The sequence below is a fragment of the Paenibacillus sp. FSL H7-0331 genome (genome assembly GCF_001956045.1).
Genome location: NZ_MRTH01000047.1, coordinates 1 through 57,671 on the forward strand (window position 1 = coordinate 1; position 57,671 = coordinate 57,671).

At 42.8% G+C, this 57,671-nt stretch carries 43 protein-coding genes, 7 tRNA genes, 2 pseudogenes and 1 riboswitch; of the genes and pseudogenes, 6 read left to right on the top strand and 46 right to left on the bottom strand.

Features of this window, described 5'->3' with window-relative positions; genetic code table 11:
• From BK127_RS44575 to BK127_RS36455, 11 genes and pseudogenes are all read right to left on the bottom strand, one after another.
• On the bottom strand, positions 1-239 hold a 239-nt coding region (locus tag BK127_RS44575), incomplete at its 3' end, for a hypothetical protein (protein WP_218639069.1).
• A gap of 74 nt (positions 240-313) precedes the next feature.
• Entirely contained in the window at positions 314-787 is a 474-nt protein-coding gene (locus BK127_RS36410) for a hypothetical protein (protein ID WP_076237604.1), read from the bottom strand.
• Entirely contained in the window at positions 759-992 is a 234-nt protein-coding gene (locus BK127_RS36415; RefSeq protein WP_305954346.1) for a CdiA C-terminal domain-containing protein, read from the bottom strand. Before BK127_RS36415 ends, BK127_RS36410 begins: the two co-directional genes overlap by 29 nt.
• A gap of 1 nt (position 993) precedes the next feature.
• A pseudogene (locus BK127_RS36420) lies at positions 994-2,199 on the bottom strand (IS110 family RNA-guided transposase).
• Between the two features lie 148 nt (positions 2,200-2,347).
• Positions 2,348-2,896, bottom strand: a pseudogene (locus BK127_RS36425) (recombinase family protein); the annotation flags it as partial.
• A gap of 223 nt (positions 2,897-3,119) precedes the next feature.
• Complete coding sequence (locus BK127_RS36430) at positions 3,120-3,593, bottom strand: DUF4274 domain-containing protein (RefSeq protein ID WP_076237638.1); 474 nt, start codon at positions 3,591-3,593, stop codon at positions 3,120-3,122.
• A 28-nt stretch (positions 3,594-3,621) separates the two neighbouring features.
• On the bottom strand, positions 3,622-4,140 hold the full coding sequence (locus tag BK127_RS36435) for a SecY-interacting protein Syd (RefSeq protein WP_179097730.1): 519 nt from the start codon (positions 4,138-4,140) through the stop codon (positions 3,622-3,624).
• 30 nt (positions 4,141-4,170) lie between these two features.
• Complete coding sequence (locus tag BK127_RS45175) at positions 4,171-5,715, bottom strand: hypothetical protein (protein ID WP_256711600.1); 1,545 nt, start codon at positions 5,713-5,715, stop codon at positions 4,171-4,173.
• Positions 5,716-5,720: 5 nt separating this feature from the next.
• Positions 5,721-9,917: an FtsK/SpoIIIE domain-containing protein gene (locus tag BK127_RS36445; RefSeq protein ID WP_076237605.1), complete on the bottom strand. Its 4,197-nt coding sequence runs from the start codon at positions 9,915-9,917 to the stop codon at positions 5,721-5,723.
• A 48-nt stretch (positions 9,918-9,965) separates the two neighbouring features.
• Positions 9,966-10,241 (bottom strand): hypothetical protein, encoded by a 276-nt coding sequence (locus BK127_RS36450; protein ID WP_076237606.1) that lies wholly within the window; start codon positions 10,239-10,241, stop codon positions 9,966-9,968.
• A gap of 19 nt (positions 10,242-10,260) precedes the next feature.
• Positions 10,261-11,019, bottom strand: a complete 759-nt coding sequence (locus BK127_RS36455; RefSeq protein WP_076237607.1) for a hypothetical protein — start codon at positions 11,017-11,019, stop codon at positions 10,261-10,263.
• A gap of 128 nt (positions 11,020-11,147) precedes the next feature.
• On the opposite strand from BK127_RS36455, the gene BK127_RS36460 reads away from it, so the two are divergent.
• Both BK127_RS36460 and BK127_RS36465 read left to right on the top strand, forming a co-directional pair.
• Positions 11,148-11,438 carry a WXG100 family type VII secretion target gene (locus tag BK127_RS36460; protein ID WP_076237608.1) on the top strand — a complete coding sequence of 97 codons (291 nt, stop codon included), beginning with the start codon at positions 11,148-11,150 and terminating at the stop codon, positions 11,436-11,438.
• A gap of 39 nt (positions 11,439-11,477) precedes the next feature.
• A complete protein-coding gene (locus BK127_RS36465) occupies positions 11,478-11,759 on the top strand; it encodes a hypothetical protein (RefSeq protein WP_076237609.1) in 282 nt (93 codons plus the stop codon).
• A 79-nt stretch (positions 11,760-11,838) separates the two neighbouring features.
• Here BK127_RS36465 and BK127_RS36470 read toward each other — a convergent pair whose 3' ends face one another.
• From BK127_RS36470 to BK127_RS36515, 9 genes are all read right to left on the bottom strand, one after another.
• Complete coding sequence (locus BK127_RS36470) at positions 11,839-12,717, bottom strand: FHA domain-containing protein (RefSeq protein ID WP_076237610.1); 879 nt, start codon at positions 12,715-12,717, stop codon at positions 11,839-11,841.
• 24 nt (positions 12,718-12,741) lie between these two features.
• Positions 12,742-14,958: a serine/threonine-protein kinase gene (locus tag BK127_RS36475; RefSeq protein ID WP_076237611.1), complete on the bottom strand. Its 2,217-nt coding sequence runs from the start codon at positions 14,956-14,958 to the stop codon at positions 12,742-12,744.
• Positions 14,958-15,833 (bottom strand): PP2C family protein-serine/threonine phosphatase, encoded by an 876-nt coding sequence (locus BK127_RS36480; RefSeq protein ID WP_076237612.1) that lies wholly within the window; start codon positions 15,831-15,833, stop codon positions 14,958-14,960. Before BK127_RS36480 ends, BK127_RS36475 begins: the two co-directional genes overlap by 1 nt.
• A 277-nt stretch (positions 15,834-16,110) precedes the next feature.
• Entirely contained in the window at positions 16,111-17,130 is a 1,020-nt protein-coding gene (locus BK127_RS36485; protein ID WP_076237613.1) for an ABC transporter substrate-binding protein, read from the bottom strand.
• Between the two features lie 248 nt (positions 17,131-17,378).
• Positions 17,379-21,239 (bottom strand): Ig-like domain-containing protein, encoded by a 3,861-nt coding sequence (locus BK127_RS36490; RefSeq protein WP_076237614.1) that lies wholly within the window; start codon positions 21,237-21,239, stop codon positions 17,379-17,381.
• 93 nt (positions 21,240-21,332) lie between these two features.
• Positions 21,333-22,994 (bottom strand): extracellular solute-binding protein, encoded by a 1,662-nt coding sequence (locus BK127_RS36495; RefSeq protein ID WP_076237615.1) that lies wholly within the window; start codon positions 22,992-22,994, stop codon positions 21,333-21,335.
• Between the two features lie 113 nt (positions 22,995-23,107).
• Positions 23,108-23,983 (bottom strand): carbohydrate ABC transporter permease, encoded by an 876-nt coding sequence (locus BK127_RS36500; RefSeq protein WP_076237616.1) that lies wholly within the window; start codon positions 23,981-23,983, stop codon positions 23,108-23,110.
• 15 nt (positions 23,984-23,998) lie between these two features.
• Positions 23,999-24,919: an ABC transporter permease gene (locus BK127_RS36505; protein ID WP_076237617.1), complete on the bottom strand. Its 921-nt coding sequence runs from the start codon at positions 24,917-24,919 to the stop codon at positions 23,999-24,001.
• A gap of 205 nt (positions 24,920-25,124) precedes the next feature.
• Entirely contained in the window at positions 25,125-27,377 is a 2,253-nt protein-coding gene (locus tag BK127_RS36515; RefSeq protein ID WP_076237619.1) for an AraC family transcriptional regulator, read from the bottom strand.
• Between the two features lie 228 nt (positions 27,378-27,605).
• Here BK127_RS36515 and aspA point away from each other — a divergent pair, with 228 nt between their 5' ends.
• Positions 27,606-29,030, top strand: a complete 1,425-nt coding sequence (aspA, locus tag BK127_RS36520; RefSeq protein ID WP_076237620.1) for an aspartate ammonia-lyase — start codon at positions 27,606-27,608, stop codon at positions 29,028-29,030.
• A gap of 93 nt (positions 29,031-29,123) precedes the next feature.
• Here the strand turns inward: aspA and BK127_RS36525 are convergent, their stop codons facing one another.
• Positions 29,124-29,426, bottom strand: coding sequence for a Dabb family protein (locus BK127_RS36525; protein WP_076237621.1), 303 nt, complete (start codon positions 29,424-29,426; stop codon positions 29,124-29,126).
• 111 nt (positions 29,427-29,537) lie between these two features.
• Here BK127_RS36525 and BK127_RS36530 point away from each other — a divergent pair, with 111 nt between their 5' ends.
• Complete coding sequence (locus tag BK127_RS36530; protein ID WP_076237622.1) at positions 29,538-30,395, top strand: AraC family transcriptional regulator; 858 nt, start codon at positions 29,538-29,540, stop codon at positions 30,393-30,395.
• A 30-nt stretch (positions 30,396-30,425) separates the two neighbouring features.
• Here the strand turns inward: BK127_RS36530 and BK127_RS36535 are convergent, their stop codons facing one another.
• The 16 genes from BK127_RS36535 to BK127_RS36610 form a co-directional block, all read right to left on the bottom strand.
• Positions 30,426-31,184 carry a phytanoyl-CoA dioxygenase family protein gene (locus BK127_RS36535; protein ID WP_076237623.1) on the bottom strand — a complete coding sequence of 253 codons (759 nt, stop codon included), beginning with the start codon at positions 31,182-31,184 and terminating at the stop codon, positions 30,426-30,428.
• A gap of 191 nt (positions 31,185-31,375) precedes the next feature.
• On the bottom strand, positions 31,376-36,901 hold the full coding sequence (locus BK127_RS36540) for a glycoside hydrolase family 99-like domain-containing protein (protein ID WP_076237624.1): 5,526 nt from the start codon (positions 36,899-36,901) through the stop codon (positions 31,376-31,378).
• 134 nt (positions 36,902-37,035) lie between these two features.
• Positions 37,036-38,676, bottom strand: coding sequence for an extracellular solute-binding protein (locus BK127_RS36545; protein ID WP_083689861.1), 1,641 nt, complete (start codon positions 38,674-38,676; stop codon positions 37,036-37,038).
• 81 nt (positions 38,677-38,757) lie between these two features.
• A complete protein-coding gene (locus BK127_RS36550; RefSeq protein WP_076237625.1) occupies positions 38,758-39,633 on the bottom strand; it encodes a carbohydrate ABC transporter permease in 876 nt (291 codons plus the stop codon).
• Between the two features lie 24 nt (positions 39,634-39,657).
• Complete coding sequence (locus BK127_RS36555) at positions 39,658-40,617, bottom strand: ABC transporter permease (RefSeq protein ID WP_083689862.1); 960 nt, start codon at positions 40,615-40,617, stop codon at positions 39,658-39,660.
• Positions 40,618-40,894: 277 nt separating this feature from the next.
• On the bottom strand, positions 40,895-43,135 hold the full coding sequence (locus BK127_RS36560) for a helix-turn-helix domain-containing protein (protein WP_076237626.1): 2,241 nt from the start codon (positions 43,133-43,135) through the stop codon (positions 40,895-40,897).
• A 138-nt stretch (positions 43,136-43,273) separates the two neighbouring features.
• Positions 43,274-43,891, bottom strand: coding sequence for a rhomboid family intramembrane serine protease (locus BK127_RS36565; protein WP_076237627.1), 618 nt, complete (start codon positions 43,889-43,891; stop codon positions 43,274-43,276).
• A 23-nt stretch (positions 43,892-43,914) separates the two neighbouring features.
• Positions 43,915-44,793 (bottom strand): radical SAM/SPASM domain-containing protein, encoded by an 879-nt coding sequence (locus BK127_RS36570; RefSeq protein WP_076237628.1) that lies wholly within the window; start codon positions 44,791-44,793, stop codon positions 43,915-43,917.
• Positions 44,794-44,969: 176 nt separating this feature from the next.
• Positions 44,970-46,853 carry a SpoIIE family protein phosphatase gene (locus BK127_RS36575; RefSeq protein WP_076237629.1) on the bottom strand — a complete coding sequence of 628 codons (1,884 nt, stop codon included), beginning with the start codon at positions 46,851-46,853 and terminating at the stop codon, positions 44,970-44,972.
• A 102-nt stretch (positions 46,854-46,955) separates the two neighbouring features.
• Positions 46,956-47,897 carry an aldo/keto reductase gene (locus BK127_RS36580; RefSeq protein WP_076237630.1) on the bottom strand — a complete coding sequence of 314 codons (942 nt, stop codon included), beginning with the start codon at positions 47,895-47,897 and terminating at the stop codon, positions 46,956-46,958.
• Positions 47,898-47,954: 57 nt separating this feature from the next.
• On the bottom strand, positions 47,955-48,434 hold the full coding sequence (gene ybaK / locus BK127_RS36585) for a Cys-tRNA(Pro) deacylase (RefSeq protein WP_076237631.1): 480 nt from the start codon (positions 48,432-48,434) through the stop codon (positions 47,955-47,957).
• 143 nt (positions 48,435-48,577) lie between these two features.
• Positions 48,578-49,975, bottom strand: a complete 1,398-nt coding sequence (gene thrC, locus BK127_RS36590) for a threonine synthase (RefSeq protein ID WP_076237632.1) — start codon at positions 49,973-49,975, stop codon at positions 48,578-48,580.
• A gap of 169 nt (positions 49,976-50,144) precedes the next feature.
• Positions 50,145-51,371: a hypothetical protein gene (locus tag BK127_RS36595; RefSeq protein WP_076237633.1), complete on the bottom strand. Its 1,227-nt coding sequence runs from the start codon at positions 51,369-51,371 to the stop codon at positions 50,145-50,147.
• On the bottom strand, positions 51,355-53,403 hold the full coding sequence (locus BK127_RS36600) for an AAA family ATPase (RefSeq protein ID WP_179097728.1): 2,049 nt from the start codon (positions 53,401-53,403) through the stop codon (positions 51,355-51,357). Before BK127_RS36600 ends, BK127_RS36595 begins: the two co-directional genes overlap by 17 nt.
• A gap of 115 nt (positions 53,404-53,518) precedes the next feature.
• Complete coding sequence (locus tag BK127_RS36605) at positions 53,519-53,827, bottom strand: hypothetical protein (protein WP_076237643.1); 309 nt, start codon at positions 53,825-53,827, stop codon at positions 53,519-53,521.
• Positions 53,828-53,867: 40 nt separating this feature from the next.
• Positions 53,868-54,152: a hypothetical protein gene (locus BK127_RS36610; protein WP_076237635.1), complete on the bottom strand. Its 285-nt coding sequence runs from the start codon at positions 54,150-54,152 to the stop codon at positions 53,868-53,870.
• A 203-nt stretch (positions 54,153-54,355) separates the two neighbouring features.
• Positions 54,356-54,500: riboswitch (cyclic di-AMP (ydaO/yuaA leader) on the top strand.
• Between the two features lie 74 nt (positions 54,501-54,574).
• Between BK127_RS36610 and BK127_RS44165 the strand changes: the two genes are divergently transcribed.
• Together BK127_RS44165 and BK127_RS36615 are read left to right on the top strand one after the other, a co-directional pair.
• Complete coding sequence (locus BK127_RS44165; protein ID WP_179097729.1) at positions 54,575-54,742, top strand: hypothetical protein; 168 nt, start codon at positions 54,575-54,577, stop codon at positions 54,740-54,742.
• A gap of 514 nt (positions 54,743-55,256) precedes the next feature.
• Positions 55,257-55,826, top strand: coding sequence for a ribonuclease H-like YkuK family protein (locus BK127_RS36615; RefSeq protein WP_076237636.1), 570 nt, complete (start codon positions 55,257-55,259; stop codon positions 55,824-55,826).
• A 152-nt stretch (positions 55,827-55,978) separates the two neighbouring features.
• Here BK127_RS36615 and BK127_RS36620 read toward each other — a convergent pair whose 3' ends face one another.
• From BK127_RS36620 to BK127_RS36660, 9 genes are all read right to left on the bottom strand, one after another.
• The gene (locus BK127_RS36620) at positions 55,979-56,287 is read right to left on the bottom strand and encodes a hypothetical protein (RefSeq protein WP_256711601.1); all 309 of its coding nucleotides are present in this window, start codon (positions 56,285-56,287) and stop codon (positions 55,979-55,981) included.
• A 160-nt stretch (positions 56,288-56,447) separates the two neighbouring features.
• Positions 56,448-56,879 carry a GNAT family N-acetyltransferase gene (locus tag BK127_RS36625; RefSeq protein ID WP_076237637.1) on the bottom strand — a complete coding sequence of 144 codons (432 nt, stop codon included), beginning with the start codon at positions 56,877-56,879 and terminating at the stop codon, positions 56,448-56,450.
• Between the two features lie 166 nt (positions 56,880-57,045).
• Positions 57,046-57,131: transfer RNA gene (locus BK127_RS36630), tRNA-Leu, on the bottom strand.
• Positions 57,132-57,145: 14 nt separating this feature from the next.
• Positions 57,146-57,219, bottom strand: a tRNA-Cys gene (locus tag BK127_RS36635).
• Positions 57,220-57,231: 12 nt separating this feature from the next.
• Positions 57,232-57,306 (bottom strand) — tRNA-Gly (locus tag BK127_RS36640).
• 13 nt (positions 57,307-57,319) lie between these two features.
• Positions 57,320-57,391, bottom strand: a tRNA-Gln gene (locus BK127_RS36645).
• Positions 57,392-57,406: 15 nt separating this feature from the next.
• A tRNA-His gene (locus BK127_RS36650) sits at positions 57,407-57,482 on the bottom strand.
• Between the two features lie 14 nt (positions 57,483-57,496).
• A tRNA-Trp gene (locus BK127_RS36655) sits at positions 57,497-57,570 on the bottom strand.
• A gap of 7 nt (positions 57,571-57,577) precedes the next feature.
• A tRNA-Tyr gene (locus tag BK127_RS36660) sits at positions 57,578-57,662 on the bottom strand.
• Positions 57,663-57,671 lie beyond the last annotated feature (9 nt).

Below are 57,671 nucleotides of genomic sequence, written 5' to 3' on the forward strand. Positions count from 1 at the left end.
ATCACTCCGATGCCGGCCGCTGCAAGGCCTCCTGCAATTTCGCCCACTGTATATGCCAGGTTACTATCACCTTTATTGGTAGTATCATGATAGATCCCGTTACTGATCGCGGAAGCTCCTACATTCCAGGCACCACTTGCAAATGATTGTAATGCTCCTAGGACATGATGTCCACCTGGATCCTCATTTTTTGTCTGAGCATACTCGTCCTCCTGGCTGCTACTTTCATTGAAAAGCAAAAACCACAACACGGGCGGCTAACTCGCATTGTGGCAATCTCTTGATAATGGTTGTATTGTAGGATAGATTACTTTTAGTTTGACAATTTCTTTTCAGTATAAGGATGGTCAAGTAAGCTAAGCAGACTTGTGCTTAAGTATTTTGTCTGGTATTGATTCAAATCTTTATTGATAATTAACTCACCGTTTTCTTTTCTAAGTAACTGATCTGAGCCATCTTCTAAAAATAACAGATTCCCATCAATTTGTTTCATAAGCTTCCCCATCATTTTAAACAAAAGCTCCAATCCTAGATAAAAGGTGTTACTGAACAATTGAACTCTGAGGCATACATTAACATCTAGGTTATAATGATTTCTAACAAAAGAGATATCAGAAGTATCCTCAATTTCAAGAGCCAATGAAAAATACTCTGATCCGATAATTATTTCCTCTTCATTACAATTAACTGACACCTCTGCGTTCGCTAACTCGTTAGTTATTCTTTCTATCATTTCTCCAAGTGATTTATAACTTAAATTAGATAGTAAAAACAATTCGCAGTCCATGCATTTCTATCCCCCAAACACCTTCATAATTTTTCCATACTTCACAAAAAAATAGTTCTTTTAAGTTTTTCAAGTCCCCGTTAGGATTTGCTTTTCTTAAAATTCCTTCAACGATCTCCGTAACTTTTTCAGGAGCGAAATTATCTAAATTAAGAACAATTCTTTCTGCCTGTGTTTTTGTCTTTGTTCTTATGTTTCTAATAATATCATCCTGCTTTGAGTTCCGGCAGAGGACTCACCACCCTGTATTCGGTTTTGTTCTTCATCATGCTATAGATAATGTTCACAAGCCTTCTCATGACGCATATGAGGGCTTGCTTCTTCGTCTTACCTTCTGCTAACTTCCGTTGATAGAACTCATAGAACAAGGGATTATGCTGTCTCTTGTTCTTCCCTTTGGCTACTTGGATTTGCTGTACAGCAAGGTTGTGGAAGATACTGTTTAGTACCCGATTACCTTGACCGCTTGCTTGGTCTTTGACTTTGGCGCCCGAACTAAAGCGTACTGGAGCGATTCCGGCAAATCGGGCTAGCTTATCCGCATTGGAGAAGCGGTGAATGTCTCCAATCTCAGCGACTAGTTCTGCCACAGTAACCACGTTAATACCGTCCATCGACTCTAGCTTGTAGTCGGTTTGAGCTAATACATGACGAAGTTGTTCCTCTGTCTGCTTGATTAGTTCTCTGCTTCTCCGCATGTCATGAACCATGTTAACGACTAGGAAGTCTCTATATTCTTGGAAGTTCCGTTTCGTCTCCCCATCCTGCCTGACCAATTCAAGTATTTCTTCTGCCTTACGGGTAGAACAAGTGTTATTACTGGATTTACGTAGATATTCCGCTAGTTCTTCGACCCCCACCGTTAGTGCTTGATGTGGTGCAGGATACTTCTCCCAAAAGGCAAGAGCGGCTTTACCGTCTATGTCACAGAAGAACTTCTTATAGGACAGCTTAATTGTTGGTGCATTTGATTCTTCAAGCCACTGGCATGTTTGACGATAGAATTACGTCTTGCTACCAGTTGCCCGACTGTCCAGTAAATATCCTGTCGCATCCGGCAGTTCATCCAATCTGGCGAGCAACACCCTGGCGATGCAGTACGCATCCCAACTATCACTCTTTTGTGTGGTTGCATTACTCATACGTTCATTGTAGGAAAGAGCGGAGTTGACTTCTTTGACAACTTGCTTGTTTTCTACAAGGTGAACGGCTAATGATCTGCCATTGCCACCCGTATCCTCTAATCCATAGACAGGGGTCAAGCCTTTTGAACATTACTTCTTGACGAACTTCATCAATTCATCGAAGGTTGTTGGCTTGTTCTCGATTTGAATCTCACCGAGTCTTTCGTTCCAATAGTTGACGATTACCGCTGTATGATGGGCTTTATGTAAATCCAAACCGACATAAATATGTTTCTACTTGTAGTGTGTCAAAAGGATTCACCTCTGTGTATGGATTATGTCGTGACTAGGGTAAAAGAATAGGGGCAACCTCAGTTCGAGCGTTAACCTTACGGTTCGCAGTGGGACGTAAGCCTCTCTATTCCCTTCCTTGTTGTCACAGTATGGCTTCATGTAAACCAATTGCTTCTATATCTCCATAGCGATATGTACCGCTATAAAAATCACGTTTATCTAAGATTCGTTTTACTTGCACTTTCGTAAATAAACTGCCTTGCCCAGTCGTAAAACCTTCTTCATTCAATGATTCTGCTATTCGAGTCAACGTCCATGTTGGATGCTGTTCTTTTGATTCAAGCACTCTACGGACAATTTGTGCCTGCTTCTCATCTACTTGGATGCACTTCTGACCTTTCTTTGCCTTGTATCCGAAGGTTGCCCTTCCACCTGCATAGCCGCCCTGTTCAGCTTTCTGGTTTCGACCTCTTCCTAGCTTCGATGCAATCTCCAAGCGTTGGTACTGGTCAAGCAGTTCCATAAGCCCGTTAATCAGGAAGTCATTCGGGTCTTTCTTGTGGATGCTGTAGGTGGGTTGTTCAATACTCCGAACGTCCACCCCATGCTTCTTAAACTCCCGATGTACCAACACTTTCACAATGTCAGACCGCCATAAACGGCTTGTATTGAGGGCAACAACTGCATCAATGGATTGGTTAATAACAAAAAACAGGTCAATCATGGTGGTATCTGACCATAATCGACCTGTTTAGTGTAACGGAATAGCGTTATTTAGGTTATGAAATTCAAGTGTTTGATGTGCGTACAAACGAATTACTGAAACCTTTATACGGGTATTACATGGGTTAGATGTGTCACTGGTTGAAAGTAGAGTGCATTCGGCAATGGGTAGCCCCCACATGATACTAGAACTAGAGGACTGGAATTTCTATGCCATCACCAGGCGACTTTTCCAAGAAGACATCAGGATTACTAGGGTTTGACTTTCTTAGCTTAAAAACTTGTACTTTTGTTAATGGTGGAGTAAAAGAAATCGACTTATTAGAGAAGTCGTTATCAAGTATTCTTTCATATAACTTTGAGATGAACTCTTTCCATTCACTCGAAGTGGACGCAGAGAAAGCGTCTTTTGATTCGAGTAGACGATAACCATCTGCACGATAAAACATTAGCAGACCCGTTCCAAAATCACAATTTTCATTGCTTAATATAGCCTTTGGAACCTCAAAGCCGCTGTTCCAGTTATAGTTAGCGGCTAAGATATGGAGATCCAGAGGATTCTTATTTATAATTTCTGTAATAATCTTGCTATTATCCTCACTGTATAATAGGTCTTTTAGCTCCTGTAGTTTTTCACCATGCGTAACGGTTGTTTTATTATTCATCATCGGTCTATTGATTCACTTTGTAAATCTATCTTTTTAGCCGTAAAGTTGTAATTAATTGCTCAATACCCTCTGCGATCACTTCAAATGAATTTCTTTCATAGTCCTCAAGTTTCACATACCCATCTTGATTATCAACTACAACCATAAGCCCATTGCCCTCTATGCCTATAGGGATATGCTCAAGTTTGTTATTGTGGTTATTCTTGTATCCCGTAAGTATGTTGCTGTAAGATTCAATATCTGCCTTTGGTAGTACCGATTCTAGTTTTATATAGTGGTCTTTAATAAACCCATCTAGATCAGCAAACCAATATGAATTGTAATATTCGATAACAGACGGATGAATTCTGATACCTTGGTTCTCTTCTAGAGATTTGAAATCATTAAAGTCTTTTTTTTCAACAGGTCTCCAAGAGATATACTCATCCTCGTCAACTTCTCCAACATAAATAAAGGAATCAACATCTTCATCGAATGGTATTTTAAATAAAAAATCTAATCCCTCATCCGCGGTGGCTTTCCTTAACGAAAAATATTGATTCATTGCTTCCTTTATAGACAAAAATATCACCCTTTACTTGTTCAAGAATTTTTCCAATAATTCAGCATAATGGCTATCACTGCCCCAAACTCCTGCTTCTTTTTCAGCATTGTGTATGCCGCCCGAGCCAGGATGTAATTTGGAGGGCACTGCAACAGCCTGACCACCACCACCAATATGATGATGAATTAGCGTGTCATTATACAGTTCTTTAATATCATACTGCGGAAAATGTTGTCTGAACTGCTTATCATTAATTGGTGAGAAACCTAATTCAATTTTTTGCTTATTGGCTTTACTTATACTTTCGGGGTATTTTTCCAATACCTCTTTCCAGTAATAATCTTTATCTCGTAACCATCCTTCTGAATTTGTACCATTCTTCCCATTACCTACATAAGGCATTTCCACTGTCAGTCTAGGATCAGCGGTATATTTAGTTTCGAGTTTACTTAAGTCAGCATTACGATAGGTTCTAATTGGAATATCATCAATTTTACCCGTCCCCTCAGATGAAAAATTATGGACGCCATCTGCGATCTTGCTCACTCCATTGCCGATCGTTGTTACACCCAAGGCTGCAACAGCCAAAGAGGGGGCGATGATGACAGCCGCGACCCCCGCAGTTTCAGGACTAGCGATGATTCCCGCACTTGCAACGGTAATTCCCTCTATGGTCTCGATCACTCCAATGCCGGCCGCTGCAAGGCCTCCTGCAATTTCGCCCGCTGTATATGCCAGGTTACTATCACCTTTATTGGTAGTATCATGATAGATCCCATTACTGATCGCGGATGCTCCTGCATTCCAGGCACCACTTGCAAATGATTGTAATGCTCCTAGGACATGATGTCCACCTGGATCTTCATTTTTTGTCTGAGCATACTCGTCCTCCTGGCTGCTGCTTTCATTGAAGTATCTCACATACTCCGTGTAAGGAGCAAGGCTCTCATAGGCTTGCATCGCAATCTCTTTGATTTGCTCTACACGTTTAGCAACCTCGTTTTGCCCACCTTTGCTGTAAGCTCTGCCCGAATCCTGCATCCAACCAAACAGTTCCTGATTGTAGGCTTCGAATTGACCTCTCAATCGAATCCCGAAGGCATTCGTATCCGCAAGCTCCTGGATGCTCTTCGTTCCGCTCGCAAGCACCGCGTTGTTTTTCATTTGTTCCATCATTTGGCTCACTGGGGGCGGTACACGAAACCAGTTCCAGACACCTTCTACCACCTGACGTGTCGAACTCACATAGGGAATAACGGGATCTCCATACCCTGACTGTCCCGTAAGCCACCGGCTCCATGGATTCCCCGTTCCTGTACTTCTGGAACCTTCATCCGATTGGAGCTCGCGGATCGCGTTATAAGTCGTCTGTAATACACTGACGATACCTCCCAATTGATCGATCGAACGTTTATAAGCTGTTTCTAATTGTGTTGCATCCTGACCGAATTGGGTATTCGCTATCCTTAGATACCCCCTGCTCCCACTGTAAATCTGCTCTATATTCCTTTGAGTTTCTTTAGCTTGATCGATTAATGGTTTTAGATTTTCCAAATCTACCGTAAGTTTCGTCATCTCTATCAATCACCTTTATCGATCTGAGTCCATATTCGTTTACTCAAAATAAAAGTTCCATCATCTTGCTGCTCCTGACGTATCAGTAAACTAACTGAAAAATTCTCATCCTCACCTCGGTTTTCCTGCAACGAAATGTACTCAACAGCTATTTGGATCGCATCTTCTTCGTGATAAATGTCTTCCAGAAAATACATGTATTCAATAATTACATTTAAGGTTAGAAGTAACAGATCGCCCTCGTATTGCTTCCAAAATACCTTATGATTAAGGTTTGGTACGATATTAGCCATTCCCAGCCATTCATGAAGATTTGCCATTTCATTGTTTTCACTTTTACGCTCTTTGTGAAACTCTTCCAATCTTAAAATTTCCTCGGGATACTGATTCCATAATGATGTACCAAAAGAAATAAATAAATACTGCTTGTCCTTAGTCTGTTGACTTGCCATCAAAAGTTCAATTTGCTGATCCAAGCTGTTCGGGACTAGCATCTCTTGAGCACGAGGTTCAAGACAGATTGCCAGAAGCTCAATCACATCTGCTTGTTCTTTACTATCAATTAATGGAATAATTCCATCTATGAACGGGTCCTTCTCAGCTAATTGGTTCAAAATTAGACCCAATGCTGCAGCATGTGATTCACGGTCTGTGTCCTGCGGAGAACGGTACAATAGAATTGGATAACGTATGTGTTCACGTTTATGTGTCCAGTTAGACAACTGCTCTATTTCCAGTTCAGTTTCAGGAATATTCTTTAAGTCTATATTTCTCTTTTGCAAATAGTTTCTAATTGCAATAGTTTCTGCTGAATTCATAGTAAGTGTTAAAGACTGTGATGCAACATGAAGATCTGCTTGATGACTTACGTGTACTTCCTGCTTACTCTTATCCTCCTGAAGCCGAGAGGTCCATTCGCTGGAAACTATCAGGTTCCTTTCTGTAAGCTGTAATTGTTGATTCAAATCCTCAATTGAGTTAACCATGGCATCTTCTGGCCTTTGATCCTCCAATATGGAGAGGAACGGCATCACCAACTGTACCTCGCAACAGATTTTCTTTATGGTTTTTCCTGACTTCCAGTCCAGACGCACGACAGTTCGCCCTGGTACTTCTTCAGTCATTCTAAGTCCTTCCCGCCCATAGAAGTCGAAACAAAGCTCGGTGGATGCAAGAGGAATAATGTGATTGAATCCTCGTCTTCCCCGTGAGCGTGATGCAATGCTCGTATTATTAATCGATGCGATAATATAAATTCCATAACGCGATGCGTCACTGAGTAGTGACATCAATAGCTGGTTATCATCCATTGATTTTTGTTCCAGATAATCAGTAACACGAACGTAACCATCAATAACCAGGACATGGTAAGATAAATCATAATTGTCATGTGTATGCGACATCTCAGATTTGGCTCGGAACTCGTGCCATCCCGCCCCATCGAATCCAGCACTGAAGTCTTTGCGTTCTTCCATTTTTGCTGCCAAAAACTGAATAACATCTTTCAGTCTCTTTATTCCATTGTCTCTATCATCCACATATTCAACAATATGGGGTAAGGATTTCCATTTTTTCAGCGAATAGCTATCCCAATCAACTAACCATACATTGGCATCCTGAGGTGTAAATTGCTGAATCGTTTGCATAATGACAGTATGGAGTCCCATGGTTTTACCAGATTTCATAGGTCCAGTAAAAGCAAGATTACCCTCCCCAGCCAAATCGTAGACCCACTTCAGCTGCTTCTGCTGCTCCGGTAAATCAATCAATCCCATCGGCAATCGGAAACCAATATCATCCTGCTCCTGCTGAGAGCCTTCATATGTAATCAATTCTTCCAGATTTAAAACTTGTGGTAGAGGTTCCAACACAATGGGGGATAAAGTAAAATCCCGAGACAGATACTGTAGTTCTTTCGTGATAGCCTTTACACGCTCCGGCTTTGCGTAAGCACCCTGAAACTCAAGCACCTCTTCTCCCAAACGAACATATCCGCGTCCCTTGGAACGGATGCGAATGGCTCGTTCATCACCAATCATGGCTTTGCTTGAGTCACGGTCCTCGACCTTCAGCGCAATCATGTAGTCAAGATTATGCGCTACACGTTGTGCTTCACTTGGACTATGACCACTGAATAATAAGCGTATTCCATAAGATCGGCCCTGTCCGGCCAGGCGCTCCAAGGTAAGTAATAAGTTGTCAACAATATCGCTGTATTTCTTAGAGCTAAACTTAATTAATTGGCCCAATTCGTCAAAAACAACAAGCAACAGCGGTAAATTTGGGCGAACCTTGATTGAAGAATCCTTGAGGTACGCTTTCTTTTCCTTGTAATAATCCCTCATATAGTCTTTCCATTCAAACTGTCCCACTTCTTTAAATGCCTCATCCCGTTTTCGAAATTCGGCTTCAATAGCTGTTAAAGCTCGTTGAACGATAAATAATTCTCCACTATCGGCTGTACCAAGGACATGGGGTAAATGCTTTAATGGTTCAGCCATGCCACCGCCTTTACCGTCAATAAGAACGAAAGCAACGTTTTCCGGACTGTAAGATACTGCTAAAGAAAGTAGATAGGCTTGTAAAAATACACTTTTACCCGAACCTGTTGTTCCCCCGATAAAACCATGATTTCGCTTATAAAGATCAATATGGAGGTTCTTACCTTCCCAACCACGGCCAACAATCGACTTAATAGGATTTGCTAATGCAGAAGAGATATCCTGATTGTCCCAAATGCGTTTGATCTCCTTGGCACGAAGGAACGGGTTTTTGTTCATCCCTTCATCAAGCCCATCTTCACTGTCTGTGAACAAGTCATCAAATAATATGGAATCAGGGATAATCGCTTGTTTTAAATTGCTTTGCGGGGCATTCGGATAATAAATATTTGACATGAATACAGCGTACTGTTGCAGACCTTGCTCCGGATTTTGAATAAAACGTGTTAGTTCCAGTTCATCCTGCATTCCGCTTAATTCGACGATTTTTTCCCCATTCCTATATACATTGGCACCTGAGGTATTGGCATGAAGCTCCAATGCAAGAACTTCTTCCCCTTTAGGAATATCCATTATTGTATTTACTTCTATCATTGTTATAACCCCTTGCTCGCGACTCATATGCAGTAATCTTTTGGCTAAGGGCTCTTCTTCAAAAGAAGACCAATCATCAATGACAATCAATGCATAGTAACCACGCTCTTCGACTGAGGATCTGAACAACTCTTCGTTCTCCTCAATAAAGCTATCGATTTGCTGTTTACTGTATATACCCGCACTTCCCATAACATGAGGCAGGTGGTAATACCATGCCTGAGAATCACCTTCATCCACTTCTTCGTCTGGTGTTTCCGTACGTTCAAATGCACCACTTGTCAAAATAAACAATCGTAAATTATCATAGCGATGAGTCAAACACAGACGCGTAACAAAAGCCCGAATCCATGCCAAACGAAATTCAGGGCTACTCCCGCACCCGGCTATAAAAGTATATTCTGCCAAATTGACAACATAGGGAAAACCTTGTCCAGTCGTAAACATTTCATTCAAGCCTACTGCTTGCTGCAGCAGTTCGGCATCTGCCTCGTGTGCATCACGATTATCCAGTTCAGCTTGGACCCATAAAGGGACCGGCCCCTTACCTAAAGATGTATTCATATAATGGTCGCTTTCCTTGCCAATCCACCAGAGACGAGTCGACAATGATTCGTCTGTTTTTTTGTGCATTAGCTCCTCAAGCTCATGAAATAATTCAGGCAACGAAGGGTGCCAGGTTTGCAACGCCTGCATTTGGGTCTCTCGTGCCTGATAAAGCTCTTTATACCAGTTACTTAGACGACTGCGATATGAGACATATTGTTTTTCTACCTGCTGCTTTTGCTTTTTCGTTTGTTTTCGTTGCGAGTGCAAAGATACCATTGCTACTATCAACATTAGGAATGTAGTTACAATTGAGCCAAAGATCATCACCATTCTTGAACCGACAGTCCCATTATCCGCACGCGTCATCATCGTCATTACCAAGATAATCGGTCCGATGGTAGTCATTAGCATGCTCAATAATGTAGTTACTACTTGTGATTGATCCTTAGAGAATGGAGAAGGCGGTGTGTCCAACCGAATTGTCTTACGTTCAGGTAATTTTTTATCAATGCTCGGCCAAGTTATCCGAACCAACTGCTGCTGCTTACGCTTAGCCAACCATACCACCTCAAATTTTTATAATCAATCCAGCCTTAGCTTTCTTTGTTATGCTCGCTGTCTGCGCTGTGCTTGCTCCTGTGACAGTAATTGATCTCCATATCTACGTGCGTTTTGTACTGCTTTGTTTAATTCACTGACTAAAGAACGCATTGAACTGTAGGCTTTGGACCAATCATTATCAACAGACATATCCCCTAAATCTTTGACCGCACTTACAATTGAGCCTCTTTTACGATTGAATGCATCTGCTTCCTGCTGTAAACGGCCAGCAATTCTATCAAGCTGGTTCGCCGCATCGTATACTTCACTTGAGGTCGCCATTTCATATTCCTCCTACTAGCTATTCCTGATCGCTTCCAAAGTACCCGTTCACCTGATCATTCGATTTTATCGCAACTTTCCACTTTACTATTCGATTTTCTCCACCCGAAAAGGGGGAAAATATCTCAAACTGTGCAATCCAAGAATCCGAATTTTGAATTTGGGACAACAAACCAGGATTCTGAGGATTACCTGTTAAACCCATCAACTTCTGTTTGGGATAGACATGGGACACCCACTGAAATGTTTCTGGATACGCATGAAGCCAGGCTTTCCAAAACTCTGAGTTATTGGGGTACCATTCAGACCCAACGGAATTCCAAGTAATTGGTGAGTCATAGATCCGCTCGAACATCGATCTATACAACTGATAATTCGTAGTCCCTAGTACCCGATATTTATATTCATTTCCTTTGTTTATTTCTCTTATGGTCAGATGTGAGCCTATAGCAGGTTCTACAGTTGAATAAGAATGCAGACATTGATCAGGAGACGTTGAATCAAACGTCAGAGTCCAGAAATTATAGCTGTCAGCAGTATTAATAAAATGAAAAAATGAAGGCTCTGCCTCCCAATTATCCGTTTCCTCAACATGACGAATAGCTTTGGCTTTACGTAGAAACAAAAGGGTTTTGTCTTGCTTAGGATCAATAACTGTCCCTTTGTCCACTCTCCAGCTATGAAATGGAATTTCCTTCAGCTGCTCAGATTGTTCTCGAAATGAGAAGTACATGGAAAATAGTTCTTTGGACGTATACTCATTATTCAACCAGCTCACTAATCTCACTCCAAACGGCATGGGTCTTTTTTCATACATTATGCTATAATATGACATTATTTTCAAGGTAGTTATTGACAATTTTTGAACATTTCACTATGATGTATTTAAAACTGGGAGGGATTCTAATGAGCAAAGTGATGATAAGCACTGATGCGTTACGAACACATGCCAAAAAGGTTAAAATATTTGAAACTAAAATTGATGATATGAATAGCAAATTAACAGCTATGACCAATCAGCTTAATTCTGCTTGGGTAGATACAAACTGCACAGCTTTTTGCAATACAGTACAGGATTTGCAAAGAAATCAAATTAAATCTTTTCGTGAAAATCTTGTTTCTCTACAAACGTACATGGAATCACGGGCAACTGCGTATGAGACTGCGTTTAACAAAATCAAAAGCGCTCAAAAATAATTTAATTATATAAAATTCATACTGAAGGAGCTGGAATTCATGGGCGCGACAACAACAATTACTCCTCAACAGCTTGATCAAACAAAAACATCCTTGAGCAAATTGGGTGAAGAAATAGTTATTTTTAATAATGATATTAATCGATGGTTACAAGAGATTACAAATAGTTGGGACGACGACAAAGTTCGTAAGTTGCAGGAAGAATACAAAGCTAATTATGGAAAAGCTTTAACCCAATTAAATCAACAGATCGTGGACTTTAATAAACATATCACTTCTGTACAGGAAATATATCAAACCTTGTCAAACACCGACTATTAAAAGTTTCAATAATAAGGCTTAAGATAGTCGATCTCACCATTCAGCCCCCCCTCGATTAAAATGATCGAGGGGGGTTCTTTCATTTTACAGAAAATAAATAGCTGTACTGATATATCTTAATAAGATCACCATGTTTTAATTGAAACTCCTCTTGCTCTAATAGTCTTTTACCATTCACATATGTACCGTTAGATGAACCCAAATCGCTAATAAAGTATTGGCCAAACCTAGACTGGATTGACATGTGACGACGTGAAATGTGCGGGCTCAAGACCACATAGCTTACTTTTTCTGCATCACGTCCGTATTCAAACGGAAACTTGTTAATCTTGATCCGTTGTTTTGTACTTGGTCCCATTTCATCTACAGCTATCAAATATACAGATAGTGGTAGGCTATCGGAATACTTAAATAGGTATTGTGTATTATGTACCCTGATATGGTCATCTTCCTTAAGCCTCTCTTGTTTATTGTTTTCTAATTTACGACCATTCAGGAAGGTTCCGTTCAACGAGCCTAAATCACATATGTAATAGGCACCATCTACATGTTCTATTTGCATGTGACGAGCAGATATATGATTAGCCGGATCATGATAGCTGACGGACTCCTTTTCCCTTCCATAAACAAAAGGAGAAGATGATATGGGTATCCTATCCTCTCCTGTAAACGTTGTTAAATATGCCCCAAGGGGAAGTTGAGGAGATTTCCATCTTTGAATCAATTGTGAAGGAGTTTCGCCCTGATGATCCGGAATGTCTGTTTCGATATTCAAAGAAACCAATTGATCGTAGATATCTATTTCACCCATCATTGCTATACTATGGAGAAATGTCCTACCCATGAGTTTATTTAATGTATTCCCTTTATTAATATGCTCTAGGAGTTCCATAACTTCTACAGAGTCTTGTTTAGCAATAACAGACCTTAGCAAGTTCAATTCAAATTGATGCAGCATTCAAAGTCACCTATCTTATTAGGGTTAACTAAATAATCTGGATAAGAATCCACCCTTTTTGGCCACTGGAGCACCTATGGGCATTGTTTCTGGCAATATAACTTTCAAAAATGGTAGACAAGCTGATAAAAGAATTTCCTTAATAGACGCGTCATCCTGGACAATTCCACTGTTCCATTGTGCTTCTATAACCTGTACATGAGGAATATTCGGAACAAGAAACGTAGGTGCCAGAGGCATCGATTCAAGCCATTCTATTTTACCTTCTGATGAAGATGGTACATCTCGATTACCTACTACATGGACAGACTTTCCTTTAAGTCTCCATTCATTTAACAATTGAATATTGTCTGCTGTATCTCTTCTTGCATATTTAGATGGCATCGTATCACAAACAAAAATAATCTCGTTGGCATCATTGCAAGCATTGCGTACATATTCGTGATTCCAATGATTAGAAACATCAAAGATAGTAATAGGCGATTTTACGAATTGCAGCAGTCTCAGGCCGTGGTGATAAGTCCATTCCTTTTCAAGGCCTTTTGGGTTGACAGGGTACCAAATCGTGCTTCCGTCTGTCCATTTGAGTGAATTATTAGTCACTGCATAGTCTTCGATAATTTCATCCGTAACAAAGCGATACGAAATAAAGGCATCCCTATTAAACGGATCCTTTACAGGCTGTGGTGCATTCTTGTCACCATAGAGTAAATGATAGAGCTCCGGTACATTAATAGGACTCTCCACAAAAGCATTTTCAATAGATAAATAATTCAATGCCCTCGCCAGACACATCGCTACGAAAGTGGAACCCGCCCCAGGATATAAGCCGCCAATAATAATGTTTTTTGAAGTAAGTCCTACAACCGAATTATTATGATTACGAGAAGCCTGACGCAATGCTTCAGTTGGAACACTTACCTCTTCAGCCAGTATATCCCTTATGCCATTGAACTCAGGTTTTGAAGCATCCGTAACGGATAACAGGTTATTATACGTTCTATTGGTGGGTGACTGCTGCTCAATTATAACTTTGTTTTGACTCTCACTGTTAAGTATCGTGTCGGGTTGCTTCATTGTTTGCTCATTTATTGTGTTGTTTTGATATCTTTTCTCAGTAACGTACTTATTAACAACACCTTCTAGCTCATCCGGTGATATTTTCAAGGTATGTGAGAACTCTCTCTCATCTCTTTCAAAATCGACACCAACCGTTCGATCTGACAAGCCACCCATTGTTGAACTCATTGTTTTGCGGCTTGATGCAGCCTCAACCATATTTTTATTAATCACTCGTTCAAGGTAATCGTTTGACAAATGGTTTTTCATATCCTTTAATGCATCGGCAAAATCTTTTGCGTGTTGGTACCTTTGCTCTTTTGATGAGATTGCTTTTACAAGTATTTCTCCAAACTCATTACGAGCATTTGTAGGTAAATCTGGAATTTCTCCAGCTAAACGTCTTCCAATTGCATGATCCACATCGTCCATCTCATAATCTTTTGGATATGCCGGTAGAAACGGAAGTCTTGAATCATTCATGATTTTATACAAAACGATACCGAGGGAATACAAATCCACCACATTGCTGTACTTTTCTTGTCCCAAAAAAACTTCCGGGGCGATAAAAGCAGGTGTCCCTTTCATTGAGGCTGCTTTGGATGTATCTTTTAAAACCTTTGCAATTCCAAAATCACCAAGCTTACATTTCCCATCTTTGTTTACAAAGATGTTATCATCCTTAATATCCCTATGAATAATATGATTGGAATGACACAGATCAAGCGCAGAAAGAATATCAATACCTAAATCAATGATATCATTGACTCTCATTTCATTATTCCTTACATAAGTAGCCAGTGGAGTCAGATACTCCATTCGAATATAAATATCATATCTTATCGGATTGTCCTGCTTGACTATTTCGTTATCATAATAAGTAACAACATTATTGCTGTTTTTCTCTGACAATGAGCTTAAAATATTAATTTCATAGACGATATCGCTGAGCACATTTTTAAAGTAGTGATCTGCCTTTTCATAATCTCCACCCATTGAACTTAAAACGTAATTGTACTGTGTTTCTGTCGGAAGGGTAATATGCTTTAATGCATAAGTATACTCACCGCTTTCGTTTGTTTTGGATACTTTATATACAGTACCAAAGCCGCCTGATCCTATTTGTTCGATAACACGATACCCTAAAATGGTTTTACCTATTAAATCTCTTGAATGATTCATTACAAATTCTCCTCGCCTTTTAACGATGGCCCTTGTATTTCAATGATCATCGCTGTTATATTGTCGTTTCCTCCGGAGACTCCATCGAGAGCCATTTTTACTAGCATATGTACAGCTTCTTCGACGTTCTCTTCTTCATAAAAAGTGCTCATAACCTTTTCCAGCATGGACTCTGTTACAACATCGCTTAATCCATCACTGCAAAGTAAAAACCATTCTCTTCCTTGAGTAGTAAATATATCTGTTGTCGAGCACTTTAATTTGACTTCCTGTTCTTTTATTCCTAAATAACGAGTCAGTGCTTTTCTTGTTTCCAGATGTTCAATTTCTTGGAATGGTATCAAATTGTATTCCTTTAGTCTTTGTCCTACTGTATGGTCTTTTGAGATCTGTACCAGCTTGTCACCATTGTACTTGTACATTCGACTGTCGCCAACATTCATACCTACAGCTTTTCCTTGAACAAAAACCACAGAAGTTAATGTCGTTCCCATTCCATTTAAAGAGATATCTCTCCTAGCCTCGTAACATATTTCTTGGTTCATGCTGCTCACACAGATATGAAAACGTTCTATAGCATCTTCAATCCTACTAACGCTCAACAACTGCTCTTTTTCTCTGCATAAATGGGTCATTGCAAGAAAACTGGCAACTTCACCAGCATCATGTCCCCCCATACCATCACTAACTGCAAATATAGCTCTATCCGTTTTGTCGGATAAAACTTTTCTGATGAAATATTGTTTATCCTCAGAAAACATTTTTTGCTCATCTTTTGATATATACTGTCCATCGTTAAGAAGAAAGTTATCTTCCTGATTTTTTCGTTGATAACCTAAGTGAGATATAACACAAGCTTTTATTGGATATAGCATATAATTTAGGACTCCAAATTTTATGTATTCTTCTTATTCAAATATTGTCTAATAACATTTCTACATTTTTTTACAAATTCCTTCTTAATCTTACATTGTCTATGATCATCATTGAAATAGAATCTTTTCCTTGAGTAGATTGTAAAGGACGTGTTCTGCCCCTTAAAGTTGAAATGCTGTTTGCGTTATATTAAACAAAAAAAGGAAGGCACAAGGCCTTCCCTTTAATCCAAGATCTTCATTAAGCTCTTCTTCTAGTTCTTCAACACTATTCTCACTATTTCTTCAAGACGAATTTCTCTAAATCGGATAGCAGCGCATTAGCCGAAATGATACTACCGGATGAATTCCAAATATCGTCGTTTACTTTAAACACGTTGCCTTTTTTGACCACATCCAAATTTTTCCATAATGGATCATTGGTCCATTCCTGCTCAACCGAGCTGGCTTCCTTCTTATCATTATCCCAAGTGTAATAGAACAAAATATCTCCTTCCATATCCGGAATCCGTTCCTTGTTGATATCGTCGGCGAATTTATCCTGATTCTGTACAGCCGGACGTTGGAAGCCAATTTTCTGCATCATGAACCCGGCGAACGTATCATTAAAATAAATCCGTGTCTTGCCCGGAATAAAACGGACCAGAGACACTTTCATCTTCAAGCTGTCGCCCGCTTTGGTCTTGAAGTCTGCAATACGTTGATCCAGCTTGCTAAGCAATTGATCGCCCTGATCCTTCTTGTTCAAGGCTTCGGCATATAATTTAAAATTTTTCTGCCAGTCTGCATTAATTTTCTCGGAAAATATAGTAGGAGCAATCGCTGACAGCTGAGCGTACACCTTCTCCTGACGAAGCTTGTTACCGATAATCAGATCCGGTTTCAAGGTTGCGATCACTTCCAGGTTCGGCTGGTTCTCGTCACCAACAACAGTTACACCCTCTAAGTCCTTCTTAATATGATCATAGAAAGGAGTTCCCGACCATGATTTGACAGCTCCAACAGGCTTAATGCCTAAAGAAAGCAGCACTTCGGTTCCTTCATTCGTCAGAACGACGATCCTCGTTGGGTTGCCCGTAATCTTGGTTTCACCCATCGCATGCTTGACGGTGTACGATTCAGCAGGCTTAGGTGCCGGTGCCGGCGTCGCTGGCTGTGCGGCTCCACCAGTTGAACCTTCTTTGCTAGCCGTCGGAGTCGTCTGGCCGCAGCCGGATAATACGAGCGCAGCACTTAGCAGACTGGCTACCAATAATGTCGATGGTTTCTTAAAGCGTTGTAAATTTGTAAAAAACAATGAAGTTCTCCCCTTTATTTATGATAATGACAATCATTATCAAATGATACTTGGAATGATGGGGCAAGTCAATATCGCGGGTCTTCCAAATAGATAATTCTGCTTGAATTGTCACAAAGTGCACTTTAAGCAAAAAAAGACGCCAGACTGAACCCGTAAAGGTCAAGTTTCGCGTCTTCAGCTCTTATATGAGGATGGAATGAACATCAGTCCATAATCATTATCGATTCGTGCTTATAAACTTCACATCATGATCTCGCTTCAAGCGCCGATACCCTGCGCTGTCCAGCAGGTATGGCTGTTGCCCTGTCAATCTCAGGGACAGTCTCTCCTGTGTGTCCATCCAGCTGGAGTGGCGAAACGGACGCAGTCGTAACGGACGTCGTATGATCTACCGTTATCGCAATGCTTCCGACAAAGGGACCGTACGATGCTTGAATGATCGCGCTCCCTGCTTTGATCGCCTTCACTGTGCCATAAGTATCCACGGTTACGGTTGATGAATCGGATGAATTCCAAGCAGCTTTGCCAGATAAATCTACAAACCCGCTTGCTGTCAGTCCGTGAGCACCCAAAGTCTGTGTTTGTCCCTCTGTCATACTCGTTTGAACTGCTTCAACAGCTATCCCATTCAACATCCACACTTTCCCATATTGCGCCGGATTTTTATCACTGCCAATCCCACCGCTCCACTCAAGCCATCCAAGTCGGCCGCTGCCGTTATTGTCGTTGACCAGCACAGACAATCGAAGTGGACTTTTCGGATCATGTACATAAGGATACAATTCAGAAGAATTCACATGGATATAATAAACCGTTTCATTCGGGACCGTTTGATCTACCTTTAAAGACGCGTATTGTGCTACACTATTGCCCGGTGTCCAATTTGTTGGCAAATTGCCGCCAACATAAGGCACCAATTGTTTATAAAGCACGGGTCCCTGTGGTGTCAAAGCTGCTTGAAATTCCACCTGATCTCCCGTAAATCCCTGTCCAAACGTATCAATCGCGAACTGTACGCTGTCTCCTTTCCAGAAGCTGCCTAGTGGATTATCCTGAACAAATGTCCCATCCTTCACACGAACGATAAGGTCTAGTCCGTTATCCGAATACCCCGCTGCAAACGAAACGTCAAAATCCTCCGGCTTCGTCGACTGGGCAGCTGCTTTATAAGCCCAACTATCGGTAGTCCAAACAGTATTATCAGCGACTTCTAATGTGGTAGGATTGAACAGTTCTCCACTCGTACCCTTCGACTCAGGGACAACTATATGATTCGTATTACGGTCGAAATCCGAGATCAAAAATGGCTCTGAGACTGGCAGTGCGGCTAGTACTGCGCTGTCTGCGTTACTTATCCAATATACCTTGCCAGGATGTAAGCTCAGTGTGCTATTGGCACTTTGCGTCTTGCCCTCCCAGTCCGTAACAAGGGTCTCACCAGTGAAAGCAGCAGCTAGACGCGTATCGATTGGAGCTGCTGAGGATGCTTCAGACCACAAACCTACGAGCCGGTTTCCGTCATTGTCAAGTACAACTGCTTTTTGTCCGTTCCCAAGAACGTACTCCGCTTTATAAACGAGGGATTGGCCTGCAAGATCAAGAAAATGATGGGCTACTGACGCTGCGAGCCTTGGCTCCATCCGCGGTTTGGAACGGAATAAACCCGATGCGTGCGTAACATTACCGGTACTCTTTGCATAAGATAAAGTTTCCATCTCCGATAAATTCAACATATGAAAAAAGGCAATTTTTTGTGTTCCCCATTTGAGCTGTGACAGGAAGTCAACGATCATGCGCTTGGCAACCTCAGATTCCGTTGGCACTGTGCCTGTTACCGAGTTCGAATTGACCAGAATCGCATGACTCTCCGAATCTACCCATGGCTTGGAGGGGATGCCGAACGTTTGATTTACACGTTCGAATTCGCGCGGATCGGGCTGGTAACCATGCAGCGCAAGCTTATCGAAATAGGCTGCTCCTCCCAAACTGAGCAATTCTTTATAAAAAGACAAATAGTTACGCCCAGCGAGTCCGCCAATCCATACATCTGAATCCGGCTGCTCCGTTTTGATTGTCAGATACGCCGTTTTCAACAGCTCCACGAATCGTTCCGTCGTATCCAACCAAAACACACTCAACCCCGGCAAGTTTGGCTCATTCCATACTTCCCACGACTTAATCTGAGTATTGTACCGGGTAACAACGGCACGAACAAAATCTTCCCAGTCCTTCATATCCACAGGAGCATAAGCGGAATATGCCGGGACACTTATATTCGCCTGCGTTTGCTCCGGATGTGGAGATGCCCACTGCGGCGTGTATAACAGATTTCCAGTCAGATCGAAGCCGTAACTTGACAGCTTGTTGATTTGGTCATCGAATTTCGACCAATCATAAACACCGCGTGATGGTTCAATCGCCCAGCTCGTATCGCGGAACTGCGTTCCCCATGGCACGGCATGGATTCGCGCAAAGCGAAATCCCACTAAATCAGCCAGTTTCATGGCATTCTCGCCTTCTGAAAGCTGGTAGCTAAAACCCATGACCGGCCATCTTTGCGATACTGGTTTAGTTGGACCCTGATTTACAACCAATGAATACCGCTCACGCGAAAACGTAGTAAGATCAGTCTGTGAGTACGTATATTTGACGGGCAGATCTGTTAAATCGGTACTACCGTTCTGTTGATATGCAAAAGCAATTTCGTAATACCCCGGCTCCGAAGGCGTCCAGTTCCAGCCTTGATCGAGAAACGTCTGTCTCAACACAGGCACTTGTACGATCAATTCATTATCAGAATTGTAAACGCTGCCAATTACAGTTTTGACCGAGCTCGGTACTGCTCCGGCGTTCAATTGATAAGCTACGGTATCCCCCAAATTCCACCAGCTAGCAAATTTATTGGATTTCAGCGTAAAAACAACCGGTCCCAACGATTGGTTCGAAGCTTCCGCCAACACATCATCGTAATAAAGTTTACCGCTTGCTGGTATCGCAGTATCTACACGGGTGGTCGTCAAATTCAGCACAAGCGTGTTGGTACCCGCCGGAAATTGGCTGCGATCGACGGTAAACGACACTTCCGTCCAATCCGCAAGCGACAACCTCTCCGTCTGATCCGTCGTGTAGGATCCTAAAAATGTCCCGTTGTTCTGGAAGGAAACCCAAAATCGCGGTTTATTTCCCGAATAATCTTGCGACGCCTTCAGCTTGGCAGTAATTCGAAACGATGTCATATTCGAAGGGAGCGTTATGGGACTCGACACCCATCCCGCGTATCCATTGCTGACACTGTCGATATACACCGAGTGCAAACCGCTGCTTTTTTCATTCTCTGTATAATTCGCTGCAGATATCGGTGGAGTGTTCGCTGTTCCGTTCCACCACCACGTCTTCCAATCTTTCGGACTGTATACACCGCTCGTTACAGTCAACGTTTCAAATCCCGGATTCGAGACCGGCAGCTGTTGTACAACCGGAATCGGTTCATCTGATGCTTCCACCATCACATCATCATAGTAAATTTTGCCGTTTGCTAATATCTCTGTATTCATGCTGGTTGTCGATAAGTTCAGCACAAGTGTGTTGGTACCTTCAGGGAATTGGCTGCGATCGACGGTAAACGACACCTCCGTCCAATCCGCAAGTGACAACCCCTCCGTCTGATCCGTTGTGTAGGATCCCAGAAACGTCCCGTTGTTCTGGAAGGAAACCCATAAACGCGGTTTATTTCCCGAATAATCTGGCGATGTTTTCAGTTTGGCAGTAATTCGAAACGATATCATGCTCGAAGGAAGCGTGATAGGATTCGATACCCATCCCGCGTATCCCGTGCTGACACTGTTGATAAATACGGAGCGCTGGCCGCTGCTTTTGTCATCCTCCGTATAACTCGCTGCCGATATCGACGGATTGTTTACGGGCCCGCTCCACCACCATGTCTTCCAATCTTTCGGACTGTAGATACCGTTCGTTACAGTCAACGTTTCAAATCCAGGGTTCGAGACCGGCAACTGCTGTATAACCGCCGCATGAGCGGCATGTGCTCCAATGACCATAAGAAAGAATAAACCCAAAGCACAAATAAATGTCTTATATTTCCCCATAAATAACCCTCCTCGTATTCCTGCAAGGATAAAGTACAGCTGAGGACCGCTGATTGGTATAGAGGCCCCCATCCTTTGTTAAATGTGTTCAGCTTATTTCTTCATTTGTGCTTGCTTGGCAACGGTTTCCCACAAATCTTTCATCATGAAACTGCTGTCTTTGCTGTTTTTATACCACCCGATTATGAAATCGTCCATTTGTTTGCCACCCGCTTTATCCCATTCGGTCAAAACGTCCTTGTAGGCTTGATCAGCAGAATATTTATCCCCGCTTAAAACTGATTTCAACCACGTATCGGTAATTTGCTTTTTGGCCGTGTTAAATGACGTTTGCATATCCTTCGGGAAAGCTGGTATAAGTTCTTGTAGGGTAACGAAACGGTATTTTTTAGACGAATCTAGATATAAGGACTCGGCTTTGTTGAACATGTCCAGTCCGGCTTTTTGTTCTGGAATGTCAGTATTGTATTGATTTTCAAAAAACGAACACTTGCCGAGCAGCAAACGGGAATAGGATTGCGCATAGTCTCCTGCCCAGCTAACCTCAGTTTTGCTTTTATTCGGGTCAATATTTTGCGGACATCCGTTTACATCATTCTTATAGTGTGAGCCTTCCAATCCAAAAAGCAGGGTGGTTCCCGTCGAGACACGATCCATGAAGTCGATATATTTGATCGCTGCAACCGGGTCCTTTGTTTTTGCATTGATCGCCGTTGTCATTTGCACTGGACTTTGTACGTCCGGAATAAATTCACCTACTGGACTTTTTGGTAATGCTATAGGGATCACATCAGCATCTGGGACAGCCTTTTTCAAGGTTTGTATGTCGGTTACTGTCGAGTCGAACCAGCTTCCAACAAAAGTTGGGAAAATTCCCATCTTGCCATTTAAAAAGTCTTGTTTGGCCTTTGCCCCATTTTTGTCATTCACGAAGTCCTTATCGATTAGCCCCTCATCAAACAAGCGTTTTTTAAACTCGGTCGCCAATTTCGCATTTTCAAATGCACGGCTAGGTTGATCGTTGACAAGACCATACAACTCAACAGGGTTCCCGAACATCATATCGATCACATACTCGGAACGATAACTCATTGCCATTCCGTATGTGTCCTTCTTTCCGTTGCCGTCAGGGTCTTGCTCTGCAAATGCTTTTGCTACTTTATACAAATCCTCGGTCGTTTTCGGAACGTCCAGATTCAATTTTTTCAACCAATCTGCGCGGATAAAGATCGCATAACTTGGAAATGATTCCAGCACCCGTCCAATTTTGTACATATTCCCGTCGGGACTGGTCGCTACTTTCTTCAATGCGGGGTAATCCTGAAGAACCTTCTTGTATTCCACACTGTTCTTCTCGATCAGATCGTTTAGAGGCATAAGCTGCTTCTGATCGATAAGCGGATTTATGATATTCGGATCAAACTCGTTAATAACGTCAGGCGCCAATCCCGAAGCAAACAGTACATTGAATTTTTGGGCAGCATCATTGCGCGGGATTGGTACATATTTCACATTCGCTGGACCGTTTTCATTAATAAACTTGGTCCAACGGTTATTTTCTAATGTTCCTTCTGCAGCGGGAATATTTCCGCGATCATACACTGATACGGATATATCCCCTTTCTTGGCTGGAGTTGTTGATGTTGTTGAAGCATCAGAGGAAATCGGTTGTTCTGTAGCTTTCGTACTGCATGCCGTTAGAACCATTAATATTGATAATGACATAGTAAGTGATGTCGCAAACCATTTTTTCATGTTGGATAAACCCCTTTTGAATTCGTTATTTGTTTGCTTAAGCTTAGCTTATCTAATCTTTGGGAACCACATTTCCCTATGTAACACCACCTCCCCATCGCCCTCATGCTTTCTTATCCTTTCACAGAGCCGAGCATAACGCCTTTGACAAAGTATTTTTGCAAAAATGGATACACCACCAACATCGGGGTAATCATGACAATCACGCCCGCAGCTTTAATGCCTTCCTCCACTACATGAACCTGATCGTCAGGCTGCACCATCATCGTTTGCTGCAGGACGCTCTGGCTTTGAATCATTTGCTGTACAAGTACGGTTAAGTTGTGCTTATCGGTATCGTTGATGTAAATCAGCATACTCATAAAAATATTCCAGAACGCAACACCATAAAAAAGCGTTAATGTCGCGATAACAGGCATAGAAATGGGCAATACAACTTGAAGTAAAAGACGTACTTCACTGCAGCCATCCATTCGCGCCGCATCATCAATTTCAGACGGGATATTCTCGAAGTACGTGCGTAACAGCAGCATGTTATACGTACTTACTAAACCAGGTAACCAAAGAGCCCAATAGGAGTTAACCAGCCCCAAACTTTGGATAACCAGGAAAGTAGGAATAATGCCTCCCGAAAAGATCATCGTAAAGATCATTGAAAGTGTAAAGAAACGTCGTGCATAAAAGTTGGGACGCGATAAGGGATATGCGGCCATAATTGTGGTTAGCATACATAACGTAACACCTACGAACGTGATCACAACACTGTTGTTGAATGATTTGACGAGTGGTGTTCCCTTGATCAAAACATTAAACGTATCCCATGTGAAGTCGATGGGCCATAGATTTACTTTCCCGGTTTCGATGGCAGACGAACTGCTAATGGAAAGTGCAATCAAATGAAGAAGTGGAAACAAGCTTGAACAAGCAATTAAGGTTAAAACCAAATAGTTTATGGTGTAAAAGACTCTATCTCCATAGGATGCACGCATCTCGATTCCTCCTTTCTAAAATAGACCCTTTTGAAAGCGACGGGCAATCCAATTGACAGAGAGCAGCAGAATTAAAGCAATCATAGATTCAAACATTCCCATTGCTGTAGTTAAGCTAAATTGAGCACCTTGCAGTCCAACGCGATAAATATACGTGCTGATTACATCCGAAACGTCGTTCACCGCAGCATTTTGTAAGACGTAAATGGGGTCAAATCCGACTTCCATCACACGCCCCATAGAAAGAATAAAGAGCAAAATGATGGTCGGCGCAATTCCGGGAATCGTAATATGAATCATCTGTTTCCATTTATTAGCGCCATCCATGCTTGCTGACTCATACAGTGACGGGTCGATAGTCGTCATTGCCGCCAAATAGATGATCGCATTAAAGCCCATATCCTTCCATATCCCTGCACCCACAAAGATCGTGATCCATGATTTGATATTATATAAGAATGGAAACGGTTCACCCTTAAAAAGGATAATCCAATGGTTTAACCAGCTTCCTTCGATTCCAAAAATACTAAAGACGATCCCACCGACAATAATCCATGAATAAAAGTAAGGTAGATAAACGAGCGTTTGAACGATCTTCTTGAACCACATTTTTCTCACTTCATTCAAAAGAATAGCTAATAGGATCGGAAACGGAAATCCCACGAAAATATTCAGACTGCTAAGTAGAAGCGTGTTTCGGATAATTTTTAACGAATTTGTGTTATTGAAGAGCTTTTGAAAATTTTCTAATCCAACCCAAGGACTGTGAAACACCCCATCAAAAAAGTTATAATCCTTAAAAGCGATGATCAGTCCAACCATTGGTGCGTATTTGAAGATTAAGTAAAATAAAATGACGGGTATGAACATAAGGAGAAGTGGAATATTCTCCCTTAATCTCTTTGTGTCGATTCCCCTTCGGTCTATTGCTTTCATGTAACTCCCTCTTTCTTTGTAGTAACCTGCGATCCAACTGTACAACTGAAAGGTGAGGTAAAACAATCGCTCATTTTCCCCCGATCAACAAAATTCTCAAATAAAAAAGAACCGTCATCCCTGGCTTTTTCTCCAGTGAATTTCGATTCTATGCCAAGCCAAATTATATTAATCAACAAAAAACACCAATCAACAAAGTTCTCCTTTATGGATTCATATGAGTAGTCTTGCGAAAGTCTCCTGGTGTTTGACCTACCAGCTTTTTGAATGATCGAATAAACGTGTTTGGATGCAGATATCCGATTCTGACCGTAATCTCTTGTATGGAATAATCGCTATGAACCAGAAGTTCTTTAGCGTGTTCCGTACGAATTCGCGTCAAATAATCAATAAAATTTTCTCCAATTTCTTCTTTAAACGTTCGACTGATCTGTTTCATATGCACATGAAACACATCACTTAAATGTAGCAATGATAGATCCGGATTCTTGTAATGTTCCTCCATATACAATTTAATTTTACGAATCAGCATATAATTGCTGCTCATCTCGCGCAACGTCGCCACGGCTTCCGTTGTTTCTGTAAGAACACTTCTCAACATATGCTGCAGTTCGTCCAAGGAGTCCCACTCGTCTACCGCTTTTTGCAGTTTATCCTGCACGGCGTTTGTCCATATTTTTTGCACATCCGCAGGTAGGTCCGTAAACTCCTTTTGAAGAAAAAATATCATGTAGTTCATGAGATTGTCCAATTCCTTACGCGCATACAGACCCGCTCGGATGCCATCGAAAAATTGTGTGAGGCTGCCCTGCCAATCTCCTTCTCCCGTTCGTAATGAAAAGGCAATCGCGCGGATATATTCGAGCAGATCGAGCGACTGTTGCTTACCCTCAGGCTCAATCTGCCAATAACAAATCACGCTATCCTCACCCAGTGAAGGTTTGTATTGAAGTGCTTCCAAGGCTTCGACATAGGCATAATGTACAAGCTCTATGCGATCGACTCCTGATCCTATGCCGATCGTAATATTGAAATCAAGGTAGGTCTTCACCCATTGCATCATGTCATTCGCAATATCACTCACGATCTGCTCGGAGTTTCTTTCCGACGTAACTCTCGGTATCTGGTGCAGCAGGGTCAATTGATTGTTGGACGTCCATTCGGTCCATATTGTCACATTTCGCGTGGTCGCAATTTCCATTACTACACTGGATAAAACGAATTTAAGCAAATTTTGATCGTGATGTGAGTATAGACTGGCGAATTTACTGTATTTATTAATTTCGAGCACGCTAACACATAACGAGACAAAATCGCAAGGCATTCTGAGATTCTCCATCTCCCGTTGCCATTCTTCATACTTCAAGGGGCGATTCCCTTCAATCCATTCAAAAAAGAAATGCTTTCGCTTAAAAATCAAATCTTCCTCAAGCTGCTTCTGATAGGCATTTGACTGCTCCATCAAATTCAGCAAGGCGGTATCGATGAACTTAAATTCATCTTGATTGCCTTTACGGAACAATTCGGCGCTTTTTTGCTGAGAAAATAGTTGAATACGCTCGATGATCGTTTGTACAGGTTTATAGTTCCGTCGGGTAACCAAAACGATCCATAAAACGCCGATAAAAAAGAAAATTATACAAACGAATATCCAATATTTTGAGATCGCGGAGACAAGGCGAAACAAATTACCATTCGCCACACTGCTGGAAATGGTCCATTCGGAATAACTGGAGTGCAGCTCCGTCATTAGGGAATCGTTTCCATGAAAATCACGATAAATAGGCGTACCCTCACGGTCATAAAGGCTGAGATGGTTGGAATTTTCCGTCGTCAATGTTTGAACAAAGCGGGCAACCGCTTGAAGTTGCACATTAACAATGATTAGACCATCATTTCCGGAATTTAATGGGACATATCGCACTAACGAAACGAATTCGGAAGGTTCGCCTTGCTCCGTGTAACCTTTCCGGACATTTGTCCAAAGAGGATTGAGCCCAGATTGCTTCAATGCTTCTACAATCAATTGGTTATCGTTAAATGCAGCCAGCTTGGAAACGGAGTATGGCGTCTGCACCGTATCGTCCGATAGCCTGTATAAATAGATCGAATCGATGAGAGGCATTGTTGCCATAAGACTTTTCACTTTTAAAGATGACATATAGCCCGAATAATATCGATCATCGCGCAAGGCAGGATTAAAAAAACCCAATAGCGTATCATCACTGGCGATCTCATTCGTGATTGTGTTATCGATCAACTGCATCTGATTGTCAACAGATTGGAGCATTTGCTTCGTGAAAATTTTATTCGATTCGACTGCGGTTTTTCGAGACAATTCACTGAATGCCATCAACAGGATAAACATGAGGAGAGGTACAATAAAAAGAAAAATCGTTACATAGGAAAACAGGAGACGACGAAACCATGTCTTGTTCAGCGAGATATTCTTTATCATCGTGTACTCTCCCTTTCTAAAAAATATTAGTTATGATTCACGCTTTATCCCTATGCTTGATCTCCCGCTCATTATGGTACCAAAGAAATTGGGTAAAATCCATTACTTACCTGGCAATAAGGCGAATCGATTTGAAATATGTAACAACGATTTTCCGTACATTGCACAAAATAATGATAACTGTTACATTCATAGTAGGTTTCTTCAGACAAACAGGAGGCTATTACAATGTCACAAGAGCAAGTTCGGATCGAAAAGGATTTTCTGGGTTCACGCGAAGTACCAGCAGATGTCTATTATGGAATCCAAACCTTACGTGCAGTGGATAATTTCCCCATAACCGGTTACCGTATTCATGAAGAACTCATTAAAGCTATGGCTATTGTTAAGAAATCCGCCGCGCTTGCCAATATGGAAATGAAGCAATTGAACGCAAGACTTGGCGAGGTCATCGTTAGGGCTGCTGATGAAATCCTGTCAGGACAGTGGCATGATCAATTTATAGTTGACCCCATTCAAGGCGGAGCAGGAACCTCCATCAATATGAACACCAATGAGGTTATTGCAAATCGCGCATTAGAGCTGCTTGGCGAAACCAAAGGTGATTATTTTAAATTAAGCCCAAATACGCACGTGAACATGGCACAATCCACGAATGATGCTTTTCCCACAGCCATCCATATCGCGGCTCTGTCTTTAATTAATCAATTGTTGACCACGATGGAGCAATTAAAAGTAACGTTTGAAACCAAAGCCGTAGAATTTGACAGTGTGATCAAAATGGGACGCACTCATCTTCAGGACGCGGTTCCGATTCGTCTCGGTCAAGAATTTGCTGCTTACAGCAAGGTTCTGGGAAGGGATATTAAACGGATTGGACAAACGAAGGAGCATTTATACGAGGTTAATATGGGTGCAACCGCAGTGGGGACTGGCCTGAATGCCGATCCACGATATATTACAAGGTGCGCCGAGCTTCTGGCCGAAATAAGCGGCTTTCCCTTACAATCAGCTGAGCACTTAATCGACGCAACACAAAATACAGATTCCTATACAGAGGTATCTGCTGCGCTCAAAATTTGCATGATCAACATGTCCAAAATCGCCAATGATCTCCGCCTGATGGCATCTGGACCTCGTGCTGGTCTTGGTGAAATATCTCTTCCAGCCCGACAACCAGGCTCCTCCATCATGCCAGGCAAGGTCAATCCTGTCATGTGTGAGGTTGTGAACCAGGTTGCTTTCCAGGTGATTGGCAATGATCACACGATTTGCCTCGCATCCGAAGCAGGACAATTGGAGCTCAATGTGATGGAGCCGGTGCTTGTTTTTAACCTGCTGCAATCCTTAAGCATCATGAATCAGGTGCTGAAGGTGTTTAGAACGTATTGCATCGAAGGCATCGAAGCCAACATCGAGATCTGCAAGCAGTATGTGGAGAAAAGCGTCGGCATTATGACCGCTCTGAATCCGCATCTTGGATATGAAGTATCAGCCCGAATTGCACGCGAAGCTATCGTATCAGGAAAATCCGTTCGTGATTTGTGCTTGCTGTATAATGTGCTGTCGGAAGAGGACCTCAATACGATCCTTGATCCTTTTGAAATGACCAATCCGGGAATTGCCGGGGCTTCCCTGCTTCTGTCGCAGTGATCCCAGCATACACAAAAAGTGATGGTTTCCGAGTGGAATCATCACTTTTTATTTTGGGAAAACTATGCACAATGAGTACATTCATTCCAAATATTAGGAGATTTGATAATCAATCACAATAACACTTTCAATAATGCCATCCAATAATCGTACGAATTGCTGGTGCACGGGATGCGGTCCATACTGCTGCAAAGACTGCTTATCCTCAAATGTGACGCGAAGCCCCAATGTGTAACCGCGAATATTATCGGTTTCTTCGGTCACATTCACACCCGCTGTCATATCAACAACCCCCGGAATCCGACCTTTAAAGGACAACAGACTCTCCAAAAGCTGTTTTTCGTGCTCCGGTTTGTAGTTCTCGTTAAATTTAAAAGCTACGATATGCTCATACATGAACGATTCTCTCCTTTAACCCTCATTACGTGACTATAAAATCATACCATAATCCTAAGATTTGTAATAAACTTATCTTATTATTAAAGTAAATTCGGAAGGTTCGATGCTATGGATCAGCCCAGCTCCTTCATGATGACAGAAGCCTTTTCCATTGACTACACCGATAGTGGAAAGGAAAGCCGCAAACCGCTTGAGCATTTTCATGATTCTTATGAGCTCGCTTTTTTCATCCGGGCCGATATCGATATTTTTGTTAAAGATACGAAATATCGTATTCAGGATGGAGATCTGCTGCTGATCAATGCCTACGATTTGCATCGCATCTTCTATAATCCTAACCATGAATATACCCGTTATGTGATTCAGTTCAAAGAAAGCTTTATTAATGAGCTTACCCAAACACTTCAGCTCGGGCAGTTGATTCATAAGCTACAGCACCAACAAAATAAAAAAATCAGTCTGACGATCAAACAGCGAGTCAAATTGGAAGAAATTTTCCGCAATATCGTGAACCTTCGCAAAAAGCTGCAATTTCGCCATGACGACTTCACGCTGGAGCCGGCGCTAAAGCTGCACTTGCTTTTGCTGCTAATGGAATACGACAAATTAAGCGACTTACGGAGCATTCTGCGTAAATTGAACCCTACAGAGAATCAAGTGCATGACATCATCCGGTATATCGACGAGCATTATGATGAAGCTATACAGTTGGATGATCTGACAGCCCAATTTGGGAAAAGCAAATATTATATCAGTCATTTATTCCGTGAGGTGACCCGGTTTACGTTTGTCGAATATGTGCAGTATCGCAGGGTGATCGAGGCCCAAAAAAAGCTGCTGCAAACCGATAGGTCTATCATCGACATTGGTATGGAATGCGGTTTTCAAAGCTTGCAGCATTTTTATAGAGTTTTTAAGAAAATATCCAAACAAACACCCGCCGCTTACCGTAAGGAAAATAAATAATGAATTTCGTTAGTCAGCTCGCAACGAATCTCAGTCCATGACAACGGTAAACTGCTTGCCCATAGCGGAAACGGTATTGGCATCCATATAGCATACACTAAAAGCACGACGGGATTGCTCGCTTGAATTTCCTTCAGATCCGTGAACGGTCCAGTTATGAAGGAGTACCGCTTCGCCGGGCTCAAGCTCCAAATGAACGGGCTCCCCGTTTTCCACCAGCTGGCTGACCTGATCCGAAGTGATGAAGCCGGAAGGGTCCGCCGGGTTGATTAATTGATGCTGGGTTTTGGGGAATATCTTCACACACCCATTCTCTATGGTTGCCGGATCCAATGCGGTCCATACCGTAACCAATGGGTCTCGATCCAGATCGGTCCAACGATCCTGATGATAGGCCAGAACCGAGCCGTGACGCGCGGGTTTATTCATGAACATAGCACGAAAGCAGGAAATGCGCGTATCCTTCCCATACACCTTATCACATATTTCGCGAAACAACGGTTTTTGCAAATAGGTTAAGAACATTGAATCGAACTCCAGATTTTCTATCTTCCGATAGTTCAATGTGGAGCCTTTAAAGCCGAGTGTCTGACTGGATTGCTCATGCCCCTCACCGGCCTCACGCTGCATCATCAAACGATCGTAATCGCAGCCAGCTTTGCCAAGCATAATATAATCGATCTGCTGAGAAAGCGCGGCCAGCTCAAGCTCCGTAAGTACTTTGCCCAATTTAAGATACCCCTGCTCTTCAAACGTTTGCCATTGTTCATCAGTTAAAGTAACATCCATATTATTCCATTCCCCTTTAACAATAAGTTAGTCCTGCTTGAATACTTCTTATTGTAAAGGTCCATGCATCAACTATCTTCGCCAATCTTGTGCGCGGCGCGGAATTAACTTATCTTGTCATCAGACAAACAGGACTATCCTCTCAGCCACGAATTCAGCTGTTAGAAGATAGCCCTGTTATACCAACGCAACTACTGAACAACCCCGTCCCTGTTTCCTTTAAAGGATGCCCAGTCTGTCTGAACTCCTTCCAGCAGCATGATCCCGTTCAAGCTCTCCTTCAGGCTTCCATCCAGAGTTCCAATCGAAATCTTCGTTCCCTTACTAATACTTCCTGTAAATCCATTCAGCTGGCTCTTTTTCATGATCCCTTCCGTCAACACTCTTCCCGACGCTCCTGGTACAATTCGTTCCAGTGTGATGCCGACAAAGCTATCAAGAGAATCAGTGGCACTCATGAGCCGCAGCGTGGTATGGTCAGTGTCATAACGCACAGCAGCAAAGCGCGGAATGCCAACCCCTGTATGATTAGCTAAAACTAATTGCTTATCCGGCACCTGCGGATAATATTCAGAGCCTGTAACGTTGTATTCCGCCGCTCTGCCCGAAGTACCCAATACCGCATTTATTTTTCCTAAAATATAGGAATTGGGTTGAGCGGTATAGTTTTCATTAAAAATAATCGTTTTGGTCATGCCATTTTCAAAGGTTACTTGCAAGGTTTTGCTGTTGACTGTACAATCTCCCAGCCTTCTTCCCAACGTATTATTGACATCGATATTGGAGCTCAGGCCCACTTTGATGCCCGATATATCCCAGTAGCCATATAAGTAGCCACTCAGACCACCGCCTCCATCACGAGTTTGATACGCTCCCAGAAGATCCGCTACTGCATTTCCGCTAACCCTTACATACGTATTGTTCGTTACGGAGCTGCTGAACAAAGCCAGTGCTCTACCCCTATGTTCATCGGAATAGCCAATAGGTGTGCTGTAATTAAAGGTAACGTTATAATCCGCATGATTGGCATATTGATTCTCCGGTTTTTGCGTAATCCAGGGGGAATCGTCCTGAACCATATACGTCCCTACAATCTCAGTATGATTGAAAATGACTTCATCCTTGGTTCCGCTGCCTAACGATTGTATAATAATAGGCTTCATGGTTTCCGTTGATACGATTTTACTATTGTTAATAACATTGATCTGGGGTTTGGCGAAATCCTCCCGATTATGCACATACCAACCGTCCGCTTTAGATACAAAAGTGCTGCCGTAAACTGTCTCACTAACACCGCTCGCAGAACCATAACCCCAGGCATGAGAACCTACACCGCTGATCCCGCCCCATACCTTGGTTGGGTCCAGATCTGCCGTTGGCGTAACCCCGGGATGGGCCGTCACCCAGTTTTGGCGATACTCAACAGCTCCCCGATTGCCATAATGCTCGATATAAGAATTTTTCACAACATGGATAGCATCCTTATTATTGCCGCTATCTTCGCTGTGAACCGGGTATCTCATGTTTCTAGCAGTGATCGTGAGGTTCTCCAGATTGGACGTACCCTTCAACCATATCGTGGATTGGTTAGTAATCTCATTGTTCGTAGCTGAATCACTGTTCTCTCCTTTTAAGAAAACCTGATCCTTATCTGTTCCCCGAAGAGTCGTGTAGGATTTAACAACCCAGTTTTTCTCCGTGTACACACCCGGATAGATCAGAATGACATACTGTTTGTCAGGGCTGCTGTCCAGAATACTGTCATTGGCCAGTTTCGGAGAAACGAAGTCCCCGGTTCCATCAGGCTTCACGGTTAAGGTTACGATTTCATTAAACCCATCCTGAACGGTTACAGCAGAAGTAGCCGTTTTGAGACCATCCACTGTAGTAGCCGTGATATGAGCCACTCCCGCTTTTTTCCCATATACGGCACCATTCACATCCACAATAGCTACCAGCGGATTATCTGAAGTCCATGTAATCGCTCTCTCTATAGCATTAAGAGGCTGTATAGTCGCCTTCAGCTGTCCGATCTTACCCGTACCCATCTCCATTGTCGTTTTGTTCAGGCTGACACTCGAAACACGAGCCGGAATGGGATCATTGGAATAGGTTACAGGCCGGATCTCGACATCATCCAGATAGTAAGAATCCCCGAGCGCCGGAAAATCGGTATAGATATACATCGTCAAATTGGTGATATTTCCGGTCCCATTCAGCTTGAAATAGCCTTCTGCCTGCTTCCAGCTGACAGCATCCATAGCAGGTCCAGTTACCATAACCACCTGTTTGGTCACACCATCTACCTTGTACTGCAGGCAAATTCTCAGCTTCTCTCCCGTAGTGGAGCCGGATGCCAGCTTCCCCCAGGCCGAGTAATAGTATTCCTTACCATTCTCAACTCCGTTAAAAAGAATCTTACCGTAAGGATAGTCTTTAGTAACTTTGACCGACTGATGGCCGGAATGATACTCGGAGGTCGTGAGTTCTGCAACAATTCTTTCACCAGCATACTGCAGGGTACCCAATTCCATCCCTGGGTCGGTTAATAGATTATCGCCTTTTATTTTGAGCGAATTGCTGGATACATGCAAAGTTTCTGCTGCTGCGTCCCACGTAAAATTGAATCCAAACAGCTCTTTTAGATCGTCAGCTGAAATCAGCAGATCACTTTCAGTCCATACAGGAGCATGCTGCAGGTTGATAGGCGTACTTCCTCTGTAAGCCAGACTTTGTCCGTACACGACCCGAATGACACTGCCATCCTTTAAGGCGAGTATAGAGCCAGCATCATCTCGTTCCGCAGGAATGTCCGCTTTCTTCAATACCTCAGCGAGTGGCACCATCACGCTGCCATCCCTTATTTCGAGAGGAGTCACGGTTGTTGTCGGCTGCCCGTTGAGGTTCATTTTCACACCTTGAATCGGAACCTTTACCAGTCCAATCCTGTCTATGCTAAAATCACCCTTCGTTGTAATGGGATCAAGCCTGATAGCTTTTACAGCTCCTGTCCAGTTCTTGTTGCTCCACATCGGTACATAATAATCCGTATAGTTCCCGTCATTGGGATTCACATAAAAATCGACACCCATAACTTCTTTCCAAGCGGGGTCCTTTTCAGTAATAAAATAAATTTTCCCTGCCATATCGTTCGTACTGTTTTTCATACGGACATGAATATACGGGTTCTCCTCCGCCGAAATACCTAACGCATCGGGCGAAAGAATACCGGGATCGTTACCTGACGATGTGCCGGAATAATAGCCCCCTGCTATGCTGACTGCATAGACCTGCTTGGCTACAGTCCAACCCTCACTGTCTCCATTGGTATTGAAATCCCATACTTTGCTGTAATTCATACTGCCGATATCCGTAATCGGTGGAACATCTACTGATTTGGGAGGTATGACCCTGCCTTCTGGATATAAGCCTTGAATTCTTTTCTTTTGCACCTCTGTTGGCAGCACATTTGTATGTTCGCCGCCTGCCGTAAACACATTGCGGATAGCATCGAGATACCCAAATCCGTGCAGCCCAGCCGGCAATATAAAGTGACCTTCCCCATATTCATTCCAATTATCGAGCAATATCAATTTTCGACCTATGCTGTTTTGCGGTAAGGACGGGATAAAGCTGCTCTTAACCCATTGTGCGGTTGACTGAAATTCTTGAGGAGTTGAATAATACCCCATCGGTCCGCCCCATGCACGATCATCCCTTCCCATACTAATAACGGGGATCACATCCATCGAGCCAGCATCTCTCTGCTGCTCAAGCTTGAGCTTTTGCAGCGTTTCCTTCCCTGCAAATTGCCCCCACGAATACGAAAATACGGCATTCAATCCGGCGGCCTGCATTTCTTGCATCTGAGCAGCATCCGAGCCCGAGGAGATCAGGATAATAATGTCATCAAATCCGGCGCTTTGAACTGCCTGCCTCAAGTAATCCATTTCTGCTTTGACAGCTACTGCAGTGCCACCGAAATTCTGCTTCAGACTGGAATAGCTGAATATCCCAATGACAGGCTTGTTATCGATGACAACATATCTAGGATCTTTAAAATAATATTCCATCCAATACGGAACCACATTATTTCTAAAATCTTCACTTCCGCTCACTTTGGAGGACGAAGACTCCCACATAATCATAAAATCCGCTTGGTTACTGTATTTGGCGTTAAAATACCCGTCATGAAGCGACGTTCCGAGACGTGGTTCCTTGAACGGTTTTCCCTCTGATCCCGTCGGTCTGTACCAGCAATACATCTGGTAGTCCACTCCATGCTCCACCATCCATTTGATTTCCCAGTCCGCTTCTTCCGGACTTCCCTCGTCATAAAATCCGAGCAGCGGCACTCGCTCCGGGTATGGATTAATTCGATCCCAGCCCAGATGCTGCCCTTCTCTCCACATGGAGCAGGCTTGCGCGCCTACTAATGCATCCCCTTCCTTATTCACCTGGACAGGTGCGGGAACATAATCCTGCGGCTCTTCAGCCTCCTGGTACAGCAAAATATCGTCCAAGGACATGCTTCCTTTATTAGAGGCTGCTATGGAAAAGTTGATCAAATTCACGCTGTTCGCCGGAATATCCAGCTGCTCTACTTTCAATTTACCATTCAGGTAAAGGTCTGCTTTTCCTGTAACCGTATTCATTTTTAGCTTTACATGATACCAAAGGTTGGGAATATAATCGTAAAAAGCTACATCTTGCCCGCTAGCATTTGTATAAGCAAATTTCCCATCCTTTGTAAGCCATTGGAAGGCCGTTGAAGCTCCATTCTTTAATGCCATCGAGAAACCATCCATCTTGGCCGGCATGAATACCTTGTACTCAACAACCAGATGTCCCGTCTGAGATGGAAACGATTTTCCTATGCTCATCTCTGCGTCCGCATTGGCGGCATTCATTTTCAGGCTGAATACATCCGGCGCCTTGGAATTATTCGTTTTTTCAACGACAACAGCTCCACCATGAAGCTGTGAGCTCCAGTCCTCTGGAATCGGCCCTTCAACGGTGGAGATAAACTTTTCGTTAATGACATACCCTTTATGAAGCTTTACCGGTGCAAAAAAAATTTCGCCCGTTGTCACATCACCCGTTGTCACATGGAAATTGTCAATAAGCGCTACTTGGTGAGTAAAGCTTTGTTCAGATGCTTTTAATGTGCCGTTGACATAAACCTGTACTTTGTTTTCATCCAGATTTGCAATCAATTTAACCCCATATTCGACATTGGCTGTTAGTGCCTGGAGTTGATACTCGTTATTACCGGCTTCCAGAACCAGATTACCATCCTTTACGAACAGGCTGACCCCTTCAATTTCACCACTGCGAAGCTGCCACTTTACTCCATTCATAATCGAAGGCATTTTAAATCTATATTCCAGGGTGATGCTACCGGAATGCTGCTCACGAATTTTTTTGGTCATGGATACCGGAAGCAAATTACTGGTGTCACTGATTTTAAACCAGTTGTTGTAGCTGTAGGATAACGAACCACCGGCTTTTCTTACATCCCAACCGCTAGCCACGATATCGTTGGAGTCATAGGATGTAGCCAGAATGGAAAAATCCTCATCCAGTACGTATTCCGCCTTTTCAGGCGAAGCAACCGTTTCTGCATTAGCTGTATTCGTGCCCCATTGACTTACTACGACTATAGACAACATGCCTAGAATGAGAAGAAATCCAAACAATCTTCGCTTATTACCCATATACGGCGTACCCCTTTCATTAGTGAAGTCGCTTTATTGGTTTATTGGATTCTTGTGGCAGAATAGCCCAGGAAACCTGCTCACGGGCTTCCTGGGTAAGATCATGCGTGCTGATTCCTCTATCCGTGCAACGATTACTTCTTAGCCAGAAATTGATAAATGTCCTTGGTCAGAAAAGCATTCTTTTTGTTCTGCTCATACCATTTGGCATACCAATCTACGGTCTGGTTTTGTCCAATCTTCTGCTTCAAGCTCTTGAGATCGTTCATCGCTTGATCAACCGAAAAGCTACCTCCACTAACTACGGTCTTGGCAATAAGATCCTTGCTTTGCTGGGTCCAATCGTTATTGATTTTCAACAAGTCAGCCGGAAGCGTCGGCATATGCTCGGCATGTGTCAATGTGTACAGCGGCACAGCAGGATTTTCGTACATGTCCCGTGTTTCATTTCTGATTTTGTACCATTCCTCGGCATTCGGAATATTTTTATCAACAACAGGCACGTTACATATCTCTTTGGAATCAATCGTTGTCGATACCATGTACAAGTCCGTGTTATAGCCGATTTCAGCTTTACGGACATCTGGATTGATCGGTCTTGGACATCCCAGCTCGTCATTTTTCCAATGTACGTTTTCCGTGCCGAATTTCAACATTTTCCATGTCGACTCAGCCAGCATGAAGTCAATCGTTTTCACCGCAGCTGCTGGATCCTTGGCACCCGCATAAACCACCGTCGTCATCTGAAGCGGATTTAACATACGGATCGTGTATTGTCCGAACTCTGTCTTCGGCAGCAGCATCGGAGCAATCGTCGCCTCTTTATTGGTGCTGCGTAGCGCCGTTAATACATCAACGTTCGCATTGTCTGCCACATAGATGCCGAGCTTACCTGACAAAAAGTCTTTTTTGGCCTTCTCACCGTTTTTGTCCGTCAAATAATCACGATCAACAACACCTTCGTCGAACAGTCGTTTCTTGAAGGAAACAGCTGCTTTCATTCTCGCATCGTCTTCGACCAGCTTGTCATCTTTGATAAACATCGTATTGCCATGCATAGCATCAATCGCTTCATCCCCAAGATAGGCGAGTGAATAGCCGTAGGTGTCCTTCTTCCCATTGCCGTCCGGATCCTGCTCTGTGAACGCTTTCGCTACTTTCAGCAGATCCTCTGGCGTTTGCGGGATAGGCAACGAAAGCTTTTTCAGCCAGTCGGTGCGGATGAATACGGCTACCTGCACGGTGCTTGGAATAACCCGCCCTATCTCATACAATTTGCCGTCAGGCTTTGTACCGATCTGGCGCATAATCGGATACTTCTCCAGCATTTTGCTGTAGTTCGGCGCATATTGCTTGATCAGATCCCCCAGCGGCAGCAGCTGCTTCTGACTATACAGCTGATCCCGATAAGCCGTCTCAAATTCGTTGATCACGTCCGGTGCTTCACCTGAAGCAAACAGTGTATTAAACTTCTGCTTCGATTCAAACCTTGGAACAGGGATAAAATCAACATCCGCTGGTCCGTTTTCGTTAATCCATTTCGTCCAACGGTTATTCGTAATTGTTCCTTCTGCTGGCGGGGTATTGCCACGGTCGTACAGGGACATCTTGATCTTGCCCCGTTTCTCTGGTGCTGCCGACGCTCCCTCTTTGGCTGGCGCTACGGTGGCTTTGCCTCCTTCCTCGCTCGATTTACTGCAAGCAGCAAGCAGCATCCCCGCCGCCAGTACAGCTGTCATGGTCATAAACGTACTTTTCTTCATGTTTCCCGCCATTTGTTTTCCCCCATTTGTTAGTAATGAATCTCTTTTGCATCCGTACTTATCTCTTCATCCTTCTTACTGGAATCGTAAGATTTATCCTTTGATCGCACCAAGCATGACACCTTTTACAAAATACTTTTGCAATAACGGGTATACGATCAACATCGGCAGCGTCATGATTACAATGCCTCCAGCTTTCACAGCCTCAGGTGACATATTCTCCAAATCTTCCGGCTGCAAAGCAATCGCCTGCATCAACATACTCTGACTCTGCACCATCTGCTGAACGAATACGGTCAAATTCATCTTCTCCGCATCGTTGATGAATATGAGAACGCTCAGAAAGGAGTTCCAATAGCCGACAGCCAGAAATAGACAAATCGTCGCAATAACAGGTAAAGATAACGGAAGCACAATTTGTACAAGCAGCCGCCATTCACCGCAGCCGTCCATGCGAGCAGACTCCTCGATCTCGACGGGAATCCCTTCGAAATGGGTCCGCATGATCAGCAGATTATATGCTCCGACCAGCCCGGGGAGCCATAGCGACCAGTAGGTGTTGATCAGACCCAAACTTTTCATCAGTAGAAAGAAGGGAATCAGCCCACCGCTGAACATCATCGTAAACACCATGGCCAGCGTAATCCATTTTCGACCGTAGCAGTATGTACGTGACAAAGCATAAGCGGCAAGCGTAGTGCACAGCAAGCTTAAAATCGTTCCTCCGACCGTGATCTGCAAGCTGTTCAGAAACGAGGGGATGACTCTGGAGCCGAGAAATAATGTTTTATAAGCTTCCAGATTGAAATGGATCGGCCATAACCAGACGAACCCTGAAGAGATGGCCGCCGAATCACTGAACGAAACTGCGATAATGTTAATTAACGGAATGAGACAGCTGACGGCCGCCAGCAGCAGAATGATGTGTACACAGGCTTTAAACCATTTCTCCGCGTAAGTCTCTCTCACATTCCCACTTCCTTTCATGCCGGATTACCATAGGCTCTGGTTGAATTTACGGGCAATACTGTTTGCGGACAACACCAGCACGAAGCCTACCAGTGACTCGAACAAACCCATCGCAGCGGGAACACCGAACTCGCCCCCCTGAATTCCCGTCTTGAACGTGTACGTGCTGATGACTTCGGAAATATCGGCAACAACCCGATTCTGCATTACATAAATGTGGTCAAAGCCGACCTCCATCACACGGCCAATCCCAAGGATCAGCAGCAAAATGATCGTGGGTCGAATGCCTGGAAGCGAGACATGCCACACCTGCCTCCATTTGCCTGCACCATCGATTGCGGTTGATTCGTACAAGCTCGGGTCAATCGTCGTAAGCGCCGCCAAATAAATGATTGCCGAAAAGCCGGCCTCTTTCCATATCCCTGAGCTGAGATACACAGCGATCCAGGTGAACGGCTTGTAGAGAAAGGGATACCGTTCGCCAATCAGCTTATCCAGAATGTCGTTCACCATACCGGAATCTTGTGAAAATAAGGTAATAAAGATGCCTCCGACAATAACCCATGAGAGGAAATGGGGCAAGTACAGCAGGGTTTGCACCATTTTCTTAAACCACATCTTTCGAACCTCGTTCAGCATCAACGCAACCATGATCGGAAATGGGAACCCGATAAAGCTAAGTAAACTTAGCACAAACGTATTACGGATGATTTTCCAGCCTTGCGGGTTGTTAAACAAATAATCAAAATGCTTGAAGCCGACCCATGGACTTCCCCAGATTCCATCCCAAAAGCTATAATCCTTGAAAGCAAGGACGATCCCGCCCATCGGCGCGTACTTGAATATGACGAAACATAAAATGGCTGGAGCGAGCATGATGTACAGCGGAATATTTTGCTTCAAGTACTTGTGGTTCCGCTTCTTCTTCGTATCTCTTGTTCCGACCGACATGTCCAAAGCGGTTTGTTTGGATGATACTCGCATGAGACTTCACCTCCTATGTTGCCCTGCTGAGCGTAGTATCGGGTTGTCATCGTTTCTATTCCGATCACAATTACACCTTACACCGAAGGTTGCTGACACGGCAATTCACACATTTACACTCCATGCACAACTTCAACAATCCGCATCAGGCCTGGGTTTATACCTGTCTTATCATGTGAGGTTTGACATCAGTCCTCATCCACAAACAAAAAAACAACCGGTCAAGCAGAGAGTTTGCTGATTTCTCCCTGATCCGGTCGTTGACATCATTGTACGATTATAATTGCCGGAACTCCTTGCGGTAATCGCCAGGCGTTCGACCTACTAGTTTCTTGAATACACGGATGAATGAAAACGTATGCGTATAGCCAACTCGCTCTCCGATGTCCTGTATCGGCGCCGAGGTTTCGACCAGCAATTGCTTGGCTTGCTCAATGCGCAGGCTGGCCAAATAATCAATAAATTTCTCACCGAATTCTTCCTTAAACAAGCGGCTTAAATAATTCGGAGTCAGCTTAAACTTCTCACTCAGCATGACAAGCGAAAAGTCGGAATTGTTGAACTCGTTCTCTATATACGTTTTCATTTGATCAATCAACTCATGCTGGCTGCGCTGCGCGCGAAGCTCGTCCAACCTCTTTCGGGCGTCCTCCAATATACGATGCAGCTCTGCCTCCAATTCTTCCACGGTGTCAAAGGTCGTAATCCATTCGTTGATTGGATTCATCGCATATTCTCGCCAGCATTCCAAATATTCCGCCGATAATCCCGACATTTCCTTGTAAAAGTGAAATAACAAATAATTCATCAAATTGGCAACCTGCTCGCGTGAAAAGAGCTGAATGCGAATTTCCGCAAACAAAGAGCTATAATGGCGCTGCCATTCGGGTTCACCAAGTCTGTAAAAGTGGACCAGCTCACGAATATACGGTAGAGACCTGAATATTTCCTCGCCCGTCTTGCTATCGATATCCGTGAATGCAATGACACTGCCGGTTCCGAATGTCGGCTTATAGCCAAGAGCTTCCAATGCTTCCTCATATGAGCTGGATACCCTATGAATGCCCGACACCTGCGTACCCAGTCCGCATGTAATTGTAATTTCTACATTTTTACCGATCCAATCTACCGTTTTGCGCATGATGTCCAAGAATGTATCGGCGGCTGTGGTCTCATCGGACAATTGACAAACAATACATAGCCTGTGCTTCTCAATCCATTCTGGACAGATCAGGAGGCCTGTGCTGTTATTCAGCTCCTGAACGACATTATCAATGATGAATTTAATCAAATATTGATCCTTATTATTGTAAGTGGACGTAAAAGAAGCATACTTGTCGATCTCGATAATGGCCACTATATATTGATCGTACGATTCCTGAAATCCGAATTGTAAATACTCCTTTTCCCGGACCCCTTCCTGCCTGAGCAGCGTCCCGGTCAGCAGCTCTTCAAATAAATATCGACGACGGTAGTTGAAGTTCTCATCATTCTCGATCCGATACTTACCGAATTGCTCCAGCAGATGATCCAGCAAATTGTCGATAATTTTGAATTCATCATGCTTGACCTGACCCAGTATATGCGGTTTCTGTAGTGGAACCGATGAAAGCCGATCCAGAAGCGACTGAATCGGCTTGTAGTTCTGCAGACTCGCATATATGATCCATATAGCGCCAGCGAGCACTGTAATGACCCCGATGACCAACCAAAATACATTCAGGTTCGATAGAAAACGAAAAGCGACGCCGTCGACAAATCCGCTTCGGATCGTCCAACCTGTGTATTCCGATTTCATTACAGTAAAATCTTTCCGGTCAACTCCGTCTTTTCCCTCGAATGTGTCACCATCCCCAATGATGTATTCTCCATTCGTATCCAACAGATGAACATAACTCAATTTGGAGCGGGATACATTACTGACAAGCGTTGAGAGCGTGTTTATTTTTATGTTAGCAACCAGTATTCCGTCTGTACCAAGTGGCAATGGCATTCGCTTAACCAAGGACACGACAGGCGTGGTTATATCGTTGTTGTCGATATACTCGCGACCGATGCTCCAACGATTGTCAGCAGAAGCGGCTAATAAAGCTTTCAAATATTGGCTATTGGCGAATTGATCAAGTGGCATCATGGACGTATTGCTTAAAACAATCTGATCACGGTTACGATACAAATAAACCGAATCAATCTCGCTAAAGCTCTCGCGCATCAGGATCAATTTTTTGTACACGTCGCGGTCATTGAGATAACGATTGGGACTGGATGGAGATACACTATAAAAGTCGATGACGGACTGGTCATCGAGAAAAGTCTGCACAATATATTGTTCAACCGATCGCAGCTTGGAATCGACATATTGCATCGTATTTTCAGCATAGATCTCGTTCGCCTTCAGCGCCTGCTGCTTGGACAATTCACTCGTGATAACAAAAAATATGCACAGCAGCACGATAATGACCAGAATGAAAACGGGAAGATAAGCAAATACAAGACGGTTTCCCCACTTGTTCCTCATGTAAATTTCACCCTTTCATTGTTCAAAGTACAACGATTCGGGCGGGCAAGTCAATGCTCAATAAGGTGAATCATGCACAATTAGAAGAATACAGGTTGTAACAGTCCCCGTCTTTCCTCACCTTGCTCAAGATAGCAGCTATGCTCTGCGATGTCTTCTTTTGATCGATATCACGATTAACGCCATCATCACAATACCGCCAACAAAGCCGCCCAGATGGGCATAGATATCGATGTTGGGAACGAACAGCGAGTTCGCGAACCCAATTCCTACAATAACGAGAAGCGTCTGCTTGGTCTGGTAATCGATAATGTCCTTTCGAAATATCGCCAAAAATAAAAATGCAGCATATATCCCGTAAATCGCTCCCGATGCACCTGCCGAGACAAAATAATCCTTGTGCAGCCACATACTGAATATATTTCCTGTAATACCACATACGATATAAGTCAGCAGGTATCTCCATTTACCGAGCATGCGCTCCAGCGGCGCTGCAAACACATAGAGAGCAAAGCTGTTAAAGAACAGATGCGCAAACCCGATATGAATAAACATCGCAGCTGCATAACGCCAAACCTCCGCCTTCATATTCGGCAAATCAAATATGGCACCGAATTGCAGTAAGGTTACGTTCGGGTTCTGGGATAAGCTGAATATCTCCATAAGTCCCCACACCACGATATTCACAAGAATCAATAGAGCTGTGATCGGATACAGGGTGATATATTCCTTTAAACTTTCTCTTCGTGCGAACATGGACTCACTTCCTCTCGCTTTTGCTACATGCTGAATCTTTGTCGGTAACCGCACTTTCTGCACAACTCTTCCACGACTTCTCTTCGGGAAAAACCGTTATACAAATTGTTGGCACGTTCTCCCTCTACAATCTCGGAGAAAGGGGTCTGATTAATGTTGCCCAAATTGATAACACCTTCTCCGTCGAGACAGCAAGGTACCACCGTACCATCTACCAGAATCGCAGCCTGATTGCGCAGCGCATGACAGAAGCCCTTGCCCTCATCCTCAGCTTCCTTTAAATCCGGCCATTGAAATTCATGATCCTGATTCAAATAAATTTGCTTTGCAATTTTCAGTCCGCTGCCGCGCACAAATTTCTCTTCGATTTTGAAATCAAGTTCAAATGCTTTTTCAATCATTTCAAGAATTTCGCGATTTCGGCTTCTTTCGAGGTTAGTGGTATTGTCCGTATCCAAATTCCACAGCCTCAGTGAAACCAATAATGGGGTCGTAGCGACCGCTTCCTTCACGAAATCCAAAATATTCATAATATAGGCTTCCTTATTTGTCGAGCCTTCATGCCCGTCAAAGCTGTGTAACGAAAAATTCATCTGTCTAAGCGCAGGCTTGGGCAAAATTTTATGTTTGTTTTTGGTGATCAAGGTGCCATTGGTCGTAATATTGACCTTGAAGCCTCGCTCATGGCTCAGATCCAGCAGTTCATCGATCCGGGGATGAAGCAAAGGCTCACCTTTTACATGAAAATAAATATAATCCGTGTGCGGCTTAATTTCATCAAGAATTTTAGTGAACGCATCTATTTTAATAAAATTCGATTGTCGCTTCGTTTGCGGGCAAAAGGTACAGGCCAAGTTGCACACGCTCGTAATTTCGATATAAGTCTTTTTAAATTTCTTCATCTGCTATCACTCCATTTCTATTAAAAGCTTTGTTCACATTGGCATAACAAAAAGCCTGCAATGAGTCACAAGTATGCTCATGCAGACTTTCCATCATTTTAAATATAGCACAGGATGGGGCCGGATGACAGTCTATGTCAATAGTCTCCTCGTATGTTTGAAGTCTATTAGATCCACTATATTCCCTCTTCTGTACTTTCCTCTGCCGCTCCCGCAGCAATTTGATCGGCAGCCCGAAAGGACAATACCGTAATATCATCACGCTGTCTTTCATCGCCCATATACGTTTCCAGCTCATGAAGGAACGATTCCTTCTGTTCCATCAGGGACAAATTCCCGTAACGAACGATCATTTCCGCGAATCGTTTTTTACCGAATGAATAATCGCGTTCACCGCCATTTTGATCGAAGAAGCCGTCCGTAGTCATATAATAACGAGCCTCACCTTCTGGCATCATATGGTTTGTATATTCATAATCGGAAGGGGTTTTACGATAACCCACGCTTCTGCGGTTGCCCTTCCATGATTGCAATACCCCATCCTCATCCACGCGATGCAAGGTGCAGGAGGCCCCTGCGAATATGACACTATTCGGTTCAATGGCACAAATCCCGATATCCAGCCCGTCATCAGTCACACCTTCATGCCCATCCTGACCGAGTGTTTCTTTCAACAAGCGATTCAATTGACTCAAAATCGATGCTGGGTCCTCTATCTCACCGCTATCTGCAATACGGTTGAGTGCGGATACAGCCAAAAGTGTCATGAATGCGCCTGGAACACCATGACCTGTACAGTCACCAACAGCTACAAGCGTCCGTTCTCCGAATTGCTTCGACCAGTAAAAGTCACCGCCTACGACATCCCGCGGCCGCCAAATAACAAAATGCTCATTAAACAATACCTTTAACTGCTGCTCCTTCGGTAAAACGGACTCCTGCAGCAGCTTGGCGTAATTAATGCTGTCCAGTATTTCCTGATTGCGCTCGTACAATTCCTTCGTGCGCTCCATCACCTGCTTCTCCAGCTCCTGATTCAGCAGAATCGCCCGTTTATAAGGATTGGCCAGCTTGCGGGATATATAATAGAAGAAGAACACAATCGAAACCATAGAAACGGCCACGGCCAGAACCGTATTCCATTTAATCGTCCGCAGAAAAGAAACCGTCTCATTACGTTCGACCTCAACAAGCAGATGAAGATCCGTCGATTTCAATGGGTAACTGATCAGATCCATCCGCTCACCCGATTTGGAATCATATTCAAAAATTCGCGTCGTTGTATCAAACTGCTTGAGCACGTCGCTTGAGGCTGAGTCGATCATCACATCTCGGATATTTTTGCCATTATGCTCATACACATCGGATAAATAAATCGATCCCTTGCTATCGATCAGCCACAGATTGATACCCTTACCATCCTTGTAGGAAGCAAAATTATTGGACAACTCATGAAGATTAATCCCTACACCCACAACCGCCAGGGGCGCGTCCACCGGACCCGCTAATGCGTTCACGAATGCAAAGGTATCCTTAAGCTCATTATTGTAATCAAAGTTTATCGAGGAGGCCTTCTTGAGTGCGATGGAATCAAAGAACCAGCTATCATCAGGATCTTGCTCGCTTATCGTATCAATAATCTTTCCATTTTCATCCCAGTAATGCCTTGATTTCGTGCTTGCTATAAAAGTCGTGCTGTAGCCCAGGTTTTGATGCAAATAATTCGTTTTTTGGTGAACCATGGCCTCGAGCGTCGCATTGTTCTCCCCATCCTGCAGCCATTTCAATAGAGTAGGATCGTTGGCAAACACCAAAGAGGTTTCGATTTCCTTATCAATCCTTGCATCTACCTTGGACGAGATGGACTCGGCAATCGTTTCGAGATCACGGCTTTTCAACTTTTTGACGACTTCGTTTTCCGTAAAGAAATACACAAATGTGCCGATTAGCACAATCGAAAACACGATCAATACACTAGCCAATATCATGACCTTCGTTACTCCCGAATCGAAGGCAGGTTTGGCTTTCAAATTTGTCTCTGGTTTGAATACATTCGACATCCGTACACCCCTATTTAAAAGCTTTAGACATCCTCGCAGCCGATTCTTACATTCATTGAATGATATTCGTCGGTAGAGCTGCTCCAGCACGTGTGCGTCAGCTTAATTGCCCGTCACGCTATCAATCGTGCCAAATATATCCTTCAGCTTCTGAATATCAGCCTCTGGCAGTGGAGGTCGGTTCGCCGATGCAATATTATCCGCTAGATGCTGTACATTACCCGTTCCCATCAACACGGAATGAATGCCCGGCTCATATCTGCAAAAGCGGTAAGCCGCATCCATGATGCTTTCAGCACCATGCTGATGCACGAGGAAATCCAGGCTGTTGACTGGGTTGACCTTATCAGGATCCAGCTTTCCTTCGGCAAGCAGGCTCGCAATAATCTCAGCTAATGCCTCGGGATGTGACAAGGCTCTCCGTACCGCGAACATGTCGAGAACTCCAATATTTTTGGCGATTGTAGCTTCAAAAATTTGAGCCCGTGCGCTCTGGTTTAACATATTAAATCCGACCATCATCACATCCCAGCAATCATCCTGAATAGCTTGATGCAGCATCTGATGAGCAGGGTCTGATCCAAAAGCTTCGGTGATACCATGAAAACGAATTTTACCTTTTTCCTGCATTTTGATCATTTCCGGTACCAAGTGCTCTACCGCATATGCGTAATCAGCAGCAGCCACACCATGCAGATGATAAATATCGATATAATCCGTTTTCAAATTGGACAAGCTTTGATCAACACTTTTTTCAAAATCGTCTGGCTTCTTTAATACCTTATTATGTTGAAGCGAATACTTGGTGGATATGTATACCGACTCTCTTGGGATATGCTGCAGACCTGCCCCAACCACATTTTCTGTGCCATAGGCTTCGGCTGTGTCGATCAGATTAATGCCCAGCTCGATCGCTTTTGCGACAATCGTCGCGGCTTCCTGCTCACTTTTAATCGTTTGCATACCTAACCTGCTGCTTCCGCCAGCCCCCAGGCTCATGACGCTTACCTGTAAACCGGTCCTACCCAAAGTTACATAATCCACGGACAATCACTCCTCAATTATGGGATTAAAGATTCTGCATACGTCTACATTATCGTATTATGAATGGCTTGTGATGTCTACTAGAATAGCTTCAGAGGCGGCAGCCAAATCTTCACCTTTAAGAAATATTTGCAAGCCGCGGCGACCTGCACTGATACTGACAGGATTTACGCTCGTAGCGGCTGGCGCTAAATAAAAAGGATACTTTTTCTTCGTACCCAGAGGTGAGACTCCTCCACGAATGTAACCGGTTAAAGCTTGAATTTCTTTTACGGCAACCATCTCGACCTTCTTATTCCCACTTGCCTGGGCTAAGCTTTTTAAGTTAAGCTCGGCATTGCCAGGAATACAGGCCATCATAATCCCCGTTTTATCACCGCGCAATACAAGCGTTTTATAAATTTGATCCGCCGGCAAGCCGACCTTATCGGCTACAGTGTAAGCATCCAGCTGATCTTCGTCCCAATCGTACTCATGTAACGTGTATGAAATATGGAGAGCGTCCAATATTCGACAAGCATTGGTTTTTGCAGACATAGAGATTTTATTCCAACCCTTCATTTAAACAATTCAATCGTTTTGAGATATTTATGGTTATGAAGAAGGCGAACGCAGAGCACGGTTGCACCGAATCCCGACGTTCGCCTAATTATATTACAGATACAAGAGATGCTTTAATCCTAAGCACGGTTATAGAACGCTTCAAGCTGTGCAACAATTTCTTCCTTGCTGTTATTCACAATAGTTTGATACTGAGGTAGGGAAAGCAACTGCTCGATCTCAGCCGGGAATTGCTGCTTAATATCAATCAGACGGATGGCTTCGTCGAATTTCGCAGGATGTGCGGTTGCAAAGGATACACATACCTCATTGTCGTTACCAAACGTCTCATATGCCGCTATACCGCAAGCCGTATGCGGGTCTAGCAAGTAATCGTGCTCGGCTTTGTATTTTCCGATAATCTCCAAACACTCGGCATTCTTCACACCATGGGCAGAGAACTCAGCTTGTACCCGTTTCAGGTCTTCGGCATCAATCACAATTTGCCCTTCTTGCTGGAACTTCTTCATATACTCGGATACCTTCTGCGAATCCTCACCCAAGAAATAATACAAGTAACGTTCAAAATTGCTGGCAATCTGAATGTCCATGGACGGACTGTGCGTGCTAAGGAAATCACCGCTTTTGTATACACCGGTTTTGATAAAACGCTCCAAAATATTGTTCTCATTGGTGGCAATAATGAGTTTGTTGATCGGAAGCCCCATTTTCTTGGCCAAATAACCGGAGAACACGTTGCCAAAGTTACCTGACGGAATGCTGAAATTGATTTTCTCCAGCTTTTGCTGCTTGGCTACCTGCAGATAGGCATAGAAGTAATAAACGGTTTGCGCCAAAATCCGCACGAAGTTGATTGAATTGATAGCCCGCAAATGATGCTTGCCTTTAAAATCCAGATCACCAAACAGCTCCTTGATGACCCCTTGGCAATCGTCAAAGTTGCCCTTAACTGCTAAATTCAACACATTCGCATCGTTTACGGTTGTCATTTGAAGCTCCTGCACTTTACTCACCTTGAGATGCGGATGCAGCACACAAATACGAATGCCTTCTTTGCCGCGCACTCCCTGGATGGCTGCAGCGCCCGTATCTCCCGAAGTCGCGCCGAGAATATGAATAATCTCGCCTTGCTTCTTGGAAATATACGAGTAGAGCTCACCCATAAATTGCAGAGCAACGTCTTTGAACGCGAAGGTCGGTCCGTGGAACAGCTCCAGGATATGGAGTTTATCGGTAATCGTTTGTACAGGCGTCACTTCCGGATTACGGAAGCTGGAGTAGCTTTTAGCTACCATATCCTTTAAATCCTCGTAAGGGATTTCATCATTCGTATAGTAAGAGAAAATTTTCAAAAACAGCTCCTGGTAGCTTAAAGCTTCCCATTCCTTCAAGGTCGCCGCTGAAACCACAGGGATCTCCTCAGGGATCATCAGACCGCCATCGTCAGCAAGTCCCATTAGAACTGTTTCTATAAAACCTCTTGCTTCCACATTGCCTCTGGTGCTGATATACTTCATCTTTCGTTCCTCCAATAATTTCATTCCATTAGGATAGGGATATAGTTGTCATTAACTCTATTTTACCTTTATTCGGAGCGATAACCAAGTGATGCGTCGAAATTAATTTAATGTTCCTCAAAATCAATAATATCCTTGAAATCTGGTAGGTTGGAGAAATACAGAGTCATCAAAGCCACTTGAGCTGGTCGGTAACATCACTTCTTAATTTTCCTAATGAGGTATCAATGATTTCCACTGTTTTAGGAACATTAAATATCGAATTAAATATATCCTCGCTTGTTAAGGAACTTAATCCTGCGCCATGCAGTACGGAAGCAATTTGCTTTATGGTAACGTCAGGATACATTTTTCTTTTGTAAATCAGATCCGCTATGACATCATTATGCATTTTATAAATATCCTCAATTGCAAATTTTTTCAATGATTTATCTGTTTTTACATGTTGCATATGATTTCTATTAATGATCACGTTCACTTTTCCTTTATCACCATCAAAAGCATCCATATCAACAGGTGTATAGTCAAATTTATACTGAGCATGCGCTCCATCCAGATAAGGATGCAAAAAATCATCGATGTTCAAATATTCATCTCTCTTAAACGTGCTGTTACATACCTTGCAGCTGGGTATTAAATTATAAAAGGACAACGCAAATAAAGGATACTTGGATCGGGGGAAATAATGGTCCAACTCGGGTCTGGTCAAAGCTTTTCCGGCTGAGCCTGTATATATGGTGAACGTGTACATCCGATTGCAATAAGGACATACATTAATATTTAATTGATTGCATAAATCATAAGCACTCCATTTATTTGAGGAGGTCGGCGTTTTTATGCCTGTATCTCTAAACTGGTCATAATTAAAGATCCGGCACAATATCTCATAAAGCAGACCCTTCCTGATATGATCCGGCGCAAACACTTCCTTGCCATTGGTAGTTTTCAGATGTGTATAGGTCTTAGTTATGTACCTGTAAATATCGATAAGCCGGTCTGGCTTCGAATTAAGAAGCTTCTCACAATAAATTTCTGAAGAAGGCTCCAACATATCCAAAAGCATGCTCTGATACCGAGAGCAGTTTTGGACAAACTCAGTTTTGATCAGCTTGTTACTAAACACTTCCGGGATCGTGCTGACAGCAGGATGCGCACCGGAACTACTTTTCTTTAACGGTCTGTAAAAACGGTTCGAAATCACTTGTATGTGGGCAAATAACGTATTGTTATGCTTATAGATATGTAATCCTTCCTTATAACGAGCCGCTAGAGACGGGTCCGCTATGATCTGACAGCAGTTGAGGAAAAATCGGATCGTATCTATGACGTAACCTCTGATATTCACCAAATGAACGGCTTCCAGATTTTTGTATTTAGACTCAGGTATTTGGATCATGGTCTTCTTTCCTTTTCTTCAAAATACGTTCGCGTTCTCTTTCTAATCTTGCAATTTCATGCTCGACACGTTTGAGTGGATCATCATCATTATATTTGGCATCATACATTTCCTGCAGCTTTGTCCTAATGACGGGCTCACCGATAATACTGATGATATAAGCCATATCGCTTCTCTGCTCGCGGCTGGCCTCTGAATCATTATTCAGGAATTCAATGACCGCATTCATTTTATTTCTGGCGAATTCTCCAATCAATCCCTTTGACATAAAAAAAGTATCGGACAGCAGCAGATGAATATTTGCACCAAACGTATCGAACTTGTCGCTCTCTGCTCGAACATGGCTGCGTCCATCCCGATTTTCCAATAAAATAATGTTTTCCTTGGGCAAGTCAGAAATTACGAACGGAGAATTGGAGGTCATTATAATCTGAATGTTTTTTACATCATCACAATTTTTGAAAATTTCACCAAAAAAATTTACGATGTTATTGAGATATTCCCTTTGCCAGTTAGGATGGAGGTATACTTCGCCTTCATCGATAAGGATCAGCAGATTTTCTCTGAGCCTGTAGTGATCAGTATGAAAGCCCCCATCAGTAAAACCGAATCGCCTGTACGACGGCTCGTTCGTAGATCGGTCGATCAACCAGTAAAACCTCGAATAGGTTACAAGCATCGCTCTTTCGCCTGAGGATATGCCTGACAAGTCGAAGGTTAACAGTCTAAATGAAAAATCAGATTCCTCACTATACGTCAATAGTTGCATGATAAGTTCACGCTCTGCAAATGGAATCACGATATCCGGTTGATTATTCGCTACTATAAAGTCTTCAAACTGCGGCATAAGCCTGATTAGTTCCAGTCTGCCTTGAAAGCATTTATCGAAGTACTCATCGTTTTTATGTCTTAAAGGATGCCCTGCACGCTGATCCACATGAATCGTTTTTCGCAGCTTTTTGATCCTTTCTTTGAGCATTAGCATGAATGTATCTAGGGTCCAATTCGAGTTCAAATACTTGGTCAAGATCTGCGTGATGTTAACCTTCTTCGGCTTGCTGCTGTTGACATTTTGCTCGAGGGCAGATTCATACATTTCAATGTATTCAAAGACAGATACCATGATTATGGAATGAATAATTTCATCGATGCTCGTAATCAGGTTCAAACTTTTTTTGATTTTATCACTAATTTTTGAGATATTAATTTCGTTAGCATAATGTTTTCTTTGCAATCTATTCATAATTTCCGATAAACTTTTAAGATGAACAAGAAAAAAATCCGGTGCTTTCGGGATTATTTTATCGGCATTAGGCGACAGGAGAAAACGAACCTGTCTTAAGATTTCCTGAATTTGGTTGTTGTTGTCATAAGAGTCCTGCTCCAAAACGGTGTTGGTAGATATATCAAGAAATATATCAAAGAAATCGTAGCTAAAGTCATTAAGAATATGGTTCGTATCCAGCACATTTGAAAAATAAATAATTTTCGTTTTTTTGAGTTCGGGAATTAAATATCGAACAGCATCAGAATTATAATTGTAGTTCTCGTAATCATCATAATCATCACTTTCATCGCTGTCCCCATATACCCTTTCCAATTGCATATCTCTTGTTTCAATAAGGAGATCACCGTCTATATCCAATATATCAATTTCCCCTATATTATATAAATAAAAATGTCCCTGGTCCTTTACGATAACGATAAATTTATGCTCTGCTGCAGGATATGAATAGCGTAAACCTCTTCCATAAAACTCTTGCTTGATATAGCTTAGGTTTTCTTTAAGAAACTGCAGTAGGGTAGTTTTACCGCTGCCATTCTCTCCTACAATTGCCGTGATGTTTGTTATTTTAGAAGATTCATTATGATTCAAATTAAAAAAACCTTTAGGGTAGCTCTCTCTCAGATAGGAATGCACAATACCATCCTTAAAGTTGAATCTGTATCTACCGCTAAAATTAAACTCCTGATTAACTATGACCCGATTGGAATCTTCTTCTATCCATAAATACAATAATTCCATCTTCATAACCTCGTCCCAGCGTCATATGCTTTCAATCCGTTCCATGTTCAAATGAACCAAAAAACACCTGCTTTGGCAACAGGTGCTATTCGATCCAAATCTTAATTACTAATGTTACCCGTTATTTGACAACCTCTGTTTTAAATACGTTATCCAGCTTGCCTTCGAGTCTTTTCTTTAAAGGAATTTTGATATCTCTGCCCAGTTCCTTGAAGAAGGTGTCCACGTCACAGTTAACATTTTCCAGTGTCACTTTTAAAGAGCCGTCCGCAACAATGCTCTGATTTCCTTCGACGGGTACGACAGCATCAACCGCATATTTCTTGGTTAACGTATTGATATACCGCGCAAAAATTTCAAGCAATTCATCGTTGGTAAAATTTTCGATGGCTACTTTTCCTTTAATAGTGAAATTCAACTTGATCAGCACTCTCGGTGTTCCCCTTTTCTTGATAACCATTTTTTTACTTCTAATCGATAAATTCAAATAGCAGATACAATTCATTCGAGTGATACAATTTGGCACTTTTCTCTTCATAATGAGAAGTACAGCCTTCCAGCATGAACGACCATGCACGCTTGCCCTGATTTTCAATAATGTTCAGGCTATCGTAAGAGGCCATTTCAAAACTGATCCCATTACAGGCATGTTCGCTGACTTCCTCACCATGACCGTATCGGGTGATTCTTAGTATCTTCGAGCTGTCCTTATTCGTATCGCAAAATAAAAATAAATGAGCCAAGATCCGAGACATTTGACCAAACCCCTATTCTTCCTGTAAAAAGCCAGCTGTTCAACGAGCTGCCCTCCGTACCACTCTAAACTATATATACATCATACCAATTTTCACCCGATTAGTATATCTGTGAGTCGATTTATGTAGAAAAAAGAATTTGTGTTTCACTTTTGAGGAATCTGTGTAATAATTAGAACGTTGACTCTTATAATTTCATATTTGAATAATAATCGCTGAGTTTTCTGTATAGAAAACCGGGGGAACCAAGTAATTGGGGTGAATCGATATGCATGAGTGCATGTCGTAGGGCTAATTCTCACAGTCCGAATCCGTCAGCTAACCTCGGAAGCGAAAGTGGGAAGGATAGATGTGTTCATTAACACAAGGTCTAGCCTTGTGTTTTTTCTGTTTTTCAAAATACTCGATAGGAGGATTTTACCATGGTCCATAAGGAAAAACTATTTCGTATGCTGGAAGGTTTGAACGAAAACGATCAGCGCGCCGCTTACGAATTCATCCACTCCTTGGTCGAACGCCAAGAACAATGTACAGAGGAAAATTCAAGCATTGAGCTATTTGGAAAAAATTATTTTGTAGTCCCCGACTGAATCCAACTTCGATCAGCCTATGCGTTATTTTCAGACATAGTGCCTTCTGATATGCATTCCGTCAATATCCAGCATATGGCTGATTACTATTCAATCATTCCCATCATTATCTTACCCTCTATCACAGTTTTTCAAAATATTTTTTCACAAGATTTCTTGCACCCAGTACTAAATCCCCGCAACCTACACTCATATGGAGAGCCATCATACACATCGATTATTCTGATTGCACCTTGAATTTGAATATTAAACCGAGCCGACTTCTCTGCAAGCATCCACGATTTGATTTCACTCCTTACAATACAAATCGATCTGCAGCAGCTTAGACTAAATCCTGCATAACTATGGGCTCATGGGGTCACAGGTTCAAATTCTGCTGTTTCGATCATAATATATAGAGTATAGCCAAGTGATAACCGTACTTGATTACGTGAGCGGTGGTTGGATTCCGCCTTTCCTGCCAAAATAATAAGAAGAGAGGAAGAATACCGAGCCTTGGGTACAGGTGAATTTCATGAACAATCAAGATGATGTGCTAACCCATGCGTTAACGTTTCGCAATACTTCGGAGCAAGGCTTAAGCCTTAAGCAAGTCCATGAGCGAATTATCGGTTTTATTCAGCTTGATCCTAAAGCAGCTTATAAATTTATTATAGGCACCGATTGCCAGGTCCATCAAGGCTATACACAATTTATTACGGGTGTTGTAATCCAGCGTCCTGGCAATGGAGCATGGGCCTGCTACCGGCAGGTTATCATCCCACGGGCCATTGCTTCGATCAAAGAAAAACTTTCGACCGAAACCGCATTAAGCGAGGAAATTGCTTTGTATTTTAGTGATGAAAAACGTCGGCAAATGGAGGATATCGTTCTCCCTTTTGTATATAAAGGAGCTTCTTTCGAATCGTATATTCATATTGACGCAGGCTCGGATCACGTTAAAAATAAAACGTCTTTATATGTAGCGGAAATGGTATTACGTGTTCAATCGTTAGGTATGGTGCCGATTATTAAACCGGATTCATATGTAGCATCAGCTTACGCCAACCGCTATTCGAAGAAAAAACATCAAATTATTATTTGACCCCTAGAATTGTTATCGTGGTACTTGCGAAGGGATCATTCTCTGTACCAGGTTTGCCGGTACAATTCCGGCATTTCCTTGGGTGAGATTTTCAGATATGCAGGCTTCCAAGACCGACCACGGTTTTCTCAATTTTTAACTATACTTAATTTTTATAGCATTAAGAACCGAACCAATCCTAATATTGCAAAGCAGAGCAGAACAGTACCAGCGCTTATACCTGTTATAGCACTATTAGCGATGTTAAACTTTTTAGATAAGAATAATGAAATGAATGCAACTCCAATGAGGAGTACCGCTAATATATACAAGCTTGGATCTTTAAAAACACTTTTTAACCAAAAAAAATGAACACCTACAACAAATGCAATCCATGGGGCCGTATAGTCATTACGTTTAAATTTAATTAATAGAAAAGCACCTATCGCTGCTAAAAAGAATTCAATAAATACGAAATACATATAATTATGAAACACACCTGGTTCCGATAAAGCAGTGTGATCATGCCAATGTTTAATACTTAAGTAGATACCAACTAAAACTAAAAATACCGAAAATAGCCGAATACATCACATAATCTCTAACATATTCCACATCATTCACCTCCCTCTTTCCCCTAATCTATAGCTTCTTTGAAAATCGATACCCATTGATATCATATCCCTTGCTCTTGTAAAATTCATGTGCGGCAGCTCGCTCAGGTTTGATACCGCTTGTCAAAGTCATAGCATTCGCCCCACGTGCTTGTGCCCATTCCTCAGCATGAAGTATAAGCGCACCTCCAATACCCATCCCTCTATAATCAGCCCTTGTTACCAGTGAAACAACTTGAACAACACTATCATCATATTCATAATTGTTATTCAATCTAAGGCCGATCATACCAACAATTAAATTATCCATTTCGGCAATAAAAGTACCGTTCATTGGGTTTAATTCGATGGCTTTCATGCGTTTGCGCATAGATTCTGCGGATGTTGGATAGCCAAGTTCACCCATTAATTGTGCCAATGCGTGGTTATCTGATTGTCTAGATTCTCTTATAAGAACCATACCTATCACTTCCTCATCACATTTTAGTTTGCGTCAACTATTTTCATTACTATAACAAAAAAGCTTCTTTGATCCTAATCTGAATGATGTATTCAGGTAAGAATCAAAGAAGCTTTTAAGTTTGTCTTGCAAAAGGTTTAACCAACAACCCTTGATAATTCTCGTATGCCGAAGACCAGACTTGAACTGGTACGGTAGTCACCTACCGCAGGATTTTAAGTCCTGTGCGTCTGCCGATTCCGCCACTCCGGCGAGTGTAATAAAAATGGAGGCGCCACCCAGACTCGAACTGGGGGTAGAGCTTTTGCAGAGCTCTGCCTTACCACTTGGCTATGGCGCCAATAATGCATTATGGAGCGGAAGACGGGAATCGAACCCGCGACCCTCGCCTTGGCAAGGCGATGCTCTACCGCTGAGCCACTTCCGCATGATTAATAATACTGGGGATCTAGGATTCGAACCTAGGGATGACGGAGTCAAAGTCCGTTGCCTTACCGCTTGGCTAATCCCCATTACTAAAAAAATAATGGGGCGATCGATGGGACTTGAACCCACGAATGCTGGAGCCACAGACCAGTGCGTTAACCCCTTCGCCACGACCGCCACAGTTGTAAGATTGGCAGGGGCAGCAGGAATTGAACCCACACCAAAGGTTTTGGAGACCTTTGTTCTACCTTTAAACTATGCCCCTATAAAAATGGTGGAGGATGATGGATTCGAACCACCGAACTCAGAGAGAGCAGATTTACAGTCTGCCGTGTTTAGCCACTTCACTAATCCTCCATATTCAAT

What these genes read in the sequence shown, in the direction of transcription:
- BK127_RS36410 (WP_076237604.1), bottom strand. Translation starts at nt 787, where the DNA reads ATGGACTGCGAATTGTTTTTACTATCTAATTTAAGTTATAAATCACTT.
- BK127_RS36540 (WP_076237624.1), bottom strand. Translation starts at nt 36,901, where the DNA reads ATGGGTAATAAGCGAAGATTGTTTGGATTTCTTCTCATTCTAGGCATG.
- BK127_RS36530 (WP_076237622.1), top strand. Translation starts at nt 29,538, where the DNA reads ATGGATCAGCCCAGCTCCTTCATGATGACAGAAGCCTTTTCCATTGAC.
- BK127_RS36480 (WP_076237612.1), bottom strand. Translation starts at nt 15,833, where the DNA reads ATGCTATATCCAATAAAAGCTTGTGTTATATCTCACTTAGGTTATCAA.
- BK127_RS36500 (WP_076237616.1), bottom strand. Translation starts at nt 23,983, where the DNA reads ATGCGTGCATCCTATGGAGATAGAGTCTTTTACACCATAAACTATTTG.
- BK127_RS36615 (WP_076237636.1), top strand. Translation starts at nt 55,257, where the DNA reads ATGAACAATCAAGATGATGTGCTAACCCATGCGTTAACGTTTCGCAAT.
- BK127_RS36515 (WP_076237619.1), bottom strand. Translation starts at nt 27,377, where the DNA reads ATGATAAAGAATATCTCGCTGAACAAGACATGGTTTCGTCGTCTCCTG.
- BK127_RS36555 (WP_083689862.1), bottom strand. Translation starts at nt 40,617, where the DNA reads ATGCGAGTATCATCCAAACAAACCGCTTTGGACATGTCGGTCGGAACA.
- BK127_RS36465 (WP_076237609.1), top strand. Translation starts at nt 11,478, where the DNA reads ATGGGCGCGACAACAACAATTACTCCTCAACAGCTTGATCAAACAAAA.
- BK127_RS36570 (WP_076237628.1), bottom strand. Translation starts at nt 44,793, where the DNA reads ATGAAGAAATTTAAAAAGACTTATATCGAAATTACGAGCGTGTGCAAC.
- BK127_RS36460 (WP_076237608.1), top strand. Translation starts at nt 11,148, where the DNA reads ATGAGCAAAGTGATGATAAGCACTGATGCGTTACGAACACATGCCAAA.
- BK127_RS36450 (WP_076237606.1), bottom strand. Translation starts at nt 10,241, where the DNA reads ATGGCGACCTCAAGTGAAGTATACGATGCGGCGAACCAGCTTGATAGA.
- BK127_RS36535 (WP_076237623.1), bottom strand. Translation starts at nt 31,184, where the DNA reads ATGGATGTTACTTTAACTGATGAACAATGGCAAACGTTTGAAGAGCAG.
- BK127_RS36620 (WP_256711601.1), bottom strand. Translation starts at nt 56,287, where the DNA reads ATGTATTTCGTATTTATTGAATTCTTTTTAGCAGCGATAGGTGCTTTT.
- BK127_RS36490 (WP_076237614.1), bottom strand. Translation starts at nt 21,239, where the DNA reads ATGGGGAAATATAAGACATTTATTTGTGCTTTGGGTTTATTCTTTCTT.
- BK127_RS36565 (WP_076237627.1), bottom strand. Translation starts at nt 43,891, where the DNA reads ATGTTCGCACGAAGAGAAAGTTTAAAGGAATATATCACCCTGTATCCG.
- BK127_RS36475 (WP_076237611.1), bottom strand. Translation starts at nt 14,958, where the DNA reads ATGAATCATTCAAGAGATTTAATAGGTAAAACCATTTTAGGGTATCGT.
- BK127_RS36545 (WP_083689861.1), bottom strand. Translation starts at nt 38,676, where the DNA reads ATGGCGGGAAACATGAAGAAAAGTACGTTTATGACCATGACAGCTGTA.
- BK127_RS36600 (WP_179097728.1), bottom strand. Translation starts at nt 53,403, where the DNA reads ATGAAGATGGAATTATTGTATTTATGGATAGAAGAAGATTCCAATCGG.
- aspA (WP_076237620.1), top strand. Translation starts at nt 27,606, where the DNA reads ATGTCACAAGAGCAAGTTCGGATCGAAAAGGATTTTCTGGGTTCACGC.
- BK127_RS36495 (WP_076237615.1), bottom strand. Translation starts at nt 22,994, where the DNA reads ATGAAAAAATGGTTTGCGACATCACTTACTATGTCATTATCAATATTA.
- BK127_RS45175 (WP_256711600.1), bottom strand. Translation starts at nt 5,715, where the DNA reads ATGACGAAACTTACGGTAGATTTGGAAAATCTAAAACCATTAATCGAT.
- BK127_RS36560 (WP_076237626.1), bottom strand. Translation starts at nt 43,135, where the DNA reads ATGAGGAACAAGTGGGGAAACCGTCTTGTATTTGCTTATCTTCCCGTT.
- thrC (WP_076237632.1), bottom strand. Translation starts at nt 49,975, where the DNA reads ATGAAGTATATCAGCACCAGAGGCAATGTGGAAGCAAGAGGTTTTATA.
- BK127_RS36575 (WP_076237629.1), bottom strand. Translation starts at nt 46,853, where the DNA reads ATGTCGAATGTATTCAAACCAGAGACAAATTTGAAAGCCAAACCTGCC.
- BK127_RS36525 (WP_076237621.1), bottom strand. Translation starts at nt 29,426, where the DNA reads ATGTATGAGCATATCGTAGCTTTTAAATTTAACGAGAACTACAAACCG.
- BK127_RS36435 (WP_179097730.1), bottom strand. Translation starts at nt 4,140, where the DNA reads ATGAATCAATATTTTTCGTTAAGGAAAGCCACCGCGGATGAGGGATTA.
- BK127_RS36595 (WP_076237633.1), bottom strand. Translation starts at nt 51,371, where the DNA reads ATGATCCAAATACCTGAGTCTAAATACAAAAATCTGGAAGCCGTTCAT.
- BK127_RS36625 (WP_076237637.1), bottom strand. Translation starts at nt 56,879, where the DNA reads ATGGTTCTTATAAGAGAATCTAGACAATCAGATAACCACGCATTGGCA.
- BK127_RS36470 (WP_076237610.1), bottom strand. Translation starts at nt 12,717, where the DNA reads ATGCTGCATCAATTTGAATTGAACTTGCTAAGGTCTGTTATTGCTAAA.
- ybaK (WP_076237631.1), bottom strand. Translation starts at nt 48,434, where the DNA reads ATGTCTGCAAAAACCAATGCTTGTCGAATATTGGACGCTCTCCATATT.
- BK127_RS36610 (WP_076237635.1), bottom strand. Translation starts at nt 54,152, where the DNA reads ATGTCTCGGATCTTGGCTCATTTATTTTTATTTTGCGATACGAATAAG.
- BK127_RS36505 (WP_076237617.1), bottom strand. Translation starts at nt 24,919, where the DNA reads ATGAAAGCAATAGACCGAAGGGGAATCGACACAAAGAGATTAAGGGAG.
- BK127_RS36430 (WP_076237638.1), bottom strand. Translation starts at nt 3,593, where the DNA reads ATGAATAATAAAACAACCGTTACGCATGGTGAAAAACTACAGGAGCTA.
- BK127_RS44165 (WP_179097729.1), top strand. Translation starts at nt 54,575, where the DNA reads ATGGTCCATAAGGAAAAACTATTTCGTATGCTGGAAGGTTTGAACGAA.